The 54,294-nt window shown below is 38.7% G+C and carries 51 protein-coding genes, 2 tRNA genes and 4 rRNA genes; 3 read left to right on the top strand and 54 right to left on the bottom strand.

The window, feature by feature from the left end; genetic code table 11:
* The 17 genes from ACLHDF_RS32115 to spoIIE all read right to left on the bottom strand — a co-directional run.
* Positions 1-1,020 (bottom strand): 23S ribosomal RNA (locus ACLHDF_RS32115); the annotation flags it as partial.
* 225 nt (positions 1,021-1,245) lie between these two features.
* Positions 1,246-2,797, bottom strand: a 16S ribosomal RNA gene (locus ACLHDF_RS32120).
* Between the two features lie 282 nt (positions 2,798-3,079).
* Complete coding sequence (lysS, locus tag ACLHDF_RS32125; RefSeq protein WP_413922360.1) at positions 3,080-4,564, bottom strand: lysine--tRNA ligase; 1,485 nt, start codon at positions 4,562-4,564, stop codon at positions 3,080-3,082.
* Between the two features lie 272 nt (positions 4,565-4,836).
* A complete protein-coding gene (gene folK / locus ACLHDF_RS32130) occupies positions 4,837-5,382 on the bottom strand; it encodes a 2-amino-4-hydroxy-6-hydroxymethyldihydropteridine diphosphokinase (protein ID WP_413922361.1) in 546 nt (181 codons plus the stop codon).
* On the bottom strand, positions 5,383-5,742 hold the full coding sequence (gene folB / locus ACLHDF_RS32135; RefSeq protein WP_013054892.1) for a dihydroneopterin aldolase: 360 nt from the start codon (positions 5,740-5,742) through the stop codon (positions 5,383-5,385). It lies immediately after the preceding gene.
* Between the two features lie 21 nt (positions 5,743-5,763).
* Complete coding sequence (gene pabC / locus ACLHDF_RS32140; RefSeq protein ID WP_413922362.1) at positions 5,764-6,627, bottom strand: aminodeoxychorismate lyase; 864 nt, start codon at positions 6,625-6,627, stop codon at positions 5,764-5,766.
* A 4-nt stretch (positions 6,628-6,631) separates the two neighbouring features.
* Entirely contained in the window at positions 6,632-7,213 is a 582-nt protein-coding gene (gene pabA / locus ACLHDF_RS32145; protein ID WP_013054890.1) for an aminodeoxychorismate/anthranilate synthase component II, read from the bottom strand.
* 2 nt (positions 7,214-7,215) lie between these two features.
* Positions 7,216-8,631, bottom strand: coding sequence for an aminodeoxychorismate synthase component I (pabB, locus tag ACLHDF_RS32150; RefSeq protein ID WP_413922363.1), 1,416 nt, complete (start codon positions 8,629-8,631; stop codon positions 7,216-7,218).
* Between the two features lie 97 nt (positions 8,632-8,728).
* Positions 8,729-9,667: a cysteine synthase A gene (gene cysK, locus ACLHDF_RS32155; RefSeq protein WP_413922364.1), complete on the bottom strand. Its 939-nt coding sequence runs from the start codon at positions 9,665-9,667 to the stop codon at positions 8,729-8,731.
* A gap of 201 nt (positions 9,668-9,868) precedes the next feature.
* Entirely contained in the window at positions 9,869-10,747 is an 879-nt protein-coding gene (gene hslO / locus ACLHDF_RS32160) for an Hsp33 family molecular chaperone HslO (RefSeq protein WP_413922365.1), read from the bottom strand.
* 12 nt (positions 10,748-10,759) lie between these two features.
* The gene (locus tag ACLHDF_RS32165; protein WP_013054886.1) at positions 10,760-11,527 is read right to left on the bottom strand and encodes a type III pantothenate kinase; all 768 of its coding nucleotides are present in this window, start codon (positions 11,525-11,527) and stop codon (positions 10,760-10,762) included.
* Positions 11,528-11,745: 218 nt separating this feature from the next.
* Positions 11,746-13,656 carry an ATP-dependent zinc metalloprotease FtsH gene (ftsH, locus tag ACLHDF_RS32170; RefSeq protein WP_413922366.1) on the bottom strand — a complete coding sequence of 637 codons (1,911 nt, stop codon included), beginning with the start codon at positions 13,654-13,656 and terminating at the stop codon, positions 11,746-11,748.
* Positions 13,657-13,749: 93 nt separating this feature from the next.
* Complete coding sequence (gene hpt / locus ACLHDF_RS32175; protein ID WP_028412649.1) at positions 13,750-14,289, bottom strand: hypoxanthine phosphoribosyltransferase; 540 nt, start codon at positions 14,287-14,289, stop codon at positions 13,750-13,752.
* 27 nt (positions 14,290-14,316) lie between these two features.
* Complete coding sequence (gene tilS, locus ACLHDF_RS32180) at positions 14,317-15,693, bottom strand: tRNA lysidine(34) synthetase TilS (protein ID WP_413922367.1); 1,377 nt, start codon at positions 15,691-15,693, stop codon at positions 14,317-14,319.
* Positions 15,694-15,789: 96 nt separating this feature from the next.
* On the bottom strand, positions 15,790-16,755 hold the full coding sequence (locus ACLHDF_RS32185) for a protein kinase domain-containing protein (protein ID WP_413922368.1): 966 nt from the start codon (positions 16,753-16,755) through the stop codon (positions 15,790-15,792).
* Positions 16,724-17,464, bottom strand: coding sequence for a VWA domain-containing protein (locus ACLHDF_RS32190; RefSeq protein WP_413922369.1), 741 nt, complete (start codon positions 17,462-17,464; stop codon positions 16,724-16,726). Before ACLHDF_RS32190 ends, ACLHDF_RS32185 begins: the two co-directional genes overlap by 32 nt.
* 70 nt (positions 17,465-17,534) lie before the next feature.
* The gene (gene spoIIE, locus ACLHDF_RS32195; RefSeq protein WP_413922370.1) at positions 17,535-20,012 is read right to left on the bottom strand and encodes a stage II sporulation protein E; all 2,478 of its coding nucleotides are present in this window, start codon (positions 20,010-20,012) and stop codon (positions 17,535-17,537) included.
* Positions 20,013-20,323: 311 nt separating this feature from the next.
* Here spoIIE and ACLHDF_RS32200 point away from each other — a divergent pair.
* Together ACLHDF_RS32200 and ACLHDF_RS32205 are read left to right on the top strand one after the other, a co-directional pair.
* Positions 20,324-20,397 (top strand) — tRNA-Met (locus ACLHDF_RS32200).
* A gap of 10 nt (positions 20,398-20,407) precedes the next feature.
* Positions 20,408-20,479, top strand: a tRNA-Glu gene (locus ACLHDF_RS32205).
* A 126-nt stretch (positions 20,480-20,605) separates the two neighbouring features.
* Here the strand turns inward: ACLHDF_RS32205 and ACLHDF_RS32210 are convergent.
* The 25 genes from ACLHDF_RS32210 to metG form a co-directional block, all read right to left on the bottom strand.
* Positions 20,606-21,073, bottom strand: coding sequence for a S1 domain-containing RNA-binding protein (locus tag ACLHDF_RS32210; RefSeq protein ID WP_013054879.1), 468 nt, complete (start codon positions 21,071-21,073; stop codon positions 20,606-20,608).
* Positions 21,074-21,161: 88 nt separating this feature from the next.
* Positions 21,162-21,533, bottom strand: a complete 372-nt coding sequence (locus ACLHDF_RS32215; RefSeq protein WP_413922371.1) for an FtsB family cell division protein — start codon at positions 21,531-21,533, stop codon at positions 21,162-21,164.
* A gap of 4 nt (positions 21,534-21,537) precedes the next feature.
* Positions 21,538-22,161, bottom strand: a complete 624-nt coding sequence (yabQ, locus tag ACLHDF_RS32220; RefSeq protein WP_413922372.1) for a spore cortex biosynthesis protein YabQ — start codon at positions 22,159-22,161, stop codon at positions 21,538-21,540.
* Complete coding sequence (gene yabP, locus ACLHDF_RS32225; RefSeq protein WP_195781471.1) at positions 22,158-22,463, bottom strand: sporulation protein YabP; 306 nt, start codon at positions 22,461-22,463, stop codon at positions 22,158-22,160. Before yabP ends, yabQ begins: the two co-directional genes overlap by 4 nt.
* Before the next feature lie 98 nt (positions 22,464-22,561).
* A complete protein-coding gene (locus ACLHDF_RS32230) occupies positions 22,562-22,828 on the bottom strand; it encodes an RNA-binding S4 domain-containing protein (RefSeq protein ID WP_013054875.1) in 267 nt (88 codons plus the stop codon).
* Between the two features lie 20 nt (positions 22,829-22,848).
* Positions 22,849-24,309, bottom strand: coding sequence for a nucleoside triphosphate pyrophosphohydrolase (gene mazG / locus ACLHDF_RS32235; protein ID WP_413922373.1), 1,461 nt, complete (start codon positions 24,307-24,309; stop codon positions 22,849-22,851).
* Between the two features lie 12 nt (positions 24,310-24,321).
* Positions 24,322-25,926 carry a putative polysaccharide biosynthesis protein gene (locus ACLHDF_RS32240; RefSeq protein ID WP_413922374.1) on the bottom strand — a complete coding sequence of 535 codons (1,605 nt, stop codon included), beginning with the start codon at positions 25,924-25,926 and terminating at the stop codon, positions 24,322-24,324.
* 229 nt (positions 25,927-26,155) lie between these two features.
* Positions 26,156-26,692: a stage V sporulation protein T gene (spoVT, locus tag ACLHDF_RS32245; RefSeq protein WP_413922375.1), complete on the bottom strand. Its 537-nt coding sequence runs from the start codon at positions 26,690-26,692 to the stop codon at positions 26,156-26,158.
* Between the two features lie 249 nt (positions 26,693-26,941).
* Entirely contained in the window at positions 26,942-30,472 is a 3,531-nt protein-coding gene (mfd, locus tag ACLHDF_RS32250) for a transcription-repair coupling factor (RefSeq protein WP_413922376.1), read from the bottom strand.
* A 69-nt stretch (positions 30,473-30,541) separates the two neighbouring features.
* On the bottom strand, positions 30,542-30,772 hold the full coding sequence (locus tag ACLHDF_RS32255; RefSeq protein ID WP_013054869.1) for an anti-sigma-F factor Fin family protein: 231 nt from the start codon (positions 30,770-30,772) through the stop codon (positions 30,542-30,544).
* A gap of 59 nt (positions 30,773-30,831) precedes the next feature.
* A complete protein-coding gene (gene pth / locus ACLHDF_RS32260) occupies positions 30,832-31,389 on the bottom strand; it encodes an aminoacyl-tRNA hydrolase (protein ID WP_052500310.1) in 558 nt (185 codons plus the stop codon).
* Between the two features lie 141 nt (positions 31,390-31,530).
* On the bottom strand, positions 31,531-32,160 hold the full coding sequence (locus tag ACLHDF_RS32265; RefSeq protein ID WP_413922377.1) for a 50S ribosomal protein L25/general stress protein Ctc: 630 nt from the start codon (positions 32,158-32,160) through the stop codon (positions 31,531-31,533).
* Positions 32,161-32,346: 186 nt separating this feature from the next.
* Entirely contained in the window at positions 32,347-33,300 is a 954-nt protein-coding gene (locus ACLHDF_RS32270; RefSeq protein ID WP_013054866.1) for a ribose-phosphate diphosphokinase, read from the bottom strand.
* An 18-nt stretch (positions 33,301-33,318) separates the two neighbouring features.
* Positions 33,319-34,698 carry a bifunctional UDP-N-acetylglucosamine diphosphorylase/glucosamine-1-phosphate N-acetyltransferase GlmU gene (gene glmU, locus ACLHDF_RS32275; RefSeq protein WP_413922378.1) on the bottom strand — a complete coding sequence of 460 codons (1,380 nt, stop codon included), beginning with the start codon at positions 34,696-34,698 and terminating at the stop codon, positions 33,319-33,321.
* 194 nt (positions 34,699-34,892) lie between these two features.
* Positions 34,893-35,183 (bottom strand): septation regulator SpoVG, encoded by a 291-nt coding sequence (gene spoVG / locus ACLHDF_RS32280; protein ID WP_013054864.1) that lies wholly within the window; start codon positions 35,181-35,183, stop codon positions 34,893-34,895.
* A 155-nt stretch (positions 35,184-35,338) separates the two neighbouring features.
* Positions 35,339-35,716 (bottom strand): RidA family protein, encoded by a 378-nt coding sequence (locus tag ACLHDF_RS32285; protein ID WP_013054863.1) that lies wholly within the window; start codon positions 35,714-35,716, stop codon positions 35,339-35,341.
* Between the two features lie 21 nt (positions 35,717-35,737).
* Complete coding sequence (gene purR, locus ACLHDF_RS32290; RefSeq protein WP_195781478.1) at positions 35,738-36,559, bottom strand: pur operon repressor; 822 nt, start codon at positions 36,557-36,559, stop codon at positions 35,738-35,740.
* A gap of 56 nt (positions 36,560-36,615) precedes the next feature.
* Positions 36,616-37,485 (bottom strand): 4-(cytidine 5'-diphospho)-2-C-methyl-D-erythritol kinase, encoded by an 870-nt coding sequence (ispE, locus tag ACLHDF_RS32295; RefSeq protein ID WP_013054861.1) that lies wholly within the window; start codon positions 37,483-37,485, stop codon positions 36,616-36,618.
* 198 nt (positions 37,486-37,683) lie between these two features.
* Positions 37,684-37,854: a small, acid-soluble spore protein, alpha/beta type gene (locus ACLHDF_RS32300; RefSeq protein WP_413922379.1), complete on the bottom strand. Its 171-nt coding sequence runs from the start codon at positions 37,852-37,854 to the stop codon at positions 37,684-37,686.
* Positions 37,855-38,048: 194 nt separating this feature from the next.
* Positions 38,049-38,282: a biofilm formation stimulator Veg gene (gene veg / locus ACLHDF_RS32305; RefSeq protein ID WP_013054859.1), complete on the bottom strand. Its 234-nt coding sequence runs from the start codon at positions 38,280-38,282 to the stop codon at positions 38,049-38,051.
* A 273-nt stretch (positions 38,283-38,555) separates the two neighbouring features.
* Positions 38,556-39,428 (bottom strand): sporulation peptidase YabG, encoded by an 873-nt coding sequence (gene yabG, locus ACLHDF_RS32310; RefSeq protein ID WP_413922380.1) that lies wholly within the window; start codon positions 39,426-39,428, stop codon positions 38,556-38,558.
* A 77-nt stretch (positions 39,429-39,505) separates the two neighbouring features.
* Positions 39,506-40,384, bottom strand: a complete 879-nt coding sequence (gene rsmA, locus ACLHDF_RS32315; protein ID WP_413922381.1) for a 16S rRNA (adenine(1518)-N(6)/adenine(1519)-N(6))-dimethyltransferase RsmA — start codon at positions 40,382-40,384, stop codon at positions 39,506-39,508.
* The gene (rnmV, locus tag ACLHDF_RS32320) at positions 40,378-40,941 is read right to left on the bottom strand and encodes a ribonuclease M5 (protein WP_413922382.1); all 564 of its coding nucleotides are present in this window, start codon (positions 40,939-40,941) and stop codon (positions 40,378-40,380) included. Before rnmV ends, rsmA begins: the two co-directional genes overlap by 7 nt.
* 223 nt (positions 40,942-41,164) lie before the next feature.
* Entirely contained in the window at positions 41,165-41,935 is a 771-nt protein-coding gene (locus ACLHDF_RS32325) for a TatD family hydrolase (protein ID WP_025753152.1), read from the bottom strand.
* Positions 41,936-42,007: 72 nt separating this feature from the next.
* Positions 42,008-43,990 (bottom strand): methionine--tRNA ligase, encoded by a 1,983-nt coding sequence (gene metG, locus ACLHDF_RS32330; protein WP_413922383.1) that lies wholly within the window; start codon positions 43,988-43,990, stop codon positions 42,008-42,010.
* Positions 43,991-44,554: 564 nt separating this feature from the next.
* Here metG and ACLHDF_RS32335 point away from each other — a divergent pair.
* Positions 44,555-44,845 carry an AbrB/MazE/SpoVT family DNA-binding domain-containing protein gene (locus tag ACLHDF_RS32335; RefSeq protein ID WP_413922393.1) on the top strand — a complete coding sequence of 97 codons (291 nt, stop codon included), beginning with the start codon at positions 44,555-44,557 and terminating at the stop codon, positions 44,843-44,845.
* 32 nt (positions 44,846-44,877) lie between these two features.
* Here the strand turns inward: ACLHDF_RS32335 and rsmI are convergent, their stop codons facing one another.
* From rsmI to ACLHDF_RS32395, 12 genes are all read right to left on the bottom strand, one after another.
* On the bottom strand, positions 44,878-45,750 hold the full coding sequence (rsmI, locus tag ACLHDF_RS32340) for a 16S rRNA (cytidine(1402)-2'-O)-methyltransferase (RefSeq protein ID WP_413922384.1): 873 nt from the start codon (positions 45,748-45,750) through the stop codon (positions 44,878-44,880).
* Positions 45,728-46,015, bottom strand: coding sequence for a GIY-YIG nuclease family protein (locus ACLHDF_RS32345; RefSeq protein ID WP_413922385.1), 288 nt, complete (start codon positions 46,013-46,015; stop codon positions 45,728-45,730). The genes rsmI and ACLHDF_RS32345 overlap by 23 nt, the downstream gene beginning before the upstream one ends.
* Entirely contained in the window at positions 46,002-46,748 is a 747-nt protein-coding gene (locus ACLHDF_RS32350; protein WP_413922386.1) for a tRNA1(Val) (adenine(37)-N6)-methyltransferase, read from the bottom strand. Before ACLHDF_RS32350 ends, ACLHDF_RS32345 begins: the two co-directional genes overlap by 14 nt.
* A gap of 78 nt (positions 46,749-46,826) precedes the next feature.
* Positions 46,827-47,192 carry a DNA replication initiation control protein YabA gene (yabA, locus tag ACLHDF_RS32355; RefSeq protein WP_413922387.1) on the bottom strand — a complete coding sequence of 122 codons (366 nt, stop codon included), beginning with the start codon at positions 47,190-47,192 and terminating at the stop codon, positions 46,827-46,829.
* 14 nt (positions 47,193-47,206) lie between these two features.
* Positions 47,207-48,034 carry a stage 0 sporulation family protein gene (locus ACLHDF_RS32360; RefSeq protein ID WP_413922388.1) on the bottom strand — a complete coding sequence of 276 codons (828 nt, stop codon included), beginning with the start codon at positions 48,032-48,034 and terminating at the stop codon, positions 47,207-47,209.
* Between the two features lie 4 nt (positions 48,035-48,038).
* Positions 48,039-49,031, bottom strand: coding sequence for a DNA polymerase III subunit delta' (holB, locus tag ACLHDF_RS32365; protein WP_413922389.1), 993 nt, complete (start codon positions 49,029-49,031; stop codon positions 48,039-48,041).
* Positions 49,032-49,064: 33 nt separating this feature from the next.
* A complete protein-coding gene (locus tag ACLHDF_RS32370; protein WP_013054845.1) occupies positions 49,065-49,394 on the bottom strand; it encodes a cyclic-di-AMP receptor in 330 nt (109 codons plus the stop codon).
* A 64-nt stretch (positions 49,395-49,458) separates the two neighbouring features.
* Positions 49,459-50,085 carry a dTMP kinase gene (gene tmk, locus ACLHDF_RS32375; RefSeq protein ID WP_413922390.1) on the bottom strand — a complete coding sequence of 209 codons (627 nt, stop codon included), beginning with the start codon at positions 50,083-50,085 and terminating at the stop codon, positions 49,459-49,461.
* 16 nt (positions 50,086-50,101) lie between these two features.
* Complete coding sequence (locus tag ACLHDF_RS32380; RefSeq protein WP_413922391.1) at positions 50,102-51,526, bottom strand: aminotransferase class I/II-fold pyridoxal phosphate-dependent enzyme; 1,425 nt, start codon at positions 51,524-51,526, stop codon at positions 50,102-50,104.
* A 155-nt stretch (positions 51,527-51,681) separates the two neighbouring features.
* Entirely contained in the window at positions 51,682-51,864 is a 183-nt protein-coding gene (locus tag ACLHDF_RS32385; RefSeq protein WP_413922392.1) for a sigma factor G inhibitor Gin, read from the bottom strand.
* Between the two features lie 138 nt (positions 51,865-52,002).
* A 5S ribosomal RNA gene (gene rrf, locus ACLHDF_RS32390) occupies positions 52,003-52,118 on the bottom strand.
* A gap of 61 nt (positions 52,119-52,179) precedes the next feature.
* Positions 52,180-54,294, bottom strand: a 23S ribosomal RNA gene (locus ACLHDF_RS32395); the annotation flags it as partial.

Here is a 54,294-nt window from a genome sequence, read left to right on the forward strand (position 1 = left end):
TTTGACTACGGATCTTATCACTCGCAGTCTGACTCCCATGGATAAGTCTTTGGCATTCGGAGTTTGACTGAATTCGGTAACCCGTTGGGGGCCCCTAGTCCAATCAGTGCTCTACCTCCAAGACTCTTACAACATGAGGCTAGCCCTAAAGCTATTTCGGAGAGAACCAGCTATCTCCAGGTTCGATTGGAATTTCTCCGCTACCCACACCTCATCCCCGCACTTTTCAACGTGCGTGGGTTCGGGCCTCCATTCAGTGTTACCTGAACTTCACCCTGGACATGGGTAGATCACCTGGTTTCGGGTCTACAACCACATACTAAACGCCCTATTCAGACTCGCTTTCGCTACGGCTCCGCCTTATCGGCTTAACCTTGCATGGGATCGTAACTCGCCGGTTCATTCTACAAAAGGCACGCCATCACCCATTAACGGGCTCTGACTACTTGTAGGCACACGGTTTCAGGATCTCTTTCACTCCCCTTCCGGGGTGCTTTTCACCTTTCCCTCACGGTACTGGTTCACTATCGGTCACTAGGGAGTATTTAGCCTTGGGAGATGGTCCTCCCAGATTCCGACGGAATTTCACGTGTTCCGCCGTACTCAGGATCCACTCAAGAGGGAACGAAGTTTCAACTACAGGGTTGTTACCTTCTTCGACGGACCTTTCCAGGTCGCTTCATTTACTTCGTTCCTTTGTAACTCCATATAGAGTGTCCTACAACCCCAAGAGGCAAGCCTCTTGGTTTGGGCTAATTCCGTTTCGCTCGCCGCTACTCAGGAAATCGCATTTGCTTTCTCTTCCTCCGGGTACTTAGATGTTTCAGTTCCCCGGGTCTGCCATCAATACCTTATGTATTCAGGTAAGGATACTGTTCCATTACGAACAGTGGGTTTCCCCATTCGGAAATCTCCGGATCAAAGCTCACTTACAGCTCCCCGAAGCATATCGGTGTTAGTCCCGTCCTTCATCGGCTCCTAGTGCCAAGGCATTCACCGTGCGCCCTTTCTAACTTAACCATTAGCGAATAAATGGTACAACATACTGTTGTGTTATTTATTGGTTTGATTAAAAGAAAAGTTTCACTTTTCCTCAGCTATTACTGTTATCTAGTTTTCAAAGAACAATCGCAACCAAAATTCTTCTTATCTAATAAGAAGAAAGTAGTGTGCTTTCTATAATTGAGAGATTGAACTCTCAAAACTGAACAAATTCAACAAACGTACGTCATCTAAAATCCTTAGAAAGGAGGTGATCCAGCCGCACCTTCCGATACGGCTACCTTGTTACGACTTCACCCCAATCATCTGTCCCACCTTAGGCGGCTAGCTCCTTACGGTTACTCCACCGACTTCGGGTGTTACAAACTCTCGTGGTGTGACGGGCGGTGTGTACAAGGCCCGGGAACGTATTCACCGCGGCATGCTGATCCGCGATTACTAGCGATTCCAGCTTCATGTAGGCGAGTTGCAGCCTACAATCCGAACTGAGAATGGTTTTATGGGATTGGCTTGACCTCACGGTCTTGCAGCCCTTTGTACCATCCATTGTAGCACGTGTGTAGCCCAGGTCATAAGGGGCATGATGATTTGACGTCATCCCCACCTTCCTCCGGTTTGTCACCGGCAGTCACCTTAGAGTGCCCAACTTAATGCTGGCAACTAAGATCAAGGGTTGCGCTCGTTGCGGGACTTAACCCAACATCTCACGACACGAGCTGACGACAACCATGCACCACCTGTCACTCTGTCCCCCGAAGGGGAACGCTCTATCTCTAGAGTTGTCAGAGGATGTCAAGACCTGGTAAGGTTCTTCGCGTTGCTTCGAATTAAACCACATGCTCCACCGCTTGTGCGGGCCCCCGTCAATTCCTTTGAGTTTCAGTCTTGCGACCGTACTCCCCAGGCGGAGTGCTTAATGCGTTAGCTGCAGCACTAAAGGGCGGAAACCCTCTAACACTTAGCACTCATCGTTTACGGCGTGGACTACCAGGGTATCTAATCCTGTTTGCTCCCCACGCTTTCGCGCCTCAGCGTCAGTTACAGACCAAAAAGCCGCCTTCGCCACTGGTGTTCCTCCACATCTCTACGCATTTCACCGCTACACGTGGAATTCCGCTTTTCTCTTCTGCACTCAAGTTCCCCAGTTTCCAATGACCCTCCACGGTTGAGCCGTGGGCTTTCACATCAGACTTAAGAAACCGCCTGCGCGCGCTTTACGCCCAATAATTCCGGATAACGCTTGCCACCTACGTATTACCGCGGCTGCTGGCACGTAGTTAGCCGTGGCTTTCTGGTTAGGTACCGTCAAGGTACAAGCAGTTACTCTTGTACTTGTTCTTCCCTAACAACAGAGTTTTACGACCCGAAAGCCTTCATCACTCACGCGGCGTTGCTCCGTCAGACTTTCGTCCATTGCGGAAGATTCCCTACTGCTGCCTCCCGTAGGAGTCTGGGCCGTGTCTCAGTCCCAGTGTGGCCGATCACCCTCTCAGGTCGGCTATGCATCGTTGCCTTGGTGAGCCGTTACCTCACCAACTAGCTAATGCACCGCGGGCCCATCTGTAAGTGATAGCCGAAACCATCTTTCAATCATCTCCCATGAAGGAGAAGATCCTATCCGGTATTAGCTTCGGTTTCCCGAAGTTATCCCAGTCTTACAGGTAGGTTGCCCACGTGTTACTCACCCGTCCGCCGCTAACGTCATAGAAGCAAGCTTCTAATCAGTTCGCTCGACTTGCATGTATTAGGCACGCCGCCAGCGTTCATCCTGAGCCAGGATCAAACTCTCCGAAGAAATGTTTGACTTGCTCATATAAAATAAAAAAATTAACGTTGACGTTTGTCGCTTTGTTCAGTTTTCAAAGTTCAACTGCCGCTCTTGAGCGACTTTAATATCTTATCAAGTTATCAACGTAATGTCAACAACTTTTTTATTTCTTTTTGTTGTTTCCGCTTGTCCGCGTTAGCAACAGATATAAATATACCAAATCAATTTCATGAAAACAAGAGGTAAAATAAAAGTTTAAATTTTCTAATATTACCAAACCAAAAAAAGATGGCCGTAGCCATCTCTCTTTTAGCGTTGACGCATATGTGGGAATAATAGTACATCACGGATTGACGGCGCATTTGTTAGTAACATGACAAGGCGGTCAATACCGATTCCTAGACCACCTGTAGGTGGCATACCATATTCTAATGCCTCAATGAAGTCATCATCCATCTCATGTGCTTCATCGTTTCCTTGTTCTTTCTCTCTTAACTGAGCTTCAAAACGCTCGCGTTGGTCAATTGGATCATTTAGCTCTGTAAATGCGTTCGCGTGTTCACGCGCAACGATAAACAGCTCAAAACGGTCAGTAAAACGCGGGTCCTCCGCATTTTTCTTAGCCAATGGAGAGATTTCTACAGGATGTCCGTAAATGAATGTTGGTTGAATTAATTGCTCTTCTACTTTTTGTTCGAAGAACTCATTCACAATATGTCCATATTGCATATGTTCAGTGATTTCTACCCCATGATCTTTCGCTAAAGCACGCGCTTCTTCAACAGATGTCTCTCCCCAGAAGTCTACGCCCGTATATTGTTTAATAGCATCGACCATATGAAGTCTTGTCCACTCTGGAGTTAAATCTACCTCTTGGTCGCCATACTGAATCTTTGTTGTACCAAGTACTTCTTGCGCAATGTGTGCAATTAAATTCTCTGTTAAAGACATGATATCTTTGTAGTCTGCATACGCTTCATACAACTCAATCATTGTAAATTCAGGGTTATGACGTGTAGATACACCTTCATTACGGAATACACGGCCAATTTCATATACTTTTTCTAATCCACCTACGATTAAACGCTTTAAATGAAGTTCAATCGCAATACGCATATAAAGTTCCATATCAAGCGCATTGTGATGTGTCACAAAAGGGCGAGCAGCTGCTCCACCTGCGATCGAATGCATCATAGGTGTTTCAACTTCTAAGTATCCATGGTTATCTAAATAACGGCGCATCGATTGAATAATGCGGCTTCTTGAGATAAATGTTTTTTTACTTTCTGGGTTTGTAATTAAATCTAAGTAACGTTGACGATAGCGCTGTTCAATATCTTTTAAACCATGATATTTATCTGGAAGTGGACGAAGCGCTTTTGTTAGTAATGTAAAATCTTTTACTTTAATAGAAAGTTCGCCAACTTTTGTTTTAAATAAAACACCTTCAACCCCTACCAAGTCACCGATATCTACGCTGCTGAAGATTTCATACTGTTCTTCGCCAATTGCATCTTTACGTACATAAAGCTGAATTTGTCCCGTTAAATCTTGAACGTGAGCAAAACCTGCTTTTCCTTTTCCACGCTTTGTCATAATACGACCAGCTAGTGATACAGGCACTTCATTTTCTTCTAACTGTTCTTTTGTTAACTCGTCATACTCACTAATTAATTGCTGTGATGTATGTGTACGTTCAAAACGTTGACCAAACGGATCAATACCTTGATCTCGTAAGTTGCTCATTTTTTCGCGACGAACGAGAAATTGATCATTTAATTCTTCATGACTCATCGTTTATTCATCTCCATCGTATAATTAAGTTTTCCGAAACAGAAAAAAGGCCAGCATGTTTACTGGCAACTACTACGTTTCTTTAAAATTATTATAGGTTCAGTCGTTTCTCTATGTCAAATCGCTTTATTCTTGCTTGGCTTCTCTTTTTCTTCGATTTCTATAACAAGTTACCCAATAGACCAACAAGCTGCGAACCTAAATCCCAAAGTTTTCACCTTGAACTCTACTTTACTCCAATATAAAAAAGAATCAATCAATAAGATTCGTTTTTACTTATGTAAATCATTAATATTATTTTCGAACATATCTAGTATACCAGTTGTTTGTTTTCGAAATAACTTTACATCTTTTAAATCCGGTAAACGTGTTGTCACAGCTTCAACTTTTTCTTCTGCTACAGGGAGAATAAGAGATGGAGCTAGTTCGTTTAGAGGAACCATCACAAACGCTCGTTCAAACATTCGGGGGTGAGGGACGCTCAACCTATCCGTATGAATGATTTCATTATTATAAAGTAAGATATCTAAATCAAGAGTTCTCGGTCCCCATAGAATTTCTCTTTTGCGACCTGCCGTTTGTTCAATAGCTTGCAAACAATCTAAAAGGCGCTCTGAGGAATACGTTGTTTGTATTTTTACTACCATGTTTAAAAAGCTTGCTTGATTCGTATATCCGACCGGAGCCGTCTCATAAACAGATGAAGCAGCTACTACCTTAATCTCAGAGTATTTCATCAAGCCTGTAACTCCTGTTTTCAAATGTTCCATTCGATTTTCAATATTTGATCCTAATGCAATATATGCTTCTGTTGTCATTCAACGGCTCCTTTTAATTTCAATAGCTACGGATTGATAATAACCAGGGATTGGCGGATCAGGCTTATATACTTTCACTGTACAAGCCTGAACAAGTTCATAATTGGCCAGCAATTCAGAAGCAATCGTTTCAGCTACCGTTTCAACTAGTTTGAACGTGCGCTTCTCTACAACTTCTTGGCATGTTTGGTATAAATCCGCATAGCTCACCGAGTATTCTAAATTGTCCGTAGTACCTGCTTGTTTTAGATCCAGCTCTACAGCTAAGTCCACATGGAAACGTTGCCCTAATTTATTTTCTTCTGGAAATACGCCATGATATCCATAGAAACGCATATCATTCACATAAATTTTATCCATCTCTAGCCTCTCCTTTCGTCTTTATATATTTAAATCGTTTCGACTCATTAGCGCCGTCGTGTAAGAGCAATACTCTTTTTGCAACTGAGCTGTCAACGTATGGTCTCCTAGTGAAAACTGCTTATCTTTTACACTTCGAAGAGGTACGATTTCTTGAATGGAATTTGTAACGAAAGCTTCATCACTCTCCAAGAGCTGTTTCACTGTAAATAAGCCTTCTACAACCTTCATGTTTTTCTTTTGTAAAAGCGTAAAAATAAACTGTCTCGTAATTCCATTTAAAATACCTGTTTCAAGAGACGGTGTATATACACAGCTATCTTTTACGAAAAATAAATTGGAAACAATACCTTCAGCTAAGAATCCTTCTTTTGTTAAAAAGATACCCTCTTTATTTAAGTCTGAACCAACTTCTCGTTTAGCTAATACATTATTTAAATAATGATGAGATTTTAACCTCATGGTTCCTTCCGGCGTATTTCGTTTTGTCTCAAGAATAAGCCCCTCTTTTACAAGGGGGCTCGATGGATGAGGAATTGATTTCATATATACGATTGTAGATGGCTTGTCGTACTCTTCCACTTGCAATCCAATTCCGCCGTTTCCTGCTGAGACATTTAATCGAACATACGCATTTCTCTCGTTGTTTTTCATTAACAGACTATTAATGATTCCTAACACATCTTGTGTAGAGTAGTCCCATACAATATTTAATTCACGTAAGCTGCTACGCAATCGATCTAGATGGTCTTCCACTAAAAATGGATGACCTTCATAAACTCGTAACGTTTCAAACAGTCCTAGACCATACATATATCCATGATCAAACGGAGAAATAGTGGCTTCAGATCCAGGCTTCACTTCGCCATTTACGTATATATGCATATCATTACACTCGCTTTTTTTCGTAAGTTTCAATAAAATTTTTCAGCATTTCTTTACCGTAAGAAGTCATGATAGATTCAGGGTGGAACTGTACTCCTTCAATAGGCAATGATTTATGGCGAATCGCCATAATCTCATCTTCTGCTGTCCACGCTGAAATCTCAAAGCAATCCGGCAGCGAACTTTTTTCTACAATCAAAGAATGATATCGAGTTGCCGTAAACGGATTATCAAGACCTTTAAAGATAGTGCGGCCATCATGATGCATTTCAGATGTTTTACCGTGCATTAATTTATCCGCACGAATCACATTCCCTCCAAAAGCTTGCCCAATCGACTGATGCCCTAAGCATACGCCAAATATCGGAATCTTACCTGCAAAATACTCGATGGCTTCTAAACTGATTCCCGCTTCATTAGGACTGCATGGTCCTGGGGAGATCATCAAGAAATCTGGATTTAGCACTTCAATTTCAGAAAGTGTAATTTCATCATTTCTTTTTACAAGAAGCTCATGCCCTAGCTCACCTAAATACTGTACTAAATTAAACGTAAAAGAATCATAATTATCAATCATTAATATCATCTTTACTCACCCTCACTCAGCTCATTTTCGCTCTGCTCTTTTGCTTTCCATAGTGCAATTGCTTTTTTCAGTGACTCTTTGTATTCGTGTTTCGGATTTGAATCAATTACAACACCCGCACCAGCCTGTACATAAGCTTGGCCGTCTTGAATAATCATAGTGCGAATCGCAATATTTAATTCCATATCTCCATTAAACCCAATCCAACCAATCGATCCTGTATAAATTCCTCGTCGAACAGGTTCAAGTTCTTCAATGATTTCCATTGTACGCACTTTAGGCGCTCCAGTAATCGTTCCTCCAGGAAAAACCGCGTCTACGATATCTACAAAATCTTTATTACGAGCCAGTTTGCCTTTCACATTAGACACAATATGCATCACATGTGAATACTTTTCAATAACCATAAACTCGTCAACATGAACGGTACCATATTCACTTACTCTACCGAGATCGTTACGTTCCAAATCAACAAGCATCACATGCTCTGCACGCTCTTTTTCGTTGTGAATAAGCTCATCCGCTAGCTGTTGATCTTCTTGATCATCCTTACCACGAGAACGCGTTCCCGCAATCGGTCTCGTGCTGATTTCATCACCGTCTTTTTTCACTAGTAGTTCAGGTGAACAGCTCACAATGTGAAATTCTTCTGTCTGCATATAAGACATGTAAGGAGACGGGTTGATCTTTCGTACTTGTTCGTAGATATGCATAGGATGAGTTTGAAGCTGTTGAGACTGTCGAACAGATAAGTTCACTTGAAACACATCGCCTTGCCCGATGTACTCATGTACACGAGTTGTGGCATCTGAAAAAGCAGCTTCAGACATCGAAACCTCACTTTTTTCGGCAACACGATGAATACGCTCATATGAGAGGCCTTCAGGACTTGCCTCCATCCAGTCCTCTTTATATTGATTAATGCGCTTATGTGCTTGCTCTTTATAATCTGCTTCATCGTTAACTATAATCCAGAGTTTTTCCTTTTCTTGATCGTATACAAATACATCATCAAAAATAAGGAAATAAACGTCTGGCGTTTTTAAAGAATCTTCAGCAAGACCAGGTATGGTTTCTACATAGCGGATGTAATCATAGCTAATAAAGCCGATTGCTCCACCTTGAAAAGGAGGAAGATCTGGATTCACCTCTGCTTCAAACTTCTTCATCCAGTCTCTCATAAGATGAAGAGGATTACCTTTTTGAACAATAGATTGGCCATCCGTTTTGATATGAAGTTCGTTCGGTTCGCCTCGCAAAATTGCTACAGGTTTTAATCCCATTATTTGAAAGTTTCCGCCTCGACCGCTTTCAAGCAGGATATGGTTCGGTTCGTCTTTTGACAACTCTTGATATTTTTTGAACCATTGGTTTTTAGAGATAGAAATAGATTCGCCCCAAGTCATTCTTTGCTGCATTTGTTCACTCTCCTAAAAATAAATCACCTGCTTTTATTTTACATGATTCTCAGATGAAAAAAAACAGCTTCGTATAGAAGCTGTTTTTTTATCGTTTTTATGCTTGAGTTTGTTCCTCAAATTGGAACAATGGAGTACTTAAATAACGCTCGCCGTTACTTGGAATAATCGCTAACACTTTTTTACCTTTTCCAAGCTGTTTTGCAGCTTTTAACGCAGCATAAATCGCAGCCCCAGAAGAGATACCTACTAGTACACCTTCTGTTTTTGCTACTTTACGCGCATATTCAAAAGCTTGGTCGTTTTGAACAGCAACCACTTCGTCATATACTTCCGTGTTAAGCGTATCTGGAACAAAGTTTGCACCGATTCCTTGAATTTTATGAGGTCCTGGTTGACCACCGCTTAAAATTGGAGAATCAGCTGGCTCTACTGCATAAATTTTGATGTTTGGGTACTTTTCTTTTAGTACTTCACCAGCACCTGTAATAGTACCGCCAGTACCGATACCCGCTACAAATCCATCAAGCTGATCGCCAAACTGCTCGATAATTTCTTTAGCTGTTGTTTGGCGGTGTACTTCTGGGTTCGCTTCGTTTTGGAACTGTTGAGGAATAAAGTAGCCATGCTCTTTTGCAAGCTCAGTCGCTTTATTAACTGCACCTTTCATTCCTTCTGGACCTGGTGTTAACACTAACTCTGCACCGTACGCACGAAGCAGATTACGACGCTCCATACTCATTGTTTCAGGCATTGTTAAAATAGCACGGTATCCTTTTGCTGCAGCTACCATTGCTAAGCCAATACCTGTGTTACCGCTTGTTGGTTCAATAATTGTGTCTCCAGGCTTTAACACACCTTTTGCTTCAGCATCTTCAATCATTGCTAACGCGATACGATCTTTTACGCTGCTTCCTGGGTTCATAAATTCTAATTTTAAATATACATCCGCCATATCTTCTTCAACTAGACGGTTTAGTTTTACGATTGGTGTTTGACCAATTAACTCTGTAATTGAATTTGCAATACGTACCATATGACCACTCCTAATACCAACTAATTTTATTGATTTTGTATACAATTTATCAGATGTTTTCTAAATTGTCAATCATTTTGTCTTTCCATTTACCTATTTTTGTTATATTTTTAGATCAATATATACATAAATAGGACTTAACGCTTATAAAAAAAGGCGCTCATTTATAAAATGACGCCTTCTAAGAATGTTCTACTTCATTTAAATTGCTTGTTCTTTCATTTCTTCTAGCTGCTTTTTATCAAAACGATAGGTCTCATTACAGAAATGGCACTGTGCTTCAGCTTGACCTTCTTCCTCAATCATCGATTGAATCTCTTCTTTTCCTAAGCTGATAATAGCATTAGCAATTCTTTCTTCTGAGCACTGACATTTAAACTCTACAGGCATTGTCTCCAGAAACTTTACGTTTTCTTTCCCAAGAACTTCTTCTAAAATTTCTTCAGGAGAAAGGCCTTTTTGAATCAATTTTGAAATTGGTTCAATTGTTTGCAAACGTTTTTCAATAGCTGTAATCGTTTCATCATCTGTTCCTGGCAGAAGCTGAATGATAAATCCGCCTGCAGCTAAGATCGTGTTATCAGGGTTAACAAGTACACCTACACCTACTGAAGATGGAACTTGTTCAGATGTCACAAAATAATACGTGAAATCCTCTCCTAATTCTCCCGATACGATAGGTACTTGTCCGTTAAATTGGTCACGCATCCCGATATCTTTTACGACGCTTAGCGTACCATCTGTACCTACAGCACGTGCTACATCTAATTTTCCGTGCTGATTTAAATCAAAGTGCGTTTGCGGGTTTGTTACATATCCACGCACCTCCCCTTTGGCATTGCTATCTACTAAAATAACGCCAATTGGGCCGCGGCCTTCAATTTTAATTGTTAGCTTTTGCTCACCTTTTAGCATGGCTCCCATCATAACTCCCGCAGTCATTGAACGTCCCAATGCTGCAGAGGCTGTAGGCCATGTATAGTGACGGCGCTGCGCTTCTCCAACCGTATCCGTTGTTTTTGCTGCATAAGCGCGAACTTGACTATTGTAAGCTAGTGCTTTCACTAAATAGTCGCCCATAATATACACCTCTTACTCCATATTTTTTGTATAAATTATTTGTAATCCTTTTAAAGTCAAAAATGGATCCACAATATCAATAATATCCGACTCTTTAGCAATCAATGTTGCGAGTCCTCCAGTAGCAATAACTTTAGGATTTACTGTTGCTTGCTCTTTCATTCTTGCTACAATTCCTTCTACTTGTCCAACGTATCCATATAAAATACCTGCTTGCATCGCAGATACTGTATTCTTTCCAACGATGCTATTTGGTCGCGCAATTTCAATTCGCGGAAGCTTAGATGCTCTTGAATAAAGAGCCTCAGTTGAAATATTAATACCAGGGGCAATCGCGCCACCCATGTATTGCTTATTCTCATCAATGTAGCAGTATGTGGTTGCGGTACCAAAATCAACGATAATTAAAGGACTTCCGTAAAGCTGAATTCCAGCAACAGCATTTACAATACGGTCTGCTCCCACTTCACGTGGATTTTCATACTTAATATTTAAACCCGTCTTAATTCCAGGACCCACAACAAGCGGCTTTAAATGAAAATACTTTTGACACATTCTCTCCAATGCAAACATAATAGGAGGAACAACAGAGGAAATAATAATACCATGAATATCTTTAAAAGATAAACTAACGTGCTCAAGCAAGGCTTTGATTGTCATGCCATACTCGTCTTCTGTTTTATTACGGCTTGTTTCTACACGCCAATGGTACTTTAATTCATCTCCATCGTATACACCTAATACCGTATTCGTATTTCCAACATCTAATACAAAAATCATTTCAATCACCACTTTATTTAAATTCAGTATTTACACTGAAACCATCATACCATAACTGGTAAATAGACGTGTATATTCTAGATAAAATAGGAATATAATGACACAATTGTTTAGTGGATATCCTACTTATCCACTATATACGAAAAATCTTTTACCAAACCTAACTTCTAGCCAATAAAAAAATCAGTGGAGAATATCTCCACTGATTTTTTATGGTCTTATGCTTTTGGCTCTTCATCGTCTGTCTTTGTTTGGATGTTTACTTTAACGTCTTCATCTGTTACGTGACTAGAGCGATCTGGAAGAGTTCCATGCTCTACTAAGTGGTTGATTTGTTCAGCGTCTAACGTTTCTACTTCTAACAATGTTTGAGCTACAAGCTCTAACTTGTCACGGTTTTCCGTTAAGATTTGCTTAGCACGCTCATAGCTTTCTTTAATGAAACGTTGGATTTCATTATCAATTTCATGAGCAATCGCATCACTGTAGTTTTGTTCACTGTGTAAATCACGACCTAAGAATACTTGGCCTTGTTGTGATTGACCAAACTGCATTGGTCCTAATTTTTCACTCATACCGTATTCTGTTACCATTTTACGAGCAATGCTTGTTGCACGCTGGAAGTCATTATGAGCACCTGTACTCACTTCGCCGAAAATAATTTCCTCAGCTACGCGACCACCAAGCAACCCAACAATTTTATCCAGTAGCTCCGGCTTCGTCATAAAGTAGCGATCTTCTTTTGGTAACATAACAGCATATCCACCAGCTTGCCCGCGTGGAACAATGGTTACTTTATGTACCATATCAGCTTCGTCTAATACGACACCGATAATTGTATGTCCTGCTTCATGATAAGCAACAATGTTGCGTTCTTTCTTAGAAATAACTCGACTTTTCTTAGCTGGACCTGCAATTACGCGGTCTGTTGCTTCGTCAATGTCGACCATTTCAATTTTCTTTTTATCCTGTCTAGCAGCTACTAAGGCAGCTTCGTTTAACAAGTTTTCTAAATCTGCACCTGAGAAACCTGGCGTACGCATAGCAATTGCTTTTAAGTTTACTGATTCATCTAAAGGTTTATTGCGAGCATGTACTTTAAGCACTGCTTCACGGCCGTTTACATCTGGACGATCTACCGTAATTTGACGGTCAAAGCGACCTGGACGTAATAACGCTGGATCTAAAATATCCGGGCGGTTTGTTGCTGCAATAATAATGATACCTTCGTTAGCACCAAAACCATCCATCTCAACAAGCAATTGGTTTAATGTTTGTTCACGCTCATCGTGTCCGCCACCAAGACCTGCGCCACGTTGACGACCTACAGCATCGATTTCATCAATAAAGATAATACACGGAGCATTCTTCTTCGCATTTTCAAATAAATCACGAACACGAGAAGCACCGACCCCAACAAACATTTCAACAAAGTCTGAACCACTGATAGAGAAGAACGGAACGCCTGCTTCACCAGCAACAGCTCTTGCTAATAATGTTTTACCAGTACCAGGAGGTCCCACAAGTAAGACACCCTTCGGAATTCTTGCACCTAACTCCGCGAACTTACGAGGATCTTTTAAGAACTCTACAACTTCCACAAGCTCTTGCTTTTCTTCGTCTGCACCAGCTACGTCTTTAAATTTAACCTTTTTCTTTTCTTCGCTGTAAAGCTTAGCCTTACTCTTACCGAAGTTCATAACACGACTTCCGCCGCCCTGAGCTTGGTTCAGTAAGAAGAAGAATAGGATGAAAATAATAACAAACGGAATGATTGACGTAAAGAACGTTACCCAGCCGCTTGTTTCATCAGCAGGTTTAAAATCAACTTCTACTTGATTATTTTCTGAAGCAGCGTCAATACGATCAAGTGCTTTGTCACCATCTACGATGTAAGTTTGGAACGTTTGATCCTTTTTATAAGAATCTAACTTTCCTTGCACAACATACACGCCTCTTTCAGGCTTCATAGAGAGTGATTTCACATCACCTTTGTCTAAGTGTTGAACAAATGTATCGTATCTCATTGGTTCTGCTTTTTGATTAGAGCCACTAAAGAAGCTTACCACACCAATAATGACTAAAAATATAAGTAAATAAAAGATGGTATTACGGAAGATCCGATTCATTTCTTACCTCCTCCCACGATAAACAAATACTGTATTCAATACTAACATAGAACATTTATCCTATCCAATAAATTGCACTTGGATATGTGCTTATTAATTGCTGTATACTTGCGGTTTAAGAACCCCAATATACGGCAGGTTACGATATTTTTCTTGATAATCTAATCCATACCCTACTACGAATGCATCAGGCACTTCAAACCCAACGTAATCTGCTTTAATAGCTGCTTTACGACCTGTTGGTTTGTCTAAGAGTGTGACAATCTTAATTGACTTAGCTTTACGGTACTTGAATAGCTCTACAAGATAGCTAAGTGTTAAGCCGCTGTCGATAATATCCTCTAAGATAAGAATGTCTCGACCTTCAACTGATGTATCTAAATCTTTTAAGATTTTTACTTCACCAGAAGAAACCATCGCATTGCCATAACTTGATACATCCATAAAATCCATTTCTAAATATGTATCAACACGCTTAATTAAATCAGACATAAAAGGCATAGCACCCTTTAATACACCGATTACCAAAGGAAAACGGTCAGCGTATTCCTCAGATAATAGCTTACCCAATTCTTTTACTTTCTGTTGTATTTCTTCTTCTGAAATCAAAATTTCTTGAATATCCTGCTTCATTCCTTACTTGCCTCCTAGAAGTTTTCGCTACTTATAGTATAAAATAACATATCTGGACTTATGTGTATGCAGTTCATAAGCAGATTTTTTCAAACCAGGTAGCCACAAAATAGTTCCTTGGCTATCTTCCACTACCGGCCAATGATCTCTGAAGTGCAAAGGGATTTTTTCATCGATAAAAATATCCTTTACTTTTTTATGTCCCTTCATGCCCTTTACTCGCATTTTATCGCCATTTTTTCGCGTCCTTACCTTTAATGATTTTAAATCGTGAGCTTCATCTAAAAGAAAAATATCGTTTCCTTTTATATCTTCGACTTTATTATGTATTTCACAAATAAGCTGGTGACCATTCGGAAGCTCGACGACCCCTGGAATCGGAACAATAAATTCATATGGCTCGATGTTCCCCTCGTTAAAGGTAAAAAGACAGTCATTGTAAGATCGAATAATGCGTAAACCATTTGGAAAATCAAGCGTCCCAGACGGCTTTTCACTTTTACAAAATCCTACTAACGTGTCAACATGTGTTGAGGAAAGGGTTGGAGGAATTTCTTTATAGAGATAGTTTAATATTAGTTGAATACCACGCCTTTGTAAAGGCTTGCGTATCCTTAGAAAACAATCTCTATCAATGAGAATTTCATTTTTCAATTTCTTTCTCATTACTTTATTCATCACATCGGTCGTTAATTCCTCTAAGTATGCTTGATCTTCGTGCAAGTTCTCGCTAAATTGTTGAAATTTTTCATGTACAGTGGCGTTTTCTTGCTTTAAAAATGGTAAAACGTAATGACGAAACCGATTTCTTGTGTACGAGTCTTTCTCATTACTTGGATCAATCCTAGGTGTAAGCTCATGTAGCTCACAGTAGTGATTGATTTCTTCTTTCGTTACAGCCAAGAATGGCCTAATAATAAACCCATCCGCATATGGCCGCTTGGGCTGCATCCCTGCGTATCCACTCATCGTACTACCGCGGACCATTCGCATTAACATCGTTTCAACCTGATCATCTCCATGATGTCCTAATGCAAGAAGATTTGCTTTATGCTTCTTCATAACATGAGTAAAAAATGTATAGCGGCATTCTCTGGCTGCTACTTGAGAAGATAACTTTCTTTCCTTCTGATAGGACGTAACATCAATCTGCTTCGCCTCACATTTAATATTCAATTGTTTGCAGTAGTTCTGCACATATTCCATATCTTGCTTTGATTCTTTGCCTCGGAACATATGATCAACATGAGCTGCAATAATCGTCAGAGATTTCTGCTCTTTCAGACTCCATAAGAAATGCAGCAGCGCTAAAGAATCAGGACCACCAGAAACACCTACGACTACCGTAGAACCTGCAGGTAATAACTGATGTTTTGTTATAAAATTGTTCACTTGCTTCTCCATAGGAATGACTCATCCTTAAAATGTACACGCAATAATGTATCATTAATTTACTTTATACGAATGACTATAAGGAAAGTTTCACAAATTCTCCAAACTTTATAGCACTTGAATAAATAGGTACAAAATATAAATCAACATTACAGACGTACAAAGTAGTAGCGTCTCCAGCACGTGAGAACGCTTCTTCTTTACTTTAACACGAGGAGCAGATGGTTGACGAACGTTTTGAGGCTTTGTTCCTCTCCTTTTTACCCCTCTTCCTTTTTCAACCGATAACACCTCTATTTTCATTTCTTTAGCTGACTTATACTTTCCCGTAACCGCTTGATACAAAACGTCTTCGAAAGGTTCTAACTGCTTTGTTGTTAATATAAATTGCTTTAATTGTTCAGCCGGTTTGTCTGTTTTATTAATCCGCTTGCCATAAGCTGCATGAATCAAAACCATAGATACAGCAAACAAATCATAGGTTGGTTCTGCTTTTCGAGACCCAAGCCCCCAGTGAGCCCGATCATAAAAGTCAGTAAATTCTTTTATTGACCGCCCTCGCAGAGTTGTTCCGCCCACGTCAATCCATCGAACTTTTACGGGATTAGATGTTACCACCAGGTTTTCTGGTTTTAAATCACCAAATACCCAACCTTCTTCGTGGAGGTTTTCTAAGTCGGTTAAGAGTTGACTCGCAAATACTTGCAGCCATTCTGTCCCTCTTGATGAGATAAAAGAAAGGAGAGGCTGCCCTTTCACATATTCCATTACATAGAAAGAAAGAGCGTGAGGACCATAGCTCCAATCATCTACATCAAGTAAGCTCGGTCCTAACACTTTGTCTTTGACCTGGGACAACTTTTTTAATACATTCACTTCTGCTGTAACGGACATGTTGGAAAAGCTTATTTTTAACGCCGCTAGCGTTCCGTTTACTAATTGAACTAAATAGACAACTCCAGTTGCCCCCACGCCTAACTTCTCAAGAATTTTATAATGGACGTGATGCCATTTCCCTTGAATTTCTGTTCCTGCAGATAGGTTACATACCTGATTCTTCAATGTATTGTTCATTATTTTTTAACAACCCTCTCAATGAGCGCTTTTTTGTGAAATAATGAGTAGCCTCTTTGATAGCCGGTCCAGTAGGCGTAATACCTCCTGCTGTTAGTTTAGGAAAAATTGTTGAAAGCGACTCTAACCTTGGATTCCAGTCCATTAGCTTCTCTACATCTTTCTTTTTCCCAGGAAATAAAAAGATTGAAAATTGATTATGCCCCATACGAGCATTCAAGCTTAGCGATAAATCTAGCAGCGATTCCTTTACAGTAGGAAGCTTATTTTTCATACTGCCGCTCATATCAACTAAAATAAGAATCTCTAAGTCAACCGTTTCGCCAAGTTCATCGACAATTTCCATGATTTCTCCTCGCTTCTCAGGAGATAACTCTTCTAATCTTGAATTAGAGGAACCTAAAATTTGCTGAAGTTCTTTATTTACAACTCCTTGAAGTGTTTGCGTCATTGCCTGCCTTGTAACCATTTGAACAGTTTGAGACAGCTGTTTTACGTAAACAATTTGACTCACACCGCCGCCTGACGTGGCGATGCCTTCTATTTCATTAGTGCTTTGCTCATCGATTGTGTCCTCTTCCATCACACCAATAACGTTTACACTAATCCCTTGTTCCTTAGCCAATGCTGCCATTGCTACCGGATCTTCACCTGTATTCGAACCACCGTCTGTAATTACTAACATCTGTTTCAATGTACCTTTTTTCATAAAAAATCCCCTCCTCATTATCAGTATTAACATGATAGACGAGGAGGAGATAAAATATACTTCTATCTAACTATTGTGCTTTTTTACGATAGGCGTAAGAAGGGATCGATGACCATTTCGGAGTATTGTGCTGAAGTTTTGCTACAACTACCGTCATGTCATCTTCAATTAAACCTGATTTTGTCCGAATAACCTCTTCCATAATTAAATCTGCAATTTCTTGAGGGTCGTTTGTTTGAAGCTCGCCAATTTTTCTCTTCATCCACATTTCGTAATTCTCAACGTGCTTTGGTCCTTCAAATACGCCGTCACTCATCATAATTAATAAATCTTCCGCCTTCATTTGTTCATTCACAACATCAACTTCAAATTCTTCAATAATGCCCATTGGCAAATTGTTTGCCTGTATTTTAATGACCTTATCCCCACGTTTGATAAAGCTTGGTGTAGAACCGATTTTTAAGAAGTTTACATTTGCATCTTGTAAATCGATCATCGCTAAATCTAACGTAGAAAAAATCTCGTCGTTTGTACGCAGCGATAAAATAGAGTTAATCGACTTAATGGCAATCGTCTCTTCTATTCCTGTTTGTAAAATTTGTTTTAACAGCTGAAGCGTTTCGCTACTTTCATAGTGAGCGCGCTCTCCATTTCCCATACCATCACTAATAGCTAGTGCATACTTACCGGCATTTAGCTCAATCATAGAATAGCTGTCACCGGATACAAACCCTCCGCCTTTAGCAGCATGTGCTACACCTGTATCAACAACGTATGTTTTTGTACACCCAAATGAGACATGACAATAGCCTTGAGGATATTTAGCACATTCTTCGTGCTTTACTACAATGCTTTCACCGAGAATATCTGTGAGCATTGGCGCAATAATTTTCTCGCATTCTCCCCTTCCGTGACAATACGGCACCCACATTTCAATATCTACATTTCCAGGTTCGAGGCTATAAATTTCAATTTGGTTGATTTCCATTCCAAAATTACGGAGAGCGTCTAAAATCTGCTCTTCCTGTACATTTAAATTTTCGCGCTCTCGCTTAATTTCTTTTGCAAAATTGCCCATGACTTCAGAAACACCGTGAAGCTGTTCTGCTACAATTCTTCTACTTTCTTGAATTTGGGCTTTTAAATGCTGATTGGCTTTAAAATACGTAAGTTCATGCTCAATCACATCGATGACTTTTTTCGATTTCACACAATGTTTGTCCATTTCCCGGATTAACCTTGGATTTTGTTCAAGGGTGCCATTATCAACTTCAAGCATAATCTCCTTCATATATTCATAGGTTGTATCAAACTGCTGTGCCCAACATTGTTCTTTTTTAAAACAAAATTGGCATGTCCTTTCGGTAACGCTGCTTAAAAAATAATCAACTTCTTTATCCGCGCTTGGCTTTTCATCATAAAATCCATTTTGCGTAAAGCTTTTGGAAAGTGCTTGAAAAACATTCGAGAACTGTTCTACCCGATTCGCTGTTACATCTCGAATCTTACGTACATATTGCTGTTGTTCAAGCATATTTTCAGAGGTCCCTGGTACTAATTTACTTAAGTTTTTCAAAACAAAAGATGGGGTTAATAAAAATAAGACAACGGCTGTTAGTGATTCATACAAATTAGTCGTCAATCCCTGATCTGCCTGAGCATATAAGCCAATCAGCAATGAACCAACAACCAACCCTAGAGCTGCTCCTAGCTTTTTACCGTCTTTTAAAAGTCCTCCAAGCAAGCCAGAAAAAGCGAGTAAACTCATTTCGTACAAACTAGAAACATTCGCGAAACTTAAAATTAAACCGGTTACGACCCCTACCGTAGCTCCTATTGTAGGGCCTGATACAAACGCAAAAACTAATACTAAGTAACGAGACAATATATGTTCAGCCGAAAGACCGTAAATCATCCACCCTATTGTTCCCGTCATAACAGATGCCAACAAAATAATAAGAGAAATTACTTCTTCTGTTTTTAACGATTGTTTTCGCTTCCTGTATGAAATTAAAGGCACACTTTGCAAGAAAATCATCGTTAAAATAAAGCTCAGCCCCGCTTCTACTGCTACGAATGTAAAATCATACATGGTAAATTCTTTGGTAAACACATAAAAAATAGTTAGCTTTGTAAGTAACATCGCGATAAACACAGTGAACGGTAGCTTCTTTAACGGATCCATTGTCAGCATGCCGCTAAATCGATGAATCAGTAAGAAAACAACTAGTGTAGCAAATACGGTACCTCCATTTTGAATGGAAACACTAAATGCTCCTGCTAATACGGCTAAGCTCGCTAACGGTGCCTTTTCTTTCTTTATAGCCATTACAGCTGCAAAGAATGGTAAAGCAAATGGCATGATTTTCATTAAAATTAACGCTCGTCCTAATAAAAAACCTACGACTAGCAGCAACAATCCCCATTGAAATAACACCTTTTCCGTTTTCATACCCGCCTTTGTAAATACACGGGACATTTCTAATCTAGTTCGGTTAAATACCGCTTCTGTTGTTGGACTTGCAAAATCTCTTTCCGTCTTTTGCATTCTCCCACCACCCGCTAATTATACTTATTCGTTATTATATCGCGGCGAAAGGTGAAATTTTGTCAAACGGACTGGCAAAATACCTATAATCGTTCGACTATTTTCTAGTATTATATTGAAAACTATACAAAAAGATGTACAATCTTACATGGAGATTTAAGAAATATCAGAGATACTGTTTGTATGAGAGAAAGCCTATACTCATTATTCTTTTTTAAAAACAAATAAAAGTCTATAATAATATTAAAAAGTTATTGACAATCTCCCTATTTTTTTATATTATTATAAATGTCTTTTAAAGAACGCATAATGGCGGTGTAGCTCAGCTGGCTAGAGCGTACGGTTCATACCCGTGAGGTCGGGGGTTCGATTCCCTCCGCCGCTACTCGAATAATGGCCCGTTGGTCAAGCGGTTAAGACACCGCCCTTTCACGGCGGTAACACGGGTTCGAATCCCGTACGGGTCATCAAAAAGCATGTACAACAGTACATGCTTTTTTTCTATTTCTACTCTTTTTTACATATAAAAAAAGCACCTTTTAGATAAAAGGTACTTTCCAAAAACTCGCTATCTATTTGATATAAGCAGCAAGTTAACCGCGTTTTGCACCGCGTCCACCGCGTTTTGATTCGGTATGGCGTTTTAGGGAAGATAAACGTTCTTCACTGTCTTTCAAGAAACGATTCATTTTTTGTTCGAATGTTTCTTTTGTACGGAAATCATTACCGCCACCACGATTATTATTACGTTGTGGGCGTGAATCACGTGGACGGTCTGAGCGTGGCGCTCTTGCAGGACGCTCTGGTCTTTCTGGGCGTTCCGGTTTGTCTACCGCTTTCTTAATTGAAAGACCAATTTTACCATCTTTCTCAACGTTAATTACTTTGACTTCAACTTCGTCGCCCACTTTTAAATGGTCGTTAATGTCCTTTACATAATTATCAGCTACTTCACTGATATGAACCAAGCCTGTTGAACCTCCTGGTAACTCAACAAAAGCTCCAAAGTTCGTAATACCTGTTACCTTTCCCTGTAACTTGCTGCCTACTTCGATTGACATAAAAAAAATGCTCCTCCTTAAATGATAAAAGAAATCAATTTATTATATTATACAAAAAGCAAAAATACACTGTCAACGAACCATACGTTTAGTCTTTTTTTACATTAAAGATAATTTCCCCGTCTTCTGATAAAAAATAATCTCTGCGGGCAATCTTTTTAATATAATCATCATCATTTAACTTAACGATTTCACCTTTTAACTGTTTTTGCTTGCTTTGTAATTTTGTCAGCTGCTGTTCTAATTTTACCTTCTCAGCTTTTTTGTTCTCAATAGCTGAGGTTTGCGTAATTAAAGCTGATACCATTAATCCGCCAATGATTAAAGCCAACACTCCAAAAACAGTCAAACGCCTAATTAAACCGATACGTTTTCGATCTGTATTTTGTTTGATTTGCTCTTGTTTATAGCTATAATCAGTATTTAACTTCGCGACCTTTTTTTTTCGTACCGCATTCATTGAATTAGTCGTCCCCCTTATTTTTTAAAGTGTTCACCCATGCAACGACTCTCATTATCATATTCTTTGCATGATTGTAAATTCCTTCTATATACCGAAAACCCTTGTGTAAAATTCGTTTTACAGGGTTAGGCATCATTCTCCAAAATACGAAAAGAACCCACCTCGTCGGTATGTAAATGAGCTTTAGACAGAATACGAGCAGCTTATGAACAGCTCGGTAGATTCCAAACGCAACTACAAGTAGAATATGAATAAAGAAACGGATAGGCTTGACCAAAAAAATATTGCTAAGCGTTAAAACACCTCGATATAAACTTAATACGCTCGAGACAGTAAATGTTAATACTTTTAAATACAGTGATTGAAATAAGCTTTGATACGCGGCAAAGCCGCAAAACAAAGCAAGAAACGCATACAAACGCAGTTCTCCTTCATTCACTAAAAACAACACATAAAAAATGAGAAGAGCTTGCACCATCCAAAACAATACGTCATTCACAAATACAAACCATGGGCGTGATTTAGAGCGATTAACAAAGTAACGATAAGTATCGAGAGAAGCACCTAAGCCGCTTCCCATCGATACCATCGCAAGCATTGTATAGAGCTGAATGTTTAAACTCATCGAAACAACTTACTAAAGAATCCTTTAGCCTTCTCCGATTGGTTCTCATCTAAGTAAACTATATCAAAGATTTTTCCTTTTATCGATACAATTCCTTGATCAACGTCTAAATTTTTCATTTGCAGATTTTGCCCTCTAACTGACAAGAAACCCATCACTGTTTCAAGTAAGAATTCCTCATTGTCAAAGCTCTCTACCTGCTTCACACCCGTAATATCTAAGAGACGCCGACCCTTCATCACTAAATCATGATTTGGAGTATGGTCTTTGTTTGAATTGCTTGCTTCATAAAATTGGCTCATATCTTCATCCCCACCTCATTCATTAAGAGCGTTCGCTCTTGTTATCTGTTGTTTAAACATATGAATGAGAAAAGTAATTTAGAACAAGCCTTCATCAGTTATACTTCAGATGAAATGCGCTCTTCTTTAACAATTGAGTACAAATTAGCTGCTTCTTCTTTTTTAGCTGCTTCTTGAAGAGCCTCTATTTTAACGGTAATTTTCTTCGTGCCAAATGTGATCGCTAATTCATCTCCTACTTTCACATTTGTGCTTGCTTTTGCAACGATACCATTAATGGTAATACGGCCCTTGTCTGATACTTCTTTTGCTAATGTACGGCGCTTAATTAAACGTGATACTTTTAAAAATTTATCTAACCTCATAATTCCCTCACCTTTCTGTTTTACAAACCTGTTTTTTTCGCTTCTTCCCAAAATTCATCTAATTCTTCTAACGAAAAAGATTCAAATGGTTTTTGCGAAGCTTTCACTTTTTCTTCAATGTATTGAAATCGATTTAAAAATTTTGTATTTGTTTTAGCTAATGCAGCTTCAGAGTCGATTTTATAAAACCTTGCAATATTCACTAAAGCAAATAAAATATCCCCAAATTCATCGCTCATTTTTTCTTTATCAGCATGCTGTACTTCCTCTTGGAATTCAGCAAGTTCTTCTTGTACTTTTTCCCACATAGGTTCAACTTCTGACCAATCAAACCCAACTTTTGCAGCTTGTTTTTGGTATCCATGCGCTTTCATTAAAGAAGGCATAGCTCCTGGTACAGAAGCTAAAAGAGAAGAAGGTTCCTGTTCTTTTTCTTCTTTTTTGATTTCATCCCAATTTTTTAAGACCTCATCTGCATTATTCACACTCACGTCACCAAATACATGCGGATGGCGTCTTACCATTTTCTCTGAAACACTGCGAATGACATCATCAATTGAAAACATTCCTTCATCTTCACCAATTTGCGCATGAAGCAATACCTGCAGCAATACATCGCCAAGCTCTTCAATCATATTATCGTCATCTTGACGATCAATTGCATCTAATAGCTCATAAGACTCTTCTAGCAAGTAGCGCTTGAGCGATTCATGCGTTTGTTTTTGATCCCAAGGACATCCGTTTGGTCCTCTAAGCGTAGCAATAATCTTTCTGAATGCGTCAAATTGATGGTATAAAATCGTTTCGTCCGCTACTGGAGGAACATAAATAGTCGTTAAGTTATTGAGTGACATTTCTCTATCCAATTCATACAGCTTGACTGGTTGGATTTTTTCTTCACTGCTTCCCGCTGCCGTTACAATATAAACGAGGTAATCATCAGGAACGTGTTCCATCAGCGTTAGCTTTACCTCTGAAGCAACAAACTGATCGTACACTTGAGCGATTAGAACATGACCGGTTAATTCTATTTCACTGCGCTTTAAATCCGTTCCATCTAGCAGCTGAAACCCTTCAATAGGATCAATTTTTAACGCACCAAAGATTGGGTCTAGGAAGCTTTGTCCCCCTTTGATTTCAATAGAAATACCGCGTTCTTTTCCTTTTTGTAAAAGTAATTGAACCGTACGTTCTGCCACTAAAGGGTGTCCTGGAACGGCATAAACCACTTCTTCTGTCGAAGCTTTTTTGATTAAATCATTCGATATATGTTCATATACCTCTTCAAATGCATCATAAGATTCGTATACGTCATCATAGGATACATACGTTAAACCTTCACTTTCTAGTTCTTTGATTACAGGATGTTCTTTTGTGCGCATATAAATATGCTTTTCCTGCTGTAGCACGCGATAAATGCCTACAGGCAGTTGATCTAAATCGCCTGCTCCTAAACCAATAACTGTTACTTTACCTGTCATTGCTTCACCTTCTTATTTATTTTTCAATACGTATTTAGCTAAAACACTTCCCATTGGAAGTAAGTGTAATTCTTCTTCGGTAAAAATATGTTGTTTCATAATAATAAATAAATAAAACAAACCGCCTATTAACACACCTGTTCCTGTTTCAACCACTTGTTTGCTTGTGTCTAAACTATTAGACCATACAAAGTGATGTAAACAAAATAAATAGCTTTGCAACAGCACAACCATTGCTATTGCTGTTATAAAAATACCACCACTCGCTCTTTTTGGAACAAGAGATACAGCTAGCTTTTTATACAGCCAAAATAGATTGATTGCCGCAACGATGCCGAATCCAGTTGAAGAAGCAATGGCTGCCCCTATGGTTTGAAACTCTGGTATTAGCCAAAGATTTAATATCAGTTTGACCATCATGCCAGCGATGACGGCTACTACAGGAGCGAAAACAGCTCCCATCCCCTGCAACACAGCTCCAGCAGTTGCTGCTACTGTTGTAAATATAATTAACAAGCTCAAAATTTGTAAAACATCCGTTCCGTGGGAATCACCGTATAGAAGCATATTAATAGGTTTCATTAGCGCAATCAAGCCAAAAGCTGCTCCAACTCCGACTACAAGCGATAGGCGAAGAGATAGCTGAACTTTTTCAACCACAAATGATAGATTCTTTTTCGCAATGGCTGAAGAAATAATAGGTACAAGCGAAAGCGAAAAAGCTGTACCTACTACTGTGCCTAATTGAATCAACGGAAGCCCGCGGTCATAAATGCCTTTTAGGATTTTTGCTGCCTTTTCAGCCATGCCATGTGCCGTCAGACTAGAGTATAAAGTAAAGGAATCAATAAGCTGAATAAACAGTAGACCCATAGCGCTAATACAAATTAATAAGCCTTGAATAATAAGGACTTTTACTATTTTTTTGATGTCTGCTTTCTTTATGCGTTGAAATACTCCCTTAGAATTTGTCTTTGTTCTAAACACAAATAAAAATAAAATAATAAGAGATGTTATACCGCCTGTTATGGAACCAAAAATAGCTCCAGCCCCTGTAGTATAAGGACCATACCCATGTTGCATAAAGAAAATAGATAGATACAAAATAGTCCCTACCCGAACAACTTGTTCTGCGATTTGAGACAACGCTGTAGGAAACATGTTATATAATCCTTGATAATAACCACGAATGACGGCAATGAAGGGAATAAGTAAAAACGAAAATGAAATAATTTGAATGAGAATTGTCAATTGACGATCTCCCATCCACTCGGCAATCGTTTCTGCAAAGATATATTCAAGTGCAAATATCATGCAGCCTAGTACAAACAAAAAAGCAAATGAAACTTGAAGTATTCCTCGTATTTCCTTTCTCCTATTTGTTGCCGCATAGTCGGCTACTAACTTTGAAATAATTACAGGGAAACCGTATGTACCTAGCTGTAGTGCAATTCCATATAGCGGATAAACTTGCTGATAGATATAAAACCCTATATCTCCCGCAATATGGTGATATGGAATACGGTAAGTGGCACTTAAGATTTTCGTAAATAAACCTGCGAGCGTTAAAATAATGGCGCCGTTGAAAATAGAATAAAGCTTTGTTTGTTTCTGCATTCCTACACCTTTCACCTGCAGCTGCTAATTATGTGAACAAACCTTTTTATTAGCCGCTAACTGCCATAGAATAGAGCTTTGTTCTTATAAAACAGCCTGCACTTTCCAATAAATAAAATACCGTACCATTATATCATGTTCTCTTTATTTCTAAGATAAGACAGCATGAAAAAAGGCAGCAGAAACTGCTACCTTTTTGGTAAATAATGTAAAATAGAGATAATTACACTTACTGCTCCATTTGACGAGACAAGAAGCTAGCTGCTGTTTCGGCTGCTTTATGCTCCACTTCACCAAGAGATTTATCTTTTGAAAAAATAACAACGGCCCCAATCGGATCTCCATTTGCAATAATTGGACCGATTGTATAAGAAGAAATATTTTCTTCATATCCATCGACAAATTCAAGATTTTTTCCATCAGTTACTAAAGAAGAACTGCGGCTTTCCATGGCAGATTCCACTAAAGAACTAATATTTTTGTTTAAGTATTCTTTTTTAGAACTTCCTGCTACCGCAATAAATACATCGCGGTCACAAATAAGTACAGGATGACCTAAGCTATCGTATAACGCTTCGCCATACTCTTTTGCAAAATCTCCTAATTCACTAATTGGTGAATATTTCTTTAAAATAACTTCTCCATCGCGATCGACGAAAATCTCTAGCGGGTCTCCCTCTCGGATGCGAAGTGTTCTTCTAATTTCTTTTGGAATCACAACGCGACCCAAATCATCAATACGACGAACAATACCTGTTGCTTTCATTCATTGAAGCCTCTCTTTCATATGATGATTAAAATAATTGGTGAATATCACTGATGGCTAGATGATAAAAGGTTCACCTTTGTTGAGGTTAGTATTCTTCACTCTACAACTTCTATTCACCAACCATCTCTTTTTTTGTTAAAAAGTGTGTTTTTATTAAAAAAATGCCCAAAAAACCGCAAAAACATGAGGGTTGGGATATTTTTACCTGAGTTATATAAAAAGAAGGCTCAAAAATGAGCCTTCTTTTTAATTCGTAACTTGTTCTTTTTTTACAGTGGCTACTCCTTTTACTAACTGATACACAATATTCAGCCATTCTTTTTGAGCAAGTCCTTTTACATTAACGACTAATTTCACTTTCTTGCCATCCATGCCTAGGCTGACCATTCTGCCAAATTGATCACCTAGCATAAATAATTTTTGCCCGTCAACCGTTGAGCTTGCCTCTTCAGACAATAGAATCGAAATTTCTTGTTTTGACTGAAGAATAGATTCTACTAAGTTCTGCGTTGCATATACTTTTGTCTCGGCTACTTTAAATAAATACTCAACCTCAGTTGGATACTCTCCAAAACGATCAATCATTTCATCTTGCAATTCCTGAATATCCTCTAATGCTTCAATTCCTCTAAAGCGCTTATACATTTCAATTTTCAAGCGACCGTCTGTAATGTACTGATCAGGGATATACGCATCCAAATCCAGATTCATTTCAACATTAAATTTCACACTTTCTCCGTCAGATCCGCGTCTTTCCTCTATCGCTTCTTTAAGCATTTGTGAGTAGAGATCAAAACCAACAGAATCGATGAATCCATGCTGCTGAGCACCAAGTAAGTTTCCGGCACCACGTATTGAAAGGTCACGCATAGCAATTTTAAAGCCTGAACCTAATTCGGTGAATTCTTTAATAGCTTGTAGACGCTTTTCAGCTACCTCTGTCAGTACTTTGTCTTTATGATACGTAAAGTACGCATACGCCACGCGATTTGAACGACCTACGCGCCCTCTTAATTGATAAAGTTGTGATAATCCCATCTTATCAGCATTATTGACAATAAGTGTATTTACATTTGGAATATCTACTCCTGTTTCAATAATGGTTGTACTTACAATAACGTCATATTCGCCTTCTAAAAAGCTTAAGATAACCGCTTCTAGTTCTGTTTCATTCATTTTTCCGTGAGCATACGTTACCCTAGCATCAGGCACGAGCATCGAAATCTCTTCGGCTTTTCGTTCAATATCTTCCACGCGATTATATAAGAAGTAAACTTGGCCATCACGCGCTAATTCACGTTCAATCGCTTCACGAACTAGAACAGGGTTATACTCCACTACATACGTTTGAACTGGAAAACGATTTTCAGGCGGCGTTTCAATAACAGACAAATCCCTAACGCCCAGCATAGACATATGTAGTGTTCGTGGAATAGGTGTTGCTGTAAGTGTAAGGACGTCAACGTTTGCTTTCATTTGTTTGATTTTTTCCTTGTGCGTTACACCAAAACGCTGTTCTTCATCGATGACTAACAATCCTAAATCTTTATAAATAACGTCTTTAGATAGTAAACGATGTGTACCAATCACTACATCTACTGTACCGTTTTTTAGCCCTTTAATCGTTTCTTGCTGCTGTTTACGGCTTCGAAAGCGGCTCAATAGCCCAATGTTAATTGGATAGTCTTGAAAACGCTCACGAATGGTTTCATAGTGCTGCTGAGCTAAAATAGTGGTTGGTACTAAAATAGCTACTTGTTTTCCATCAGTAACAGCTTTAAATGCAGCACGAATGGCTACTTCCGTTTTTCCATATCCAACGTCTCCACAAAGAAGACGATCCATTGGTCTTTCATGTTCCATATCCTTTTTAATTTCTTGTACAGAACGAAGCTGATCTTCGGTTTCTTGATAAGGGAAAGCTGTTTCAAACTCTCTCTGTAAATCTCCATCCGGTGAAAATGCATAACCTTTGCTTGCTTCACGCTCTGCATACAGTTTAATTAGGTCATCAGCGATGTCTTGAACAGAAGACTCAACTTTACGTTTTACTTTTTTCCAGTCATTTCCGCCAAGCTTATATACCTTTGGCTCTTTGCCCTCAGAACCTACGTACTTTTGTACTTGATCAATCTGTTCAACAGGAACATACAGCTTGTCAGAGCCTTCATATTTAATATGAATATAATCTTTATGATTACCGTTAATCTCTAACGTTTCCATTCCTAAGTAACGGCCAATACCGTGATTAACGTGAACAACATAGTCACCTACGTTTAACTCTGAATAGCTTTTAATACGCTCTGCATTGGAAAGCTTTTGACGACGCTTTGATTTTTTTACACGTTTTTTAAACAATTCTTCCTCGGTTAAAACGGCTAATTTTTGCATCGGCAGTTCAAAGCCCATTTGTAAATCGCCTTCAATAATTTGGACAAGACCTGGTACAAGCTGACCATTTCCATCTAAAATAGATGAATCGATATCATAATCTGCTAGAACACCTTCGAGTTTTTTCACCCGCTCTTTGTCTGCTCCTAAGAGAACCACTGTATAATTAGCATTTTTCCAGCGTTCAATTTCACTTTTTAATAAGTTCATTTGGCCGTAAAACTGCTGCATCTGCTTACATGAAATATTAATAATATTTTGCGGACTCGTATAAGACACATGTTTTAAAAATAACGATAAGTATAAAAACTGATGTTTTGCCCGCTGAATAAGAGATGGAAGCTTATGAGATAATTGAACGTCTCGAACAATTTGCCCCTGCTCTAATAATTCTGTTATCCATTCAGCTTCCTCTGTTTCAAGCTGATCAGACGTTTCTTGAATTCGAGTTGTCTCATCAAAGATGACAATGCCGCCTTCTGGTAAATAATCTAGTAAACTAGCAGGCGATTCGTAAAAGAACGATAAATACTTGAACATATTTTCAAGAAGTTGACCTTGACGCAGCTGTTCGATTTCACCTTTAATATTTTCTGTTAAGGTAGCTTTCAGCGATGCGTTTTTCACTTGTTGAAGCGTCGAAGCCAGCTGTGCTTCTAGTTCTTCAATTCCCTTGGCCACTTCATTTTGGTTCACAATAATTTCCGTAGCAGGGCCGATTGAGATTTCTTTTAGCTGCTCTTGAGAGCGTTGATCCTCAATTGTAAAAGTACGAATGGAATCAATTTCCGTGTCAAATAGTTCAATTCGGACAGGCAGCTCTTCTGTTAGCGGATAAATATCAATGATTCCTCCGCGCACACTAAATTCACCTGGAGCTGAAACCATGGATGCTCGCTCATACCCTAATTCAACTAACCTTTTTAAATAATGATCAACGTCGATGTCGATCCCCATTTGAAACGGCAGCTGCGTTTGCTCCCATCTTGCTTTAGGGGGCAACAGCTTTCGAATTCCTGCAAGCGGTGTTACAACTACTCCACCTGTATGTTGACTCCAGTAATTGAGTGCTTCAATTCGCTGAGCCTTTAATTCTGGACTTGCAATTCCCACTTCTGTAGCAACTAAATCGTTAACAGGGTATAAGAAAACGTCTTTTTCCGGTAAAAGATGCAAAAGGTCCTCATACACTTTTTGGGCTTGATATAAATTATGGGTCACTACTAATAAGGGGTATTTTTTATCCTCATTTAACAGTGCCATTAATACAGATCGAGCTGAACCGGAAATTCCCGTTACTAACTGTTCTTTTAAACCTTCTTCTAAACTGCTAACAACAGCTCCAATTTCTTTATTTTCTTCAAATTGCTGTCTAATCCCTCGCAAAGGAATTCCCTCCTCCCATGATATGTCTAAACTAAACAGAAAAACGCTTTGGTTTGAGACCAAAGCTTTTTATTGTATAAATGTTTCGTACTGATGATAATCTGGATTACGTTCTAGCGCTTCTTGACAGTCTTCACAAATAATTTTAACCACGATATCTCCACTATTATGGTAATGAATAAAGTCTTTTCGTTCATCTGCGGTCAGGTGATTAAAACCGAGTGCTTCAGTATTGTGAGCTGTCTTTTCTATCATACCGACTTTTGCGCCACAATGTCTACAGAAATAATGAATAGACATACAAATCCTCCCAAATCTTTTAGTGTTAGTATGGACGATTGGGAGAAATTTTATTCTACTTAATTGTAACGATTCATTACTTCTAAGAATGGTTTACCCAAAAAGTCCTCACTGGCGTGTACAGACGTTTTCATCGCTTCTTCCATATGAACCATTTCATCTTCAGTGAAGCGCCCTAGTACATAATCAACTACTTTCATACCGTTCTTCGGACGATCAATTCCAATACGAATTCGGTTAAACTCTTGGGTTTTTAAATGCTGAATAATCGATTTTATTCCGTTATGACCACCCGGACTTCCTTTTGTACGCAACCTTACTTTTCCGCACGGTAAATCTAAATCATCATAAATAACAAGCAAATCTTCCACGTCTATATCGAAATAGTCCATTAACGGGCGAATACTTTCTCCTGATAAATTCATATATGTTAGAGGCTTTAATAATATGACTTTTTCTCCTTTTATTATACCTGTTCCATATATTCCGTTAAACTTTGTTTTATCTAATGAAATCATAAACTGTTCAGCAATTTTATCAATTGCCATAAATCCTATATTATGACGAGTACGGTCATATTCTTTGCCAGGGTTCCCTAAACCAACGATTAATTTCAAAATAGATACTCCTTTCTATTCTATGTAAGCTATGGTACATACTAGGTAAATGTCTTTAAAGTTTTACATTACTATATAGTATCACTTTTATTATAATCAATTTACACAAAAAGACGTAACCTTTTGGTTACGTCTTTTATATTATTCTTCATCAGCTTTTTCTTTTGTTGCTTCAACATTGCCTTCAGCATCCTGAACTTCGCCGCTGTCCGGCTCTTCTTCCTGTTGAGGAGGTAATACAGAAGCAACTGTATCTTCTGCGTCATGCGTAATTTCAAGCTTTTTATCTACCTTGATATCCGCTACCGTGATTGTATCATTAATTCCTAAATCCGATACATCTACATCAATAGATGATGGGATATCTTGCGGCAAGCCTTTTAGTGAAATTTCATATAGAGACTGCTGTAATACGCCGCCTTCTTTTGTTCCTTTTGCTTCTCCTACTAGAGATAAAGAAACTTCAGTATCAATTTCTTTCTTCATGTCGACCACTTGGAAATCGGCGTGGACAATTTCGTTTTTTAATGGATCGGTTTGAATATCATGTAACATTACGGAATATTTTTGCTTATCTACTTGTAATGTTAATACTCCATTGCGTCCTGCTTCACGAATAGTCTTAATAAAATCAGCACTGTTTAAGTAAATAGGTGTGGATTCTGTTTTATTTCCATAAACAACCGCTGGGAAGTTTCCTTCATCGCGAATTTTTCTATTTGTAGAATTTTTAAAATCCGTTCTTTTATTTGCCTCAATTGAAATACTCATTTTATTCACCTTCCAGTATGTTTTCTACTTAAAATGTACCCTTTTTAGAAGGCCGCTAAACATGTAACCCTGTTTGAACATCAATATATCTTTGCTCATCCCGTTCAAATCCCTTTAAAATCAAGGATTAGCATATTTAAATTTTTTCAAAAAAACCTCTTTCCAAATGGAAAGAGGTTCTGTTTATCAATCAAATAATGTACTAACTGATTGCTCTTCGTGAACACGAATAATCGCTTCACCAATTAAAGGAGCTACTGAAAGTTCTGTTACTTTATCAATTTTCTTATCTTCTGTCAAAGCAATAGAGTTTGTTACAGCTAGCTCTTTGATTGTAGAGTTTTGAATACGCTCAATTGCAGGGCCTGATAGCACTGGATGTGTACAACAAGCATATACTTCTTTTGCACCTGCTTCAATTAATGCACTTGCACCAATTGTAATTGTACCAGCTGTATCAATCATGTCATCAATCAAGATTGCTGTTTTTCCTTCCACTTGTCCAACAATGTTCATAACTTCTGCTACGTTTGGACGAGGGCGACGTTTGTCAATGATAGCAATCGGTGCTTTTAAACGTTCCGCTAAACGGCGAGCACGCGTTACACCACCGTGGTCCGGAGATACAACAACAACGTCGTCAAGGTTTTTACTCTTGAAGTATTCACCTAAAATTGGAACACCTACTAAATGGTCAATTGGAATATCGAAGAAACCTTGAATTTGAGGAGCGTGTAAATCTAATGTAATAATACGAGTAGCTCCCGCTTTTTCAATGATATTTGCTGCTAATTTGGCAGTGATTGGTTCACGTGCACGAGCTTTACGATCCTGACGAGCATAGCCATAGTAAGGCATAACAATGTTAATTGTTTTAGCTGATGCACGTTTTAATGCATCAATCATAATTAATAATTCCATTAAGTGTTCGTTAACTGGAGCACTTGTTGATTGAATGATAAATACATCACAACCACGGATACTTTCTTCAATGTTAATTTGAATTTCACCGTCACTAAAACGATCAACCGAACATTTACCTAACTCCACACCAATTACTTTTGCGATCTCTTCAGCTAAAGCCTTGTTTGAATTTAGCGTAAATAACTTTAAATTTTCATCCGCATATACATTTGACATTTTATTGTGAAACCTCCGTCAGGATTTTTTATTAATATCAAGCTTTTCAGCATAGTTTTCTTTATTTACTTGTTTCGCACGAGCAATTGATAATGCTTTTCCTGGCACATCATCCGTTACGGTTGAACCAGCTGCAACATAGGCACCTTCACCAATTGTTACAGGTGCAATTAAGTTTGAGTTACATCCTACGAATGCCCCATCTTCAATTTTTGTTAAAAATTTATTTTTCCCATCGTAGTTAACTGTAATAGATCCGCACCCTAAGTTTACACCTTTTCCGACCTCTGCGTCTCCAATATAACTCAAATGAGAAGCTTTGCTACCTTTTCCAAAAGATGCTTTTTTAATTTCTACAAAGTTTCCTACGCGCACTTCGTCTCCGATTAGTGACTGAGGACGAATATGTGCAAATGGACCAATTGTGACTTCGTGACCAATTTCACTATCGTGAGCAACAGAATGGCGAATAGAAGTATTATTACCTATTTTGCAGTCTTTAATTTCACTGTTAGGTCCTACTTCACAATTCTCCCCAATTTCAACTGTTCCTTGAATAACTGTCCCCGGATAAACAACCGTATCTCTGCCGATGACAGCATCTGCTGAAATGTACGTGTTAGAAGGATCTACAATCGTCACTCCATTTAACATATGCTGCTTGTTGATACGCTTTTTCATTGTTTCTTCTGCTTGAGATAGAGCAAATCGATCGTTAACGCCCAATGTTTCAGCAAAATCGGATGTTTGATATGCAGAAATAATTTGACCTTCATTTTTTAGAATTTCGATAACATCAGGTAAATAGTACTCTCCCTGTACGTTATCATTTGAAACTTTTGAAAGTGTCTCAAATAATTTCTCATTATCAAAACAATACGTACCAGTATTGATTTCCTGTACAAGACGCTCTTGTTCTGTGGCATCTTTATGCTCCACAATCTTTTCAACAGACCCTTGCTCATTTCGAATAATGCGTCCATATCCTGTTGGATCTTCTGCATGAGCTGTTAAAATAGTTGCCATTGCATTTGTTGCTTCATGATGCTTTAATAAAGATTCAATTGTTTCAGCTGTAATAAGAGGAGTATCTCCACATACAACAATTGTCGTACCTTTTTCATGTGCAAGTAAAGATTCTGCTTGCATTACTGCATGAGCTGTTCCTAACTGATCTTCTTGTAAAGCAAATAAGCTTTTATCTCCAACATGTGATTTCACTTTTTCGGCACCGTGACCTACAACTGTAATTAAATTTGTTAAATCCAAGCGTGATAACTGATCAATTACGTGTTGCACCATCGGTTTGCCACACACAGGGTGTAACACTTTATATAAAGATGACTTCATACGTGTACCCTGACCAGCTGCCAATATGACTGCATATCTTTTTGACATAACAGGCCTCCAATTTTACCTTTTTATCCATTAAGAATATTATATCAAAAATGACAGCATTTCAAGGAATCATTTATAAGTCGTGAATTTTATTTTTTGGTAATGCTAAAGTTTTACAAAGGTGTGAAATTATATAAGTGAAAACCAAAAAGAAAAGAGCCTACTTTTCAGTAGACTCTTAATGTATCATATGTTTACGAAGCACCCGCTTCTTCGAATTCAACTTCTACCTCACCTAAACGATGATATTCTGCTAAAACAGCATCTTGAATCTTTCCGCGAGTATTTGAATTGATTGGATGTGCAATATCACGGAACTCACCATCAGGTGTACGTTTACTTGGCATGGCTACAAATAAGCCATTATTACCATCAATCACACGAATATCATGAACAACAAATTCACCATCTAATGTGATTGAAGCAATCGCTCTCATACGTCCTTCAGTGTTCACGCGGCGTAATCTTACGTCAGTTACTTCCATCTTGTTCACCACCTTTTTCTATGCGAAGCTTTACATACTTAATTCCACAGAATTTTGTGTTTTCCTGCTATTCAGAAAAAATTTTTAGAAAATTTTCGCAAAAAAAGTGAACAATTGGAAGTTACTTGCTTTTTATTAGAAATTTGTTAATTTTATTACCCTTTAACTAGTGCAATAACTTCAATTTCAACAAGTACATCTTTTGGCAGTCTCGCTACTTCTACGCACGAACGTGCCGGCTTATGGTCGCCGAAGTAGTCACCATAGACTTCATTTAACGCTGCAAAGTCATTCATATCTTTGATGAATACGGTTGCCTTTACAACTGTATTTAGAGAAGCTCCAGCTTCTTCAAGAACTGCTTTTAAATTTTCAAATACTTGAGTAGCTTGTACTTGAACATCGCCTTCGACCAATGTACCATCTGGACGAAGTGGAATTTGACCTGAACTGTAAAACAAGTTATTCACAACAATTCCCTGTGAATATGGACCAATAGCTTGCGGTGCATTTTTTGTTTGAACCTGTAACATATGTTCCTCTCCCTTACTTGATCAAATATATTTTAAGTAATTGCCTTCCTGTACACGAATTTGTTTATCTTTGATATTTACGTCTTTCAACTGTACAAGAGACACATACTCATCCACTAAACGCTCTTCAATATCTTCTGATTCTACTAAGACTCCAATACCAGCAACAGTTGCATCGAACTCTTCAAGCAAGCTAACCATTCCATTTACGGTACCGCCAGCTTTCATGAAGTCATCAATGATGAGCACATTTGATCCTACCGCTAAACTTCTTTTAGCTAACAGCATCGTTTGAATGCGCTTAGATGAACCTGACACGTAGTTAATACTAACAGTCGACCCCTCGGTTACTTTGCTGTCTCTGCGTACAATAACAACCGGCACATCTAAATACTGAGCTACCGCATACGCAATCGGAATACCTTTTGTCGCTACAGTCATTACAACATCGATTTTGCGGTTAGCAAAAAGTGATGCATATAAACGACCGATTTTATTCACAACGCGAGGGTTTCCTAAAATATCAGTTAAATATAAATATCCACCTGGCAGTAAACGCTCAGGTTTTTCAATCAACCCACATAATTCTTGAACAAGCTGACCGGCTTCTTCATTCGTCATTTTTGGAATGAATTTAACTCCGCCGGCAGCTCCTGGTAGCGTAACCAAGGTTCCGATACCCTGCTGCTCAAAAGTTTGTTTAATAATCGCCATATCTTCGCTAATAGATGATTTTGCGGAATCGTATTTATCTGCAAAATACGTAAGAGGGATAAGGCGCTGAGGGTTTTGAATGAAATAGTTGGTCATATCAATTAATCGTCCACTACGTCGAAACTTCATAACATCCTCCTGAAAATCCGAATATTGTAATGTAAATATAACATTAACATACGGATTTATTCAAGCGTTATTCGTTCACCTAGTAGCCTAACTGCATAAACCTTATCGCAGAACCCACGTAATCCGTTATAAATACGATGCATACGTGAATCATGCTGTACAAGTCCAAATACAGTTGGCCCACTGCCGCTCATGAGCACAGCGTCGGCGCCAAAACGCTTTATTTGTTCTTTAATGAGAGCTACTTCCGGGTGCATTTTCAGCGTTACTGCTTCTAATACATTTCCTACAAGGCTACACATTTGATCATAATTTCCTGATTGTATGGCATGAACCATCTCATCTACTTTGGGATGATCCATCTCTTCGATTTTTAAATTTCGATATACATCTGCCGTAGAAACACCTATTTCAGGCTTAGCCAAAATCACCCAGCAGCTTGGAGGTGCCTCAATATGCTCTACAATCTCTCCGCGCCCTGTAGCAAGAGCTGTCCCTCCGTACACGCAAAAAGATACGTCAGAGCCAATCTCAGCCCCTATTTCTGCAAGTGTGTCTAATGATAACCCTAATTCCCATAATGTATTTAAACCGCGTAATGTAGCAGCCGCGTCACTGCTGCCTCCAGCTAGTCCAGCAGCCACTGGAATATGTTTATCAATTAATATATTTACACCTTTTGAAATGTTATAACGTCGTTTTAAAATCTGTGCTGCCTGATAAGCAAGATTTCGCTGGTCATCTGGAACAAAGCGATTATGAGAATAAATAACAATCCGTCCATCTTCACGATCAGAAAGTTCAATTCTGTCTGCTAAATCTATTGTTGTCATAATCATCTTAACTTCATGGTAACCATCTGGACGTTTATGTAACACATCAAGTGACAAATTTATTTTAGCCGGCGCTTTCACCATTAATTTCAACTTACTTCACCTACTTCATCTTATCGAGTTTAACGCTATTTTATCATAAAATGAACAAGATATAGCTGTTCATTTAAACATCTTTGTTTAATCCTCTTTTTTATCTTTCATTTTGGGACAAAAAAACCGAAGCGGTTACACACTTCGGTTTTTCTCATTTCACTTTAAATAATCGTATAAGCATTGGTTTTCACTATACTATTGCTTTAGCTGCTGCTGTGCAAGCTCTACAGCTCGTTTCACCATATTGCCTGCATCTTTTGCCCTAATAGCGCCCCAACCTTCTGCTTGTACAGTATCGTAAAAACCAAGTTCTTTAGCCAGTTCTTCTTTCATCTTTGACGACATAAACCCTCTACGCCTTGACATTGCACATGGCCCCTTTACGTATAATATGAAATTTCAACCTGAATCTCCTTGCTCTCTGACATAAGAAAAACAAGGACGATATGTATAGTATGTATAAAAAATAATGTATATATAATTTGAAAAAAAGACCAATAAAAAAGCAGTAAACCAATGTCCACTGCTCATCATTACTTGCTATATTGCCTATGTCATTCTTAGAAAAATTTCAGTTGCACTGTTTCCGTTAACACATCTGCGTAACTGTACGAAACGCGCTCCAAAGAGTTTTCCTCTTGATCTAATTCAACGATAAAAACAGATGGGTACGTTTCTGTTAATACACCTGAACGTTCTACTGTTTTTCTACGACCACCGTTTGCTTTTAAAGTTAATCGTTGGCCTAGGTGCAAATCCAGCGCTTGCTTAATATCAGACAAAGTTTTCGCCATATTGGTCCACCTCACTATGTATAGTGTAACACATGTTAGAAAAATAGTCAAAAACATAAAATTATAACAATCTACCTCTAATTGTGTCAATAAATAATTTTCAACATAAATCTACATTTCGCTGTTAGTATGCTCGTTTTTCAATGAAATATGTATATCTTTAGCAAATATTGAAAATGATTTTGTGAAATTAAGCGTATAGTTTAACTCCATACGAAAAAACAACTGGTTTCACCTCATGCGTTTACATGCTGTAACCAGTTGTTTTTATTTCTACTCATCGCTTTCATAAGGCATACCCGTACGAAGCAGCCCTTTCGTTTCTACTCCTCCTAAACCTTTAGCACCCGTTAATGTATTACGTAAGACGTCCCATACATTAATACGATCCGTGAAAGGAGTAAAACTTAGTTTTGCTACTACATACACGGGATCAAGCGCATGAATATTTACACGTGAAGGTGAACTAGCAAAGTTTGCTCCAGCTTGAATCAACAATTCAAAATGCGATTGACAGGCACCCGCAAAAATTACCAGCTGATCTAGATTACCAACTCTTTTCCTTGCTTCTTGGACTGTTCGAATATAGTGCTTGGAATGTCTATAAGCAAGAAGATCATCTTTATTTCCTTTTCCTTTGGAATATGCATCATGCCCTGTCAGCACCAGAATATCCGGCCTTACATCCTCGATTAGCTTTCCAACTTTCTCTGGCATCTCTGACTCTACGCAATGAACACCATAAACAGGGACACCAATTTTTTCATAAACTAATAAACATTTACGCAAATAATTAGGGTCTCCATCTACGTGCAGGACCTTTCCTGGAATTTGAAATAAGCGATGCGAATGGCTGTATCCATTAGTTATGCTATATTCAGTTTTCTCTCGAACGAGCCGATAATCCTGTTGAATAAGCTCTAGGGATCTTTCTAAAAGCTCTTCTTCTTGTTTTTTTCTTTGATCCTGTTCTTTAGCATCCACAACCTCTAAATCTGTACAAGGAGCGTCGGCAATCAACCGAACGTCTTCTCCTATTAAAGTCGCATATTTCCCCGCTTCGCTGTCATTAATAGCTATAACACGAAAAAGCAAATCTCTTTGATAAGAAGGTCGTGTAACTATATCACCAATTTTGATGTTCATATGCTTCACTCCGTCTTTGCTACTTCAAAAATAAATTCTCTTCATAGCCTATGACTTCATGATAAAAATGTGATGATTTAGCTAAATGATTTTAAAAGTTGGTCACTTAACGTTCCAAATTCTTGGATAGATAGCGTTTCGCCTCTTCTTTTCGGATCAATTTCAGCAGCTGAAAGTGCTTGCTCAATGTCTGCTTTTTTCTGCTTCCCATTTGGCAAGTTATTCACTAGATTGTTTAAGATTGTTTTTCGTCGCTGTCCAAAACTTGCTCGTACAACTTGGAAGAAGAAGGATTCATCCTGTACCTCTACTGCTGGCTTTGGTCTTCGCAACAACCGAATAACAGCTGAATCTACATTAGGCTGCGGATTAAACACTGTTTTAGGCACAATCATAACCGTCTCAGCCTCTGTATAGTATTGAATTGCAATAGAAAGTGAACCATAATCCTTTGTTCCCGGTTTAGCTGCTATACGGTCAGCGACTTCCTTTTGAAGCATAACAACGATTCCACGCACCGGAATTTGCTCTTCTAATAATTTCATCAGAATAGGTGTCGTCACGTAATACGGTAAATTCGCAACGACCATTAAATCTTCTATTCCTTCAAATTCTTGTTTGATTGTCCCTTTTAAATCTGCTTTTAACACATCTTGATGAATAACTTTTGCATTTGGGTAAGGAGAAAGGGTATCAGCTAAAATCGGAAGCAGACGCTGATCGATTTCAAATGCCAACACTTTTTTTGCACGCTTTGCCAGCTGTTCAGTTAACGCCCCAATACCAGGGCCGATTTCAATAGCGCCTGTTTCTTCTGTTATTTCTGCGTGATCTACAATACGATGTAAAATGTTCGTATCAATTAAAAAGTTTTGTCCCAAACTCTTTTTAAATGTAAAACCGTATTTCTTTAAAATTTCCTTGGTTCGATTAGGCGTTGCAATATCTTTTAACACGATCCCTTTTCCTCCTTATTTATCTGCTCAACGGCTTTGATAAAGTCCTCTTTTGAAATTTGAAACATCTGTAATCGTTTATGCAGCTGCTTTCCATTGGCATAGCCAATTTTCAACAACTTTCCTATTTCTTCACGGCGAGACTTAGCTTTACTATCTCCTATCAAACGAGCTACGATTAAATCCTCTTGAGAAATCTCCACATCTGCCCCCATCCACTCTTGCTGCACATCTTTTAGTGCTTTTTGAATAGACGCAATAGAAGCATGTTCAACTCCAATACCTTTGCCGTTTTTAGGGCGAGCCTCTTCTTTATCCAAAAATGCATGCTTGCATCCTGGAACACGCTCTGAAACAATATTTCGAATTCGCTGTCCTGGATAATCTGGATCTGTAAAAATAATTACGCCTCTTGTCTTTTGAGCTAATTTTACTTTCTCAATGGTTTCTTCATTTACAGCTGATCCATTTGTCTCGATGGTATCCGCATCCACTGCACGTTTAATCGCTACAGTGTCATCACGGCCTTCTACTACAATAATTTCTTTAATCTTCATATCTTCCTCCAAAACATTCAGTTTTGTTCATTTGCTCTTCAGTAAAAATGAAATGCTCGTTACTCACATCATTTTCCTTCTATGAAATCAACGTTTTATCTTATTATCAACTAAATTAAAAAGCATATATCTGTTATTTTAACTGAAAAAGGCAGAGGATAACATTCTCCTCTGCGCCTACCTTTACTTTAACACGAAAATGATTGTTATATGAGAAAAATTTTTAATCATTAATGCCAAATAGCTTTTTGGCATTAGCTGTGGTAATATCCGCTAATTCTTCATACGTTATACCTTTTAACTCCGCAATTTGCTCTGCTACGTATGAAACGTAACCAGGTTCATTGCGCTTGCCACGGAATGGATGAGGAGTTAGATAAGGACAGTCTGTTTCAATTAATAGTTTATCTAAAGGGAGTTCTGTAGCAACTTCTTTTGGTTTTTTCGCATTTTTAAATGTAACAGGTCCGCCGAAAGAAATATACATATTCATATCCATACATTGCTTCGCTACTTCAATACTGCCTGTAAAGCAATGCATGATACCTCCTACTTCCTCTACGTGCTCTTCTTTTAAAATCGTTACCACGTCTTCAGTTGCATCACGGTTATGAATAATGATAGGTAAATTCACTTTTCGCGCTAAGCGAATTTGACGGCGAAATACGTCCTTTTGAACCTCTTTAGGTGATTTATCCCAATGATAGTCTAACCCCATCTCCCCTAAAGCAACAACTTTCGGATGCTGAGCTAATTCTTCAATCCAGGCTAAGTGCTCATCAGTCATATCAATTGCATCTACTGGATGCCACCCTACACTAGCATAGATAAAGTCATACGTTTCAGCTATTTGAATAGCTTTTTTGATGGTAGGCTCATCGAATCCAACAACTACCATATTTTGAACACCTTTTTCTAACGCACGATTAATTACTTCTTGCAAATCGTCTTCGTACTGTTCTGCGTTTAAATGAACATGTGTATCAAACAACATCTCAATCGATCCTTTCCATGAATAAAAGGGGGTCCTCGCATGTTACACGTGAAACACCCCTTTTACCTATACTTATTTTATCTTCGTGCCATTTGCTAAGTTTTGATCTACGCTCGCTAGTGAAAGACCATTCTCATCCTCGCCCGCCAAGATCATTCCTTGTGATAGTTCTCCTCGCAGTTTCACAGGTTTTAAGTTAGTTACACAAATCACTTTTCGACCTACTAATTCTTCAGGCTTATAAAATTTCGCAATACCTGATACTACCTGGCGTTTTTCATAGCCCAAATCAAGTTGCAGCTTTAATAGTTTATCTGCTTTTTTAACTGGTTCTACTTGAGTAACTTGCGCTACACGAAGTTCTACTTTCATGAAATCATCAATCGTAATCTCTTCAGAAGGTTCTTCCTTCACAACAGATTTTTCTTCTTTTGGAGTACTTCCTTGCATCTGCTCCTTAATGAAGGCTACCTCTTCTTCTCGATCTAGACGAGGGAACATTGGCTCACCTTTTTCTACTTTTGTACCTTCTTTAAGCATATTAAAACGCGTTGTGCTTTCCCACGTTTTTAATACATCTTCTTTTACGCCGATCTGAGCAAAGATTTTCTCAGGTGTGCGCGTTAAGAATGGCTGGAGTAATACAGCAATATGACGAATTGATTCAGCTAGATGCGTCATGACAGAAGCAAGTTCTGCACGTTTATTCTCATCTTTTGCTAATGCCCAAGGCTGCGTTTCATCAATATATTTATTCGTTCGGCTTACATATTGCCAAATAGAAGCAAGAGCAACTGAGAATTCCATATCCTCCATTGCTTCTTCATATTTATTCACCGTATCTTTTTGAGCTTGTACAATATGTGCGTCAAACTCTGTTACATTTCCTTCATAAGTCGGAATCACACCGTCAAAATACTTATTAATCATCGCCACTGTACGATTAACTAGGTTGCCAAGGTCATTTGCTAAGTCGAAGTTAATACGTTCAACAAACGCTTCTGGTGTGAATACACCATCTGAACCGAATGGAACTTCGCGAAGTAAGTAGTAACGAAGTGCATCTAATCCATAGCGATCAATCAATGTCACAGGGTCGACTACATTTCCTTTTGACTTAGACATCTTTCCGTCCTTCATTAATAACCAGCCGTGAGCAAATACTTTCTTAGGAAGTGGCAAATCAAGTGCCATCAACATGATTGGCCAATAAATCGTATGGAAACGTACAATTTCTTTTCCTACTAAGTGTACGTTAGCCGGCCAATATTTTTGATAGTTCTCATCGTTCTCTGTATTATATCCAAGAGAGGTGATGTAGTTAGAAAGTGCATCAATCCACACGTAAATAACGTGTTTTGGGTTACCTGGAACTTTTACACCCCAATCAAATGTCGTACGAGAAACAGCTAAATCTTCAAGACCCGGCTTAATAAAATTATTGATCATTTCGTTTTTACGGGACTCCGGCTGAATAAATGAAGGGTTCTCTTCATAAAAAGCTAGTAAACGATCTACGTATTTCCCCATTTTGAAGAAATAAGACTCTTCTCGAACGAGCTCTACAGGGTGGCCGCTGTCCGGACTTTTTCCGCCTACAACCTTTCCATTTTCAACGATTGGATCTACTAGTTGGTGCTCTGTATAGTACGTCTCATCAGGAACTGAATACCAACCTTCATACTCATCAAGATAAATATCACCTTGTTCTAGAAGGCGCGCAAAAATCTTTTCCACGATTTCTTTATGTCTTGGTTCCGTTGTTCGGATAAAATCATCATACGAAATGTCCATCTTATCCCATAGCTCTTTGATTCCAGAGACAATATCATCTACGTATTGTTGAGGTGTCACATTTTTCTCTTCTGCTTTTCGCTGAATTTTTTGACCATGTTCATCTGTACCTGTTAAATAGCGTACATCAAACCCTCTTAAACGTTTATAACGAGCCATTGCATCTCCCGCTACTGTCGTGTATGCGTGCCCTATATGTAATTTACCACTCGGATAATAAATCGGCGTAGTAATATAAAATGTATTATTTCCATCTGCCATGTTCATAACCTCCAACATTCCATTTCAACATTTTGGCTTATATGTATGTAATCATATAACCCCTGTCTTCTTATTCTACTATCTATCATACTATTTTACATGATAATTTCAAAACATTCTCTTTCCATATACAAGGGAATATGACGGATTCATTTCATTTTTAAATAATCGTTATTTTTCAAAAAAATAATCCTGTTAATTGTATCAGCTTCGCCCTATTTTTATATAAAATATACCCCCCTTCAAAAAGTCCTTTTTATGAAAACGACAAATAGGTCTAAATTTGTCATCTTATGTCGAATCATATTTACCCTATCTTCGAAATAGTTGATATCAAGCTATTTAGACGATTAATCTTTTTCCCAATGAAACCCCTTGTTATTCCTTGACTGACGGTCACAATTAGCTTGTAATCTGCTTAAGAAAAAAATTTTTTCAGCTACATTTTTTTACATATAAAATGATTGACTAGTTTTGGAAACGCTGGTATTATGAAAGTACGTTGAAATTGTCGAATAATGACGAAAGTAATAACATAGAAAAATGATTATTGAGAGGAGAACGATTAATATGAAATCTACAGGTATTGTTCGTAAAGTTGATGAATTAGGACGCGTAGTAATTCCAATTGAATTACGTCGTACACTAGGAATTGCAGAGAAAGATGCTTTAGAAATCTATGTAGATGAAGAACGCATCATCTTGAAAAAATATAAACCAAACATGACTTGCCAAGTAACAGGTGAAGTATCTGATGATAACATCCAACTTGCTAACGGCAAATTAATTCTAAGTCGTGAAGGTGCAGAACAAATCATGAAAGAACTTCAAAATTCTTTACAAGCTTCTAAATAAAATGAAAAGCTGTCTATGATAGACAGCTTTTTTTAATGGACGTGATATTCACTATAAATGTCGCGCTTTGATACGTCTCGGTCTTTTGCCGCTTGCTTAATCGCTTCTTTGTTTGAAAGTCCTTCTTCTATATAGTAATCGACATGCTCGATAACGGTGAGCTGTTCCCACCATAGATTGCTTTCATCGGGCGCTTCTTCATTTGTTCCTTCAAGAATTAAACAGAATTCTCCTCTAACATCTGTGGCATCTGTCCATTCAATTGCTTCTAACACGCTTCCTCTTAAAAATTCTTCATAGCGTTTTGTTAACTCTCTACATAACACAATGGATCGGTTCCCTAAAATTTCTTCTATACTCTTGAGCGTTTCTTTTAATCGATGAGGGGCTTCATAAAATATCATGCTTTCCTTAATATATTGAAGCTTTTGAAGCTGTTCTTTACGCTGTTTTTTATTTCTGTTCAAAAATCCGTAAAAATAAAATTGCCCTGTAGGTAGGCCAGAAGCAATTAAAGCTGTTAATGCTGCGTTAGGCCCCGGAAGCGGAACAACCGTATATCCTTCTTTAACAGCAGATACCACTAACTCATAACCAGGATCTGAAATACATGGCATGCCGGCATCGCTCACTAAAGCAATATTTTTTTGACTATTTAAGTCGCTTAACAGCTGTTCACTTTTCGTATGTTTATTATGTTCATGATAACTTGTAATAGGCGTATCAATCTCAAAGTGATTACAAAGCTTTTTCGTTTGTCTCGTATCTTCTGCGGCAATATAATCAGCTTCTTTTAAAATCCGAATTGCACGAAATGTCATATCTTCTAAATTCCCAATAGGCGTGGGAACTAAATATAAAACGCCTCGTTCATTCGATACATCATAACTTTTTTGTGATTTCATTCTGCTTTTCTTGCTCCCTTCGAATGTAAGCCTGTTTTTGCACTCTGCTTAACTGTTTGAACCAATACTCTTTTTGCATAGCTTCTGTTTTAGAGGTAAACACCTCATGCCAAATTAATGAAATGGGCCTTCTTGCTCTCGTATATTTTGCCCCTTTCCCTTCATTATGGACAGAAATACGTTTTTGCAGATTATTCGTATAACCAGCGTAATAAGTACCGTCCTTGCATTCTACTACATAAAAATAATGATTAGTTTGTTCCATATAAAATCCTTTTTAATTCGTCCGTGTATTCATCGTTATCCCGATAAACCACAAGCGGAGGAAGGATCTTTAAATCTGGACTTCCATCCTTAGTTCCTTCAATTAGAAGTGTATTTGCTTCTTTCCCATCTTTAGGATAAACAAACTGAAGTCTCTTTGGCTCTAAACGGTATTGCCTCATTAACGTCACGATATCTAATAGTCTTCCCGGGCGGTGAACCAATGCTACTTTTCCACCTTGCTTAACTAGTTGACTGCTGACTCTAATTACATCTTCCAACGAACAATGAATTTCGTGGCGAGCGATTGCAAAGTGTTCGTTTTCATTTATTTCTTCTTTATTGGATGTGGTGAAATAAGGAGGATTACATGTTACAACATCATACTTTCCATAACCAAGTTCCTGAGGTGCATTTTTCAAATCGCCGTGTATCATTTTAATCTGCTTATCTAACTGATTATACGCAATACTTCTTTGCGCCATACTGTGTAGCCGCTTTTGGATTTCCACACCAATAATTTTTCCCTTTGTTCGTTTGGATAAAAACAGCGGGATTACACCATTTCCTGAACATAAATCAACCAAGTTACCTTTACGAATTGGTACATAAGCAAAGTGAGATAAAAGCACAGCATCCAATGAAAAAGAAAAGACAGATGGACTTTGAATAATGCGCATCTCCTCATCGGCTAATAAATAATCTAAACGTTCATCTCCGTATAACTCAACCATAATCGTTCTTCTCCTTGTGCATCTATTATTTACGCCTTTTACTCATAAAAAGAACCTCTCCAAATGGGAGAGGTGTTGTTACTTTTTATTTAAAAATGACAAGCAAAACAAACAGTCTCCATCTTTACGCACACTTCCATAATGAATGTTACAAATATGAAAACCCTCTTGGTAAAGGCGAGCCAAATTGTCATATCCTTCTCCGATATCAATTTGTTTTTGCTCTTTTGTTTGAGCGCTTGCTTTTAAATGTCTATTTTTCAGCTTCGTTTCGAAGTTTGTCTGGTCAAGGCGACGGCGCAAATGATCATTTTCTATTTGTAGGTGATGATTTTCTTCAATTAGCTCAGCAAGATGCTCTTTTAACTCACCTAACTGCTTATATAAATGACCGATTTGTTCCTCCATGTTTGTCACCGAATCAAAAATCTCTTTTTTATCCACCTTTGCCCACCTCGTTAATCTGTGGCTTGAAACGAAACAGCACCTTCATTATTGATCTCATCCAGAGTATACTCTAAAATTTGTTCGTGATCTGACAGTTCCACTTGAATAATTCTTTCCAAAATATTCAAACCTACTACACGTCCTGAACCATCTGAAGTTTTAATTGTTGAGCCTATATCAGGAAGCTGTTCTTTTGCCGTTTCATACTCATCATTTTCATATTTTAAACAACACATTAAACGTCCGCATAAACCAGAAATTTTCGTTGGATTAAGCGATAGGTTTTGGTCCTTGGCCATTTTAATAGAAACCGGCTCAAAATCACCTAAAAACGTTGAGCAGCATAGCATACGTCCACAAGGACCTATCCCGCCCAACAGTTTTGCTTCATCTCTTACACCGATTTGGCGAAGCTCAATTCGCGTACGGAAAATAGCAGCCAAGTCTTTAACTAATTCTCTGAAATCAATACGGCCGTCTGCTGTAAAATAAAAAATGACTTTATTACGATCAAACGTATATTCTACATCTACTAACTTCATATCTAAATCGTGTGATTGAATTTTTTGCACGCATACGTCATACGCTTCTTTAGCAGCTTGTTTATTTTCATCCACAATCAGCCTGTCTTTTTGTTCAGCAATGCGGATTACTTTTTTCAAAGGAAGTACGACATCATGTTCACTTACTTGCTTTTTATTAATAACAACTCTACCAAATTCAACACCACGAACTGTTTCTACAATAACAAACTCACCATCTGGAATTGTAAGTTCTCCAGGGTCAAAATAATATATTTTCCCCGCTTTTTTAAAGCGAACGCCTACTACATCATACAAGCTTTTATCCCTCCTGCAAATCCAACACCAGCTGTTCCATTAATAACTGTAGATTCATATTTGAATTTAATTTATTTTTGGCCTTCAAGATAACTTCTAAGCGATAAATCGCTTTTTCCTGCGTTGTCTGAAGAGCTTGCTGTTTTAATTCTTCTATTTTATGACGATAGACGATTTTAGACTCTTGTCCAACTTGCAGCGTCAACAAATCACGATAAAGAAGCATCAATAAAGTTAAACCAATATGAGCTTGTTCTTTTTCTTTAAAATGTGTTACCCACTTTTCATGAATAAAAAGAAGAGCTTGTTGAGGTCTCGTTGTTAACACTTCATATAATTGTATCACTAACTTTATTGCAAGTCCAAACCATTCATCTTTACTTAATTCAATTGCTTCATCAATGCTGTTTGTTAAATTAGACAAGATGGATGCATCTACTGCGGAAAGGCCATTTTCTACTAGTTTTTCAGCTAACTGTTCTGGTGTAAGAGATCGAAATGATATGACTTGGCAACGTGAAATAATTGTATCTAATAAGCGCTGTATATTTTCTGTTAATAAAATTGCATACGTTCCGTCACCAGGCTCTTCTAAAAATTTCAGTAAACTATTTGCTGCGCTTACTGTCATTTTATCAACATGATTCACAATATATAACTTTTTATTAGATTCAACACCGGTTTTTGTGAATTCTGATTGTAAGAATTGAATTTGCTCTTTTTTAATTGATAAACCAGCTGGCTCAATCAGATGAATATCTGGATGATTACCTGAATCAATTCGCCGGCAGTTACTGCACTCATGACATGGCCTATGATTAGCCGGATTTTGGCAAAACAATGCTTTAGCAAACAAAAAACTAATTTGTTTTTTACCAGTTCCTTTACTGCCTTCAAATAAATAAGCATGAGCAACTCGCTCTTTAAGTAAGCTGTTTTGCAAAATCTTTAATACGTTCGGCTGAAGAGCTTCAAGCTGTTCCCATGTATTTCCCATTCAATCATCACTTTCTATTTAAAATCTTCTCTCTTAAAATTGATGAAACTGATCTACTGGTAGTACGAATACTGTAGCTCCGCCCACTTCGACTTCGACAGGGTATGGAATATATGAGTCTGCATTACCGCCCATCGGTGCCACAGGAGAAATCATCTGTCTGCGGTTTTCACATTGACCCTTGATAATATCAAGCACCTCATCTACTTTATGATCATCTGTACCAATCATAATTGTTGTATTCCCTGACTTTAAAAAACCGCCCGTACTTGATAATTTGGTTGAACGAAATCCTCTTTCTACAAGTGCATTTAAAAGCTTCGAACTATCTGAATCTTGAATAACAGCCATTACTAATTTCATGAATAACACCTCATTTTACTTTATTTGTTAAGAATAGTATAACAAGAATAACGATCATCTGTATTTATTTTAAAATCAATTGTATCTGTCTATAAGCTTCTTCACAGACTTTTTCAACGGATTGATTTGCATCAATTCGGTAAATACGTTCTGGAAATTCACTCAAAAGAGACAAATACCCATTACGTACTTTGTAATGAAAGTCCAAGGATTCTAAATCTAGTCGATTAATCTCATCTTTTCGACCTTTATTAATTCTTTCTAACCCTACCTCAGGCTCAATATCGAAATATAAAGTGGCTTGTGGCATCGTTTGCTCAATAGCAAATTGATTGATAGCGAAAATATCTTCTACGCCTATACCGCGCGCATGTCCTTGATAAGCAAGTGAGCTATCAATAAAACGATCACATAATACTATATTCCCTTTATTTAGCTCAGGAATCACTTTTTCTACAAGATGTTGCCTTCTAGCCGCAGCATAAAGAAGTGCTTCGGTTCTGGCATCCATTTCTGTGTTAGATGGATTTAAGATGATTTCACGAATTTGTTCAGCAATTCGTATGCCTCCCGGCTCTCTTGTTAATACAATGGTATAGCCATCTTGTATTAATTTTTGTTGAACCATATGAATGATGGTCGTCTTACCGGCACCTTCTGGCCCCTCAAATGTAATAAACGTTCCTGACATGTATAAATTCCTTTCTCTATTTAAATACTTCTATCTTTCCTTCTTCCATACAAGAGCCGCCTTGAATATGACCATTTAATCTTTGAACATGCAAAATATAATCAATATGAGTGCTCGTGATAGTCTCTCCCTCCATTAAAATAGGAATTCCAGGAGGGTATGGAATAACAGATTGGGCGCTTACACAACCAATCGCTTCTTCAAACGAACACATATGCTTTGTTCTTAGTTTTCTCTCTTCCATAGGTAGGAGAACCGTTGCTCTTGAAAAATGAAATGGTTTGATTAGTGGTTTTTGATACGACTTACGCTGTATATTTGCTACAGCTTGTCTAATACGCTTAATTGTATCATCAAAATCCCAACTATTGCTTAACGGTAGAACAAACAATACGTAGTTAACGTCTGCTAGTTCTGTATAAATATTTTGCTTTTCCAATTCCTTTTGCAAATGATATCCTGTTGCCGCCGAACAAGTCAACGTCATTTTCAAAAGATCCGTAGCAGTTTGATCTGTTTCCAACTCAATAGTTGAAAGGGTATCAATCTTATTAATCTCTTCAACGAACGAATGAATATTCTCTGTCATTCTATCTATATCATGCCGAGTAAACTGCTGCAGATAATACCGTGCCAAATCGAGAGAAGCCATAATAGGGTATGAAGGACTGCTTGACTGTAGTACTTGTAGATAATGCCGCACTGCTTGCTTATTTACTAATGTCCCTTGCATATGTAAATAAGAACCCATCGTCATAGCTGGCAGCGTTTTATGTGCTGACTGAACGACAAGATCCGCTCCATACGTAACAGCTGAAGAAGGAAAAGGATTGCCTAAAATAAAATGAGCTCCATGAGCTTCATCAATAATTATAGGAATATTATAACCATGAATAAAGTCAATGATCTCCTTTAAATCTCGCGCCACCCCGTAGTAAGTAGGATTTGTTAATACAAATGCTTTTATATCCTCAGAACTCTTTAAAGCCGCTTTTATTGTTTTAATAGATACACCTGTACTAAGATGTGTTTTTGAATCTATTTCAGGAGCTAAAAAAATAGGCGATGCCTTCGATAAAGCAATAGCATTAAAGATAGATTTATGAGAATCTCTTTGAACAGCAATTTTATCTCCTTCTTGACAAAGAGATAAAATCGCGGCGAGATTACCTACAGTAGAACCATTAACTAAAAAAAAGCTTTCATCTACTCCATACAACTTTGCCGTTAGCTCTTGTGCTTCTTTAATAACAGATTCTGCTTCATGTAAATCATCTAATCCGCTAATTTCTGTTAAGTCGTATTGCAAAAAGCCTGAGTAAGAAGACTGAATATGTAAAGGCAGAACTTGACCATTTTTATGGCCGGGCACATGGTAAGAGAGCGATTTCTTTTCACTGTGCCTTACTAAACGGTTATATAAAGGTAAATATGTATCCATACATCCATTCCTTACTTTTTTATAAATGTAACATTGTTAACTTGATGAAAAAATATAATAAATATTTTCACTCTCAAAATTCATTTTTCTTTCATTATAACAAACTTAGATGATTTTTTTGAGCCATATAAAGAAGCCCTTATAAAAAAGGGCTTTTAATAAGAAAACGCTCCTGATATTCTCTTTAATTGATCTACTACCAATTGATAACGAAAATGAGATGAATCCACCTCTACAATCTCTACCTCGCAGTGTTGGCATATAAAGCTGGAAAACACTTCAATACCCTTTGTATGTTGTTCATGACAAACGGAACATGTTTTAATTTGTTTTTCCATTACTCTCCACCTCCACTAAATAAGTATCGACAAGATGTACTTTTTTTATGCAGTTCATTTACCCTATTTTATGTAGATAGCTTATACTCTGTGAATAACAAAAAAAGACCAGCTAAAATAGCTAGTCTTTTTTCAAGTGCCTGGCAACGTCCTACTCTCACAGGGACAAAGTCCCAACTACCATCGGCGCTAAAGAGCTTAACTTCCGTGTTCGGTATGGGAACGGGTGTGACCTCTTCGCTATCGCCACCAGACATGAGATTGTTCTCTCAAAACTAGGTAACAGTTGCTGAGTAAAGCTTACGCTTTTAAAATTTGGTTAAGTCCTCGATCGATTAGTATCAGTCAGCTACACGTGTCGCCACGCTTCCACCTCTGACCTATCAACCTGATCATCTTTCAGGGATCTTACTAGCTTGCGCTATGGGAAATCTCATCTTGAGGGGGGCTTCATGCTTAGATGCTTTCAGCACTTATCCCGTCCACACATAGCTACCCAGCGATGCCTTTGGCAAGACAACTGGTACACCAGCGGTGTGTCCATCCCGGTCCTCTCGTACTAAGGACAGCTCCTCTCAAATTTCCTACGCCCACGACGGATAGGGACCGAACTGTCTCACGACGTTCTGAACCCAGCTCGCGTACCGCTTTAATGGGCGAACAGCCCAACCCTTGGGACCGACTACAGCCCCAGGATGCGATGAGCCGACATCGAGGTGCCAAACCTCCCCGTCGATGTGGACTCTTGGGGGAGATAAGCCTGTTATCCCCGGGGTAGCTTTTATCCGTTGAGCGATGGCCCTTCCATGCGGAACCACCGGATCACTAAGCCCGACTTTCGTCCCTGCTCGACTTGTAGGTCTCGCAGTCAAGCTCCCTTGTGCCTTTACACTCTACGAATGATTTCCAACCATTCTGAGGGAACCTTTGGGCGCCTCCGTTACATTTTAGGAGGCGACCGCCCCAGTCAAACTGCCCACCTGACACTGTCTCCCGGCCCGATTAGGGCCGCGGGTTAGAATTTCAATACAGCCAGGGTAGTATCCCACCGACGCCTCCACCGAAGCTAGCGCTCCGGCTTCTCAGGCTCCTACCTATCCTGTACAAGCTGTACCAAAATTCAATATCAGGCTACAGTAAAGCTCCACGGGGTCTTTCCGTCCTGTCGCGGGTAACCTGCATCTTCACAGGTACTATAATTTCACCGAGTCTCTCGTTGAGACAGTGCCCAGATCGTTACGCCTTTCGTGCGGGTCGGAACTTACCCGACAAGGAATTTCGCTACCTTAGGACCGTTATAGTTACGGCCGCCGTTTACTGGGGCTTCGATTCAGAGCTTCTCCCGAAGGATAACCCCTCCTCTTAACCTTCCAGCACCGGGCAGGCGTCAGCCCCTATACTTCGCCTTGCGGCTTCGCAGAGACCTGTGTTTTTGCTAAACAGTCGCCTGGGCCTATTCACTGCGGCTCTCTCGGGCTATACACCCTACCAGAGCACCCCTTCTCCCGAAGTTACGGGGTCATTTTGCCGAGTTCCTTAACGAGAGTTCTCTCGATCACCTTAGGATTCTCTCCTCGCCTACCTGTGTCGGTTTGCGGTACGGGCACCTCCCGCCTCGCTAGAGGCTTTTCTTGGCAGTGTGGAATCAGGAACTTCGGTACTATAGTTCCCTCGTCATCACAGCTCAGCCTTAATGATGAGCGGATTTGCCTACTCATCAGCCTAACTGCTTGAACGCGCATATCCAGCAGCGCGCTTACCCTATCCTACTGCGTCCCCCCATTACTCAAACGGCGGGGAGGTGGTACAGGAATATCAACCTGTTGGCCATCGCCTACGCTTTTCAGCCTCGGCTTAGGTCCCGACTAACCCTGAGCGGACGAGCCTTCCTCAGGAAACCTTAGGCATTCGGTGGACAAGATTCTCACTTGTCTTTCGCTACTCATACCGGCATTCTCACTTCTAAGCGCTCCACCAGTCCTTACGGTCTGACTTCGCTGCACTTAGAACGCTCTCCTACCACTGACATCTAAGATGTCAATCCACAGCTTCGGTGATACGTTTAGCCCCGGTACATTTTCGGCGCAGAGTCACTCGACCAGTGAGCTATTACGCACTCTTTAAATGGTGGCTGCTTCTAAGCCAACATCCTGGTTGTCTAAGCAACTCCACATCCTTTTCCACTTAACGTATACTTGGGGACCTTAGCTGGTGGTCTGGGCTGTTTCCCTTTTGACTACGGATCTTATCACTCGCAGTCTGACTCCCATGGATAAGTCTTTGGCATTCGGAGTTTGACTGAATTCGGTAACCCGTTGGGGGCCCCTAGTCCAATCAGTGCTCTACCTCCAAGACTCTTACAACATGAGGCTAGCCCTAAAGCTATTTCGGAGAGAACCAGCTATCTCCAGGTTCGATTGGAATTTCTCC

This window comes from Priestia megaterium (assembly GCF_046599315.1).
Classification (GTDB): domain Bacteria; phylum Bacillota; class Bacilli; order Bacillales; family Bacillaceae_H; genus Priestia; species Priestia megaterium_F.

What these genes read in the sequence shown, in the direction of transcription:
- lysS (WP_413922360.1), bottom strand. Translation starts at nt 4,564, where the DNA reads ATGAGTCATGAAGAATTAAATGATCAATTTCTCGTTCGTCGCGAAAAA.
- folK (WP_413922361.1), bottom strand. Translation starts at nt 5,382, where the DNA reads ATGACAACAGAAGCATATATTGCATTAGGATCAAATATTGAAAATCGA.
- folB (WP_013054892.1), bottom strand. Translation starts at nt 5,742, where the DNA reads ATGGATAAAATTTATGTGAATGATATGCGTTTCTATGGATATCATGGC.
- pabC (WP_413922362.1), bottom strand. Translation starts at nt 6,627, where the DNA reads ATGCATATATACGTAAATGGCGAAGTGAAGCCTGGATCTGAAGCCACT.
- pabA (WP_013054890.1), bottom strand. Translation starts at nt 7,213, where the DNA reads ATGATATTAATGATTGATAATTATGATTCTTTTACGTTTAATTTAGTA.
- pabB (WP_413922363.1), bottom strand. Translation starts at nt 8,631, where the DNA reads ATGCAGCAAAGAATGACTTGGGGCGAATCTATTTCTATCTCTAAAAAC.
- cysK (WP_413922364.1), bottom strand. Translation starts at nt 9,667, where the DNA reads ATGGTACGTATTGCAAATTCAATTACAGAGTTAATTGGTCAAACACCA.
- hslO (WP_413922365.1), bottom strand. Translation starts at nt 10,747, where the DNA reads ATGGGCGACTATTTAGTGAAAGCACTAGCTTACAATAGTCAAGTTCGC.
- ACLHDF_RS32165 (WP_013054886.1), bottom strand. Translation starts at nt 11,527, where the DNA reads ATGATTTTTGTATTAGATGTTGGAAATACGAATACGGTATTAGGTGTA.
- ftsH (WP_413922366.1), bottom strand. Translation starts at nt 13,656, where the DNA reads ATGAATCGGATCTTCCGTAATACCATCTTTTATTTACTTATATTTTTA.
- hpt (WP_028412649.1), bottom strand. Translation starts at nt 14,289, where the DNA reads ATGAAGCAGGATATTCAAGAAATTTTGATTTCAGAAGAAGAAATACAA.
- tilS (WP_413922367.1), bottom strand. Translation starts at nt 15,693, where the DNA reads ATGGAGAAGCAAGTGAACAATTTTATAACAAAACATCAGTTATTACCT.
- ACLHDF_RS32185 (WP_413922368.1), bottom strand. Translation starts at nt 16,755, where the DNA reads ATGAACAATACATTGAAGAATCAGGTATGTAACCTATCTGCAGGAACA.
- ACLHDF_RS32190 (WP_413922369.1), bottom strand. Translation starts at nt 17,464, where the DNA reads ATGAAAAAAGGTACATTGAAACAGATGTTAGTAATTACAGACGGTGGT.
- spoIIE (WP_413922370.1), bottom strand. Translation starts at nt 20,012, where the DNA reads ATGCAAAAGACGGAAAGAGATTTTGCAAGTCCAACAACAGAAGCGGTA.
- ACLHDF_RS32210 (WP_013054879.1), bottom strand. Translation starts at nt 21,073, where the DNA reads ATGTCAATCGAAGTAGGCAGCAAGTTACAGGGAAAGGTAACAGGTATT.
- ACLHDF_RS32215 (WP_413922371.1), bottom strand. Translation starts at nt 21,533, where the DNA reads ATGAATGCGGTACGAAAAAAAAAGGTCGCGAAGTTAAATACTGATTAT.
- yabQ (WP_413922372.1), bottom strand. Translation starts at nt 22,161, where the DNA reads ATGAGTTTAAACATTCAGCTCTATACAATGCTTGCGATGGTATCGATG.
- yabP (WP_195781471.1), bottom strand. Translation starts at nt 22,463, where the DNA reads ATGAGCCAATTTTATGAAGCAAGCAATTCAAACAAAGACCATACTCCA.
- ACLHDF_RS32230 (WP_013054875.1), bottom strand. Translation starts at nt 22,828, where the DNA reads ATGAGGTTAGATAAATTTTTAAAAGTATCACGTTTAATTAAGCGCCGT.
- mazG (WP_413922373.1), bottom strand. Translation starts at nt 24,309, where the DNA reads ATGACAGGTAAAGTAACAGTTATTGGTTTAGGAGCAGGCGATTTAGAT.
- ACLHDF_RS32240 (WP_413922374.1), bottom strand. Translation starts at nt 25,926, where the DNA reads ATGCAGAAACAAACAAAGCTTTATTCTATTTTCAACGGCGCCATTATT.
- spoVT (WP_413922375.1), bottom strand. Translation starts at nt 26,692, where the DNA reads ATGAAAGCAACAGGTATTGTTCGTCGTATTGATGATTTGGGTCGCGTT.
- ACLHDF_RS32255 (WP_013054869.1), bottom strand. Translation starts at nt 30,772, where the DNA reads ATGTCTATTCATTATTTCTGTAGACATTGTGGCGCAAAAGTCGGTATG.
- ACLHDF_RS32265 (WP_413922377.1), bottom strand. Translation starts at nt 32,160, where the DNA reads ATGAGTATTTCAATTGAGGCAAATAAAAGAACGGATTTTAAAAATTCT.
- ACLHDF_RS32270 (WP_013054866.1), bottom strand. Translation starts at nt 33,300, where the DNA reads ATGTCAAATGTATATGCGGATGAAAATTTAAAGTTATTTACGCTAAAT.
- glmU (WP_413922378.1), bottom strand. Translation starts at nt 34,698, where the DNA reads ATGTCAAAAAGATATGCAGTCATATTGGCAGCTGGTCAGGGTACACGT.
- spoVG (WP_013054864.1), bottom strand. Translation starts at nt 35,183, where the DNA reads ATGGAAGTAACTGACGTAAGATTACGCCGCGTGAACACTGAAGGACGT.
- ACLHDF_RS32285 (WP_013054863.1), bottom strand. Translation starts at nt 35,716, where the DNA reads ATGTTACAGGTTCAAACAAAAAATGCACCGCAAGCTATTGGTCCATAT.
- purR (WP_195781478.1), bottom strand. Translation starts at nt 36,559, where the DNA reads ATGAAGTTTCGACGTAGTGGACGATTAATTGATATGACCAACTATTTC.
- ACLHDF_RS32300 (WP_413922379.1), bottom strand. Translation starts at nt 37,854, where the DNA reads ATGTCAAGGCGTAGAGGGTTTATGTCGTCAAAGATGAAAGAAGAACTG.
- veg (WP_013054859.1), bottom strand. Translation starts at nt 38,282, where the DNA reads ATGGCGAAAACTTTGTCTGATATTAAGCAAGCGCTGGATTTGCACCTA.
- yabG (WP_413922380.1), bottom strand. Translation starts at nt 39,428, where the DNA reads ATGAACATCAAAATTGGTGATATAGTTACACGACCTTCTTATCAAAGA.
- rnmV (WP_413922382.1), bottom strand. Translation starts at nt 40,941, where the DNA reads ATGAAGATTAAAGAAATTATTGTAGTAGAAGGCCGTGATGACACTGTA.
- ACLHDF_RS32325 (WP_025753152.1), bottom strand. Translation starts at nt 41,935, where the DNA reads ATGTTGTTTGATACACATGTTCATTTAAACGCAGAACAGTACGAAGAC.
- metG (WP_413922383.1), bottom strand. Translation starts at nt 43,990, where the DNA reads ATGGCAGATGGAAATAATACATTTTATATTACTACGCCGATTTATTAT.
- rsmI (WP_413922384.1), bottom strand. Translation starts at nt 45,750, where the DNA reads ATGAAATCACAAAAAAGTTATGATGTATCGAATGAACGAGGCGTTTTA.
- ACLHDF_RS32345 (WP_413922385.1), bottom strand. Translation starts at nt 46,015, where the DNA reads ATGGAACAAACTAATCATTATTTTTATGTAGTAGAATGCAAGGACGGT.
- ACLHDF_RS32350 (WP_413922386.1), bottom strand. Translation starts at nt 46,748, where the DNA reads ATGGTTGAGTTATACGGAGATGAACGTTTAGATTATTTATTAGCCGAT.
- holB (WP_413922389.1), bottom strand. Translation starts at nt 49,031, where the DNA reads ATGGGAAATACATGGGAACAGCTTGAAGCTCTTCAGCCGAACGTATTA.
- ACLHDF_RS32370 (WP_013054845.1), bottom strand. Translation starts at nt 49,394, where the DNA reads ATGAAATTAGTAATGGCTGTTATTCAAGATTCAGATAGTTCGAAGCTT.
- tmk (WP_413922390.1), bottom strand. Translation starts at nt 50,085, where the DNA reads ATGTCAGGAACGTTTATTACATTTGAGGGGCCAGAAGGTGCCGGTAAG.
- ACLHDF_RS32380 (WP_413922391.1), bottom strand. Translation starts at nt 51,526, where the DNA reads ATGGATACATATTTACCTTTATATAACCGTTTAGTAAGGCACAGTGAA.
- ACLHDF_RS32385 (WP_413922392.1), bottom strand. Translation starts at nt 51,864, where the DNA reads ATGGAAAAACAAATTAAAACATGTTCCGTTTGTCATGAACAACATACA.